The organism is Pseudobacteroides sp., assembly GCF_036567765.1.
Lineage (GTDB): Bacteria > Bacillota > Clostridia > Acetivibrionales > DSM-2933 > Pseudobacteroides.
Window position 1 is genome coordinate 1 of record NZ_DATCTU010000123.1, and the last position, 52,540, is coordinate 52,540.

At 35.7% G+C, this 52,540-nt stretch carries 40 protein-coding genes and 2 pseudogenes; 30 read left to right on the forward strand and 12 right to left on the reverse strand.

All coding sequences use genetic code 11. The features are described 5' to 3' along the window. The 5 genes and pseudogenes from VIO64_RS21260 to VIO64_RS21280 form a co-directional block, all read left to right on the forward strand. A partial coding sequence (locus VIO64_RS21260) for a hypothetical protein (protein ID WP_331921754.1) occupies window positions 1–183 on the forward strand: 183 nt, incomplete at its 5' end. 9 nt (window positions 184–192) lie between these two features. After that, on the forward strand, window positions 193–1,071 hold the full coding sequence (locus VIO64_RS21265) for a transposase (RefSeq protein WP_331921755.1): 879 nt from the start codon (window positions 193–195) through the stop codon (window positions 1,069–1,071). A gap of 65 nt (window positions 1,072–1,136) precedes the next feature. Further along, window positions 1,137–1,424 (forward strand): hypothetical protein, encoded by a 288-nt coding sequence (locus VIO64_RS21270; protein WP_331921756.1) that lies wholly within the window; start codon window positions 1,137–1,139, stop codon window positions 1,422–1,424. Between the two features lie 97 nt (window positions 1,425–1,521). Beyond that, window positions 1,522–1,657, forward strand: a pseudogene (locus VIO64_RS23180) (RHS repeat-associated core domain-containing protein); the annotation flags it as partial. Window positions 1,658–2,793: 1,136 nt separating this feature from the next. Continuing rightward, entirely contained in the window at window positions 2,794–3,762 is a 969-nt protein-coding gene (locus VIO64_RS21280) for a DUF6273 domain-containing protein (RefSeq protein ID WP_331921758.1), read from the forward strand. A gap of 881 nt (window positions 3,763–4,643) precedes the next feature. On the opposite strand, the pseudogene VIO64_RS21285 reads toward VIO64_RS21280, so the two are convergent. Next, window positions 4,644–4,877 (reverse strand): annotated as a pseudogene (locus VIO64_RS21285) (integrase core domain-containing protein); the annotation flags it as partial. A gap of 561 nt (window positions 4,878–5,438) precedes the next feature. Further along, window positions 5,439–5,660: a YmaF family protein gene (locus tag VIO64_RS21290; protein WP_331921793.1), complete on the reverse strand. Its 222-nt coding sequence runs from the start codon at window positions 5,658–5,660 to the stop codon at window positions 5,439–5,441. Window positions 5,661–6,131: 471 nt separating this feature from the next. Here VIO64_RS21290 and VIO64_RS21295 point away from each other — a divergent pair, with 471 nt between their 5' ends. Beyond that, window positions 6,132–6,641: a hypothetical protein gene (locus VIO64_RS21295; RefSeq protein WP_331921759.1), complete on the forward strand. Its 510-nt coding sequence runs from the start codon at window positions 6,132–6,134 to the stop codon at window positions 6,639–6,641. Between the two features lie 162 nt (window positions 6,642–6,803). Beyond that, window positions 6,804–7,643, forward strand: a complete 840-nt coding sequence (locus VIO64_RS21300) for a DUF7164 domain-containing protein (protein ID WP_331921760.1) — start codon at window positions 6,804–6,806, stop codon at window positions 7,641–7,643. Window positions 7,644–7,683: 40 nt separating this feature from the next. Here the strand turns inward: VIO64_RS21300 and VIO64_RS21305 are convergent, their stop codons facing one another. From VIO64_RS21305 to VIO64_RS21340, 8 genes are all read right to left on the reverse strand, one after another. Further along, window positions 7,684–8,961 carry a PIG-L family deacetylase gene (locus tag VIO64_RS21305; protein WP_331921761.1) on the reverse strand — a complete coding sequence of 426 codons (1,278 nt, stop codon included), beginning with the start codon at window positions 8,959–8,961 and terminating at the stop codon, window positions 7,684–7,686. 33 nt (window positions 8,962–8,994) lie between these two features. Further along, a complete protein-coding gene (locus tag VIO64_RS21310) occupies window positions 8,995–10,278 on the reverse strand; it encodes a glycosyltransferase (RefSeq protein ID WP_331921762.1) in 1,284 nt (427 codons plus the stop codon). Between the two features lie 267 nt (window positions 10,279–10,545). Continuing rightward, window positions 10,546–12,693, reverse strand: coding sequence for a peptidase domain-containing ABC transporter (locus VIO64_RS21315; RefSeq protein WP_331921763.1), 2,148 nt, complete (start codon window positions 12,691–12,693; stop codon window positions 10,546–10,548). 33 nt (window positions 12,694–12,726) lie between these two features. After that, complete coding sequence (locus VIO64_RS21320; protein WP_331921764.1) at window positions 12,727–13,446, reverse strand: ABC transporter permease subunit; 720 nt, start codon at window positions 13,444–13,446, stop codon at window positions 12,727–12,729. 15 nt (window positions 13,447–13,461) lie between these two features. Next, window positions 13,462–14,199 carry a hypothetical protein gene (locus VIO64_RS21325; RefSeq protein WP_331921765.1) on the reverse strand — a complete coding sequence of 246 codons (738 nt, stop codon included), beginning with the start codon at window positions 14,197–14,199 and terminating at the stop codon, window positions 13,462–13,464. Then, window positions 14,192–15,109, reverse strand: coding sequence for an ABC transporter ATP-binding protein (locus VIO64_RS21330; protein ID WP_331921766.1), 918 nt, complete (start codon window positions 15,107–15,109; stop codon window positions 14,192–14,194). Before VIO64_RS21330 ends, VIO64_RS21325 begins: the two co-directional genes overlap by 8 nt. Window positions 15,110–15,148: 39 nt before the next feature. Beyond that, window positions 15,149–18,271 carry a type 2 lanthipeptide synthetase LanM family protein gene (locus VIO64_RS21335; protein ID WP_331921767.1) on the reverse strand — a complete coding sequence of 1,041 codons (3,123 nt, stop codon included), beginning with the start codon at window positions 18,269–18,271 and terminating at the stop codon, window positions 15,149–15,151. Between the two features lie 132 nt (window positions 18,272–18,403). Continuing rightward, entirely contained in the window at window positions 18,404–18,643 is a 240-nt protein-coding gene (locus VIO64_RS21340) for a plantaricin C family lantibiotic (protein ID WP_331921768.1), read from the reverse strand. 856 nt (window positions 18,644–19,499) lie between these two features. On the opposite strand from VIO64_RS21340, the gene VIO64_RS21345 reads away from it, so the two are divergent. Next, window positions 19,500–20,096, forward strand: coding sequence for an ABC transporter permease (locus tag VIO64_RS21345; RefSeq protein WP_331921794.1), 597 nt, complete (start codon window positions 19,500–19,502; stop codon window positions 20,094–20,096). Between the two features lie 283 nt (window positions 20,097–20,379). Here the strand turns inward: VIO64_RS21345 and VIO64_RS21350 are convergent, their stop codons facing one another. Next, a complete protein-coding gene (locus VIO64_RS21350) occupies window positions 20,380–21,897 on the reverse strand; it encodes a dockerin type I domain-containing protein (RefSeq protein WP_331921769.1) in 1,518 nt (505 codons plus the stop codon). Between the two features lie 342 nt (window positions 21,898–22,239). Between VIO64_RS21350 and VIO64_RS21355 the strand changes: the two genes are divergently transcribed. From VIO64_RS21355 to VIO64_RS21445, 19 genes are all read left to right on the forward strand, one after another. Continuing rightward, window positions 22,240–23,928, forward strand: a complete 1,689-nt coding sequence (locus tag VIO64_RS21355; RefSeq protein ID WP_331921770.1) for a dockerin type I domain-containing protein — start codon at window positions 22,240–22,242, stop codon at window positions 23,926–23,928. Window positions 23,929–24,047: 119 nt separating this feature from the next. Then, window positions 24,048–24,389, forward strand: coding sequence for a hypothetical protein (locus tag VIO64_RS21360; RefSeq protein WP_331921771.1), 342 nt, complete (start codon window positions 24,048–24,050; stop codon window positions 24,387–24,389). 511 nt (window positions 24,390–24,900) lie between these two features. Continuing rightward, a complete protein-coding gene (locus VIO64_RS21365) occupies window positions 24,901–28,590 on the forward strand; it encodes a hypothetical protein (RefSeq protein WP_331921772.1) in 3,690 nt (1,229 codons plus the stop codon). A 204-nt stretch (window positions 28,591–28,794) separates the two neighbouring features. Next, complete coding sequence (locus tag VIO64_RS21370) at window positions 28,795–31,806, forward strand: O-antigen ligase family protein (RefSeq protein ID WP_331921773.1); 3,012 nt, start codon at window positions 28,795–28,797, stop codon at window positions 31,804–31,806. A 34-nt stretch (window positions 31,807–31,840) separates the two neighbouring features. Beyond that, window positions 31,841–32,758, forward strand: coding sequence for a Wzz/FepE/Etk N-terminal domain-containing protein (locus tag VIO64_RS21375; protein ID WP_331921774.1), 918 nt, complete (start codon window positions 31,841–31,843; stop codon window positions 32,756–32,758). 28 nt (window positions 32,759–32,786) lie between these two features. Next, window positions 32,787–33,632: a dTDP-4-dehydrorhamnose reductase gene (gene rfbD / locus VIO64_RS21380; protein ID WP_331921775.1), complete on the forward strand. Its 846-nt coding sequence runs from the start codon at window positions 32,787–32,789 to the stop codon at window positions 33,630–33,632. Between the two features lie 2 nt (window positions 33,633–33,634). Next, window positions 33,635–34,357: a sugar phosphate nucleotidyltransferase gene (locus VIO64_RS21385; protein WP_331921776.1), complete on the forward strand. Its 723-nt coding sequence runs from the start codon at window positions 33,635–33,637 to the stop codon at window positions 34,355–34,357. Window positions 34,358–34,387: 30 nt separating this feature from the next. Further along, window positions 34,388–35,446: a dTDP-glucose 4,6-dehydratase gene (gene rfbB, locus VIO64_RS21390; RefSeq protein ID WP_331921777.1), complete on the forward strand. Its 1,059-nt coding sequence runs from the start codon at window positions 34,388–34,390 to the stop codon at window positions 35,444–35,446. A gap of 3 nt (window positions 35,447–35,449) precedes the next feature. After that, on the forward strand, window positions 35,450–35,986 hold the full coding sequence (rfbC, locus tag VIO64_RS21395; RefSeq protein ID WP_331921778.1) for a dTDP-4-dehydrorhamnose 3,5-epimerase: 537 nt from the start codon (window positions 35,450–35,452) through the stop codon (window positions 35,984–35,986). Further along, on the forward strand, window positions 35,983–37,278 hold the full coding sequence (locus VIO64_RS21400; protein ID WP_331921779.1) for a flippase: 1,296 nt from the start codon (window positions 35,983–35,985) through the stop codon (window positions 37,276–37,278). Before rfbC ends, VIO64_RS21400 begins: the two co-directional genes overlap by 4 nt. Before the next feature lie 9 nt (window positions 37,279–37,287). Then, a complete protein-coding gene (locus tag VIO64_RS21405; RefSeq protein WP_331921780.1) occupies window positions 37,288–38,262 on the forward strand; it encodes a glycosyltransferase family 2 protein in 975 nt (324 codons plus the stop codon). A 38-nt stretch (window positions 38,263–38,300) separates the two neighbouring features. Further along, window positions 38,301–39,200 carry a glycosyltransferase family 2 protein gene (locus VIO64_RS21410; protein ID WP_331921781.1) on the forward strand — a complete coding sequence of 300 codons (900 nt, stop codon included), beginning with the start codon at window positions 38,301–38,303 and terminating at the stop codon, window positions 39,198–39,200. A gap of 14 nt (window positions 39,201–39,214) precedes the next feature. Beyond that, the gene (locus VIO64_RS21415; RefSeq protein WP_331921782.1) at window positions 39,215–40,525 is read left to right on the forward strand and encodes an ArnT family glycosyltransferase; all 1,311 of its coding nucleotides are present in this window, start codon (window positions 39,215–39,217) and stop codon (window positions 40,523–40,525) included. Beyond that, window positions 40,503–41,450, forward strand: coding sequence for a glycosyltransferase family 2 protein (locus VIO64_RS21420; RefSeq protein ID WP_331921783.1), 948 nt, complete (start codon window positions 40,503–40,505; stop codon window positions 41,448–41,450). Before VIO64_RS21415 ends, VIO64_RS21420 begins: the two co-directional genes overlap by 23 nt. A gap of 72 nt (window positions 41,451–41,522) precedes the next feature. Beyond that, complete coding sequence (locus VIO64_RS21425; protein WP_331921784.1) at window positions 41,523–42,572, forward strand: glycosyltransferase family 4 protein; 1,050 nt, start codon at window positions 41,523–41,525, stop codon at window positions 42,570–42,572. A gap of 175 nt (window positions 42,573–42,747) precedes the next feature. Beyond that, on the forward strand, window positions 42,748–44,628 hold the full coding sequence (gene asnB / locus VIO64_RS21430; RefSeq protein ID WP_331921785.1) for an asparagine synthase (glutamine-hydrolyzing): 1,881 nt from the start codon (window positions 42,748–42,750) through the stop codon (window positions 44,626–44,628). Window positions 44,629–44,682: 54 nt separating this feature from the next. Continuing rightward, window positions 44,683–45,855, forward strand: a complete 1,173-nt coding sequence (locus tag VIO64_RS21435) for a glycosyltransferase family 4 protein (protein WP_331921786.1) — start codon at window positions 44,683–44,685, stop codon at window positions 45,853–45,855. Window positions 45,856–46,009: 154 nt separating this feature from the next. Beyond that, window positions 46,010–46,612, forward strand: coding sequence for a sugar transferase (locus VIO64_RS21440; protein WP_331921787.1), 603 nt, complete (start codon window positions 46,010–46,012; stop codon window positions 46,610–46,612). Window positions 46,613–46,695: 83 nt separating this feature from the next. Next, window positions 46,696–48,564, forward strand: a complete 1,869-nt coding sequence (locus tag VIO64_RS21445; RefSeq protein ID WP_331921788.1) for a nucleoside-diphosphate sugar epimerase/dehydratase — start codon at window positions 46,696–46,698, stop codon at window positions 48,562–48,564. Window position 48,565: 1 nt separating this feature from the next. Here the strand turns inward: VIO64_RS21445 and VIO64_RS21450 are convergent, their stop codons facing one another. Next, complete coding sequence (locus tag VIO64_RS21450) at window positions 48,566–48,721, reverse strand: hypothetical protein (protein WP_331921789.1); 156 nt, start codon at window positions 48,719–48,721, stop codon at window positions 48,566–48,568. A gap of 305 nt (window positions 48,722–49,026) precedes the next feature. On the opposite strand from VIO64_RS21450, the gene yycF reads away from it, so the two are divergent. The 3 genes from yycF to VIO64_RS21465 all read left to right on the forward strand — a co-directional run bounded on the left by yycF (window position 49,027) and on the right by VIO64_RS21465 (window position 52,274). Further along, complete coding sequence (gene yycF / locus VIO64_RS21455) at window positions 49,027–49,725, forward strand: response regulator YycF (protein WP_331921790.1); 699 nt, start codon at window positions 49,027–49,029, stop codon at window positions 49,723–49,725. A gap of 64 nt (window positions 49,726–49,789) precedes the next feature. After that, complete coding sequence (locus VIO64_RS21460; RefSeq protein ID WP_331921791.1) at window positions 49,790–51,559, forward strand: ATP-binding protein; 1,770 nt, start codon at window positions 49,790–49,792, stop codon at window positions 51,557–51,559. A 154-nt stretch (window positions 51,560–51,713) separates the two neighbouring features. Then, window positions 51,714–52,274 carry a hypothetical protein gene (locus VIO64_RS21465; protein ID WP_331921792.1) on the forward strand — a complete coding sequence of 187 codons (561 nt, stop codon included), beginning with the start codon at window positions 51,714–51,716 and terminating at the stop codon, window positions 52,272–52,274. The last annotated feature ends 266 nt before the right edge of the window (window positions 52,275–52,540 follow it).

The window sequence follows — 52,540 nt, forward strand, 5'->3', positions numbered from 1 at the left end:
TGGAACGATAATCAGCTATTCTTTCCTTCCAAATATCGTGTTTTATATTACTTGACATCAATACCTCCCAGAACTATTATTTTAAGGTATTATCTCAATAAATTACTCTTCACTCAAGATACAGTCGGTTTGACACTTACGAAAGAAGAGGCAATCCCGCAAATGGTAAAACCGACTTCATAGATGCGGAAAGTGTTGCAAGAGTTCTCCTTACCAGACTTTCTACAGTCGGATATTTACTGGACAATTGGGACACTGGTAAGAAAACGGGCCAGTATTGTAAATGATAATATCACTCTTAAAAATCAGGTCCAATCCTACATTATTCAGCACTATCCCTCATATAAGTCCTTTTTTAGTGTCTTTGATTGTGCAACGGGTCTTGAATTCTGGGAGCGGTTCCCTTCCCCATCCAAGCTAAAAGATATTACAGAGGAGGAACTTGGAGCAATACTTTATGAGAAAAGCAGCGGCTTTTTTGATGTTGTAAAGGCAAGGTTTATCTTAGAGGCAATTGGAAAAGATGGAGATACAAGCACTGAATTTCAGGATTCCAGAAACTTTATAGTTCCAAGTACGATTAAGGAAATAAAGCACAATAACAATGAAATTACCATGATTGAAAAGGAAATTAAGGCACTAATGAAAACATTGCCGTATAAACTGGAAACTATGAAAGGTATTGATTTTGTTACTGCTGCTGCCATAATTGCCGAGGTAGGCGACATAAAAAGGTTTGCAAATTCCGATAAGCTGGCAAAGTTCGCTGGATGTTCACCTATTAGCCAGTCATCAGGTGACACAGAAAGAAATATCCGCAACAGGTTCGGAAACCGCCGATTATATTACATTTTCCAAGGTATTGCAGCAAGAAACATAAGTGCAGGAAGAAACAAAAAGAAGCCTGTAAACGGTCTTTTCTACGAGTATTATCATCGGAAGATATCACAAGGCAAAACATCAGGTCAAGCTATAAAGGCAGTTACAAGAAGGGTTATAAACATTGTCTACGGCCTTATGAAAAGCGGTAAGCCCTATGTACACCCACAAGAAGAAAATATTAAAGGATAATATTTCTTAACATATGGAAGAATGATATAATATTTATACTTGAATTACAGGAAGGAAAAATTAAAATGGAAGATAAAATGTTTGAATTGATGACTAAAATGTATTCGGAGTTTTCGGAAAAATTCAACTCCATGGACAATAAGATAGATGCTGTAAATAGTGATATAAAAGGCATAAAAAATGATATCATAAGGATTGAAAACAAGCTGGATAACAACTCAAAAGCTTTGTTTGATGGATATAATCAAACATATGAAGAGGTCAAAGAAGTGAAAAAAGCAGTTGAAGAACTCTCTGCAAAGGTAGAAACTCAGGAAGTTGAAATTAAAGTAATCAAAGGAGGAAAAGCCTAATACATAAACAATTGAACCTTGAAAACAAACTCAACATATATAGCCATCTGAAACCGGATGGCTACTATATTTGAAGTACATATTACTTCGTTAAGGAATGTATGATCCGCAGATAGCGAGATTTCTGCAGGAGGACACGTATACTGGCGACCCAGGTGATCCGTTAAGTCTTAACTTATACACTTATTGTCATAATGAACCTATAATGTACTGGGATCCTACAGGGCATGCAGATTTATATAATCACTTTATGGTTGGTTATGATGTTCTAAAACAAAATAATATGCTTGATAAGTTGGATGAAAAGTCTCTGGAGGCATATTTTGCAGGGTTGATATCGCCTGATTTACCAGACTTGCAAATAGATGACAAGGGAAAAGTAATTTTCAATTCCCTTGATGCAAAAAAAGAGTTCTCTGAGGCTATGGATAAGGTGAAAGAAACAATTAAAGAACAAATAAAATCTATACCTGGTGCAAAGTTTGTCTACAATATTATAAAAGAACCTGTAGAATGGGTTGGTAGGCTAAAAAATACTGTAAGTTACTGGTTCTGGGAATCCAGCTACGTTGGCCCAATAGCCAAAAATATTCCAGGAATAAAGGATACTACGACGTTACAATCACACTATGGGAATCTTCAGTATTGGCATTCAATGGCAGACAGTGAGTGGAGTGCGAAAGATACCCATACAAAGGTAGTTCTTGAAACAAATAAGCGGGTTGCAGACTTTATTGACTTTAAAAATAAAGGGGATTTACAAGGGGCGTATTTTAGCTTGGGAAAAGCATTACATTATCTTACAGATTCATGGACCCCTTCACACACAGAAAGAAACTCAAATGGTGAAATAACTATGTTTCAAGTATACGGCAAGCAGGACTTAAACCAACATAGTCTTTACGATGATTTGTTTAGGGCCAGTAGAGATAACTACAATAAAGCTGTTGCTAACAGTACAGCTCTATTTAAAGACGCGATGAACAAAAAGGTTGACTCGTCTAAATACTACAAGTTATCACCGAAAGCAACCGTAGGGGTATCCAAAGGAATGGAACAAAAAAGCATTTCCCAAATATACAAGACAGAGCCGTGGAAGAAAGCTGATGAAATAGAAAAAAGGAAAACGAATTCATCTGGATGGTTTGGTGATAATGTGGTTAAGCCTGTACAAAAGAAAGCTAAGGAAGTAATTAAACCCATACAAAAAAAGGCTGATGAGATAATAAAACCTGTACAAAAAAAGGCAGATGAAATTTTCAATAACGCAGGAAGCAAATTGAACGATCTAAAAAATGGATTTGTAGATTGGCTCGGAAGTAAGTTAAAGTAACTTATTGGAGAGACATATGGTAGGGGGGAGAATTCAATGAAAAGAATGTATATCGGGTTATTAGTAGTTGCTATATCTGGTTTACTATTAAGCTGTAGTGTTGGTGTTAAAGATAACAGTACTAAAGTACTAGATATAGGTGATTATCTATACTATGGTAAATATCTGGATAAACCAATTTTATGGAGAATCATTAACCTTGATAAGAGTGGTAACCCAATGCTTTTTTCTGAACGAATCTTATGCATAAAGCCTTTTAATGGAGCTAATGGTGGCGGGGAGGAAACTTACAATTTTGAGCTGTTAAATAAGCATATACGTGTTTATTGGAAGGATGCAAACTTGCGTCAATGGCTTAACAGTTCAGATCAGGTCATAAAATGGGAAGGTGTACCTCCTTCATTAGAATATGTATCGAGAAATCCATACGAATTAGAAGCAGGATTTTTATCAGATAAAAACTTTACTAGAAATGAAAGGGAAATTTTATTAAATCATAAGCATGATGTACTTCTTTCTGAAAAAGATGAAAAAGAGAAAGAAGGGGGCAGTGATTCGTATTATCCAATACAAAGTGGAAGGGCAGCAAATAGGCTGGATGATGCAGAAAAGGATTATAGCAATATATATTACAAGACTTTCACAGACAAGGTTTTCCTTTTATCAACGGTTGAGATAAAACGATACGTGTGGGATAGGGGATGGGAATGCAGAAGAAAGCCTACAAAGGAAGCAGTAAAAGTAAACACTGTAAGAGGTTTTAGTGATAAAGATTACTGTCAATTCTGGCTTGAAACACCACATTGCTTTGGTGATTCTATATGGGCTTTAAGCGAAGAAATGAGGTCTTTGCCAAAGTCTCCGGGTCTTGTAACTAATTGTCCTACGGATGGATACACAGGTGTCTGCCCTGCGGTAGTACTTAATAAGGATTTATGTAAAGTTAAAAGCGGAAAGGGAAGCGAGAATAAACCTTATGAGATAGTTCCAATATCAGGTGAGTAACAATAATTTTTAGAGAGTCTTACTTAAGTATATTTTGCCGCATTCATTGCACAAATAGTAATAATGTGATCATTATTCCTGATGGTACCACACTGAGAGTGGTAGCTAACTTTTTACTAAAAATCAGAGCCTTGAGTACATTTGATAGTGTACCAGGGCTTCTTTCTTGAAACCATCAGAGATATCACGATATCATGGCTGCAGACTGCAGAAACATATTTATACTTTATAATGCACAAAATAGGTATAGAAATTCCTTTCTTGAATGATATGAAAGTGTTGCGTTTATCTTAATCTAGTAGTCCATATTTGCAACGTTTTTGTCTTTTACATAAACTGTTTTTATGATAAAGTTCAATTTATCGGACATTGTGAGAAATATAACCAGTAAAATAAATAAGGAGTGCAAAATGGAGCAAAACTCTCACAAAATATTTCAATGCTTATATTGTGGGAATACAACCTTAATGAATTACTGATGGCTCTAAGACTTTCCTTCTAGGTGTTGATTTGGGTATATTATATTGAATACTGCTCCCTAACAATGATATACTATGAGCATCTAAAACATGGTGGTGGTGCTCATTGACGCGAATGATAGGTTTGCAAAATTTCTATCCTAAGGACATCGAAATAATTATGAAATCTGAAACTTCCAATCAAATTATAATAAACATGAAGTCGAGAACCAAAAGCCAAATATGCCCTAAATACAATGCCCCCAATTGTCAAGACAATTTTTTTGTTGCTCTAAGTTAGGTCTCCTTTCTTTGTTTGTATTTTATGTTTCACTAGGTCGATTAGGTATCGAAATTTTGAAAATGTAGGGAGGGTGTAGCCCGAGTGGAATTTTCAAAATTTCGCCGCTTCGCGGGATGGACCTAAATAACCGCTTTAATACTTCTGACATTAAAATAAATATCTGCTGGTGTTTCATAGCCCAAGGATTCATGTGGTCTTACATTGCTATAGTATCCTATATAGCCCTTTGTAATCTGCTTTAATTGAGATCCAGCATCATAATCCTCCAGATAAAGCTTTTCCCATTTGTATGACCTGAAAAACCGCTCTATCCTTTGATTATCTAGTGCTCGTCCCTTTCCATCCATAGAAAGCTACATTGCCTAAGAACTGTAAACTTCTTGGTTCCGTATTCTGAGTTGGTTTGTTCGACTGCCTTTTCCAATATGTTTACTCAACTATAGTATAACTTTTTACTATAACAATACAAGGTTTTAAAATAAAGAAATTGGCATATAATTGTTACTATTTTCATTAAAATGTTTTGCCAAAATTATTATATCCGCAATGTTAATAGAGTTATCCTTATTAAAATCGCAGTCAGATCTGAAGTATTGGTCATCTGAATTTGTTGAATACTTTTGCAATTTCTACTAACCTTTCGAGCCGCTTATACAAATTCTATAATTACCATATTTTATGTTAATAAATGTGTTGTGTGATTGATAAACTACATTTTTCGTTAAGGTAATAAATTACTATGGGTGGGCTCTGAATGAGCATAATATATAAATAGAACGACCCGCTCCGAACCATCCCTGTCAACTTGACTGGGGAAAGTTCGGAGTGGGTTGTAATGATTACATATGCAAAACATTTATATATAATTTGTGAATTAAAGCATGCTATTGTTCATGATTAATACTATCAATATATCAATCTTCAGGGGGTAATAAAGGTTTTTGAATGAGTGTAGCAGAAATAAAAGCATGAACGTGCCCATCGACCATAGTTGTATTACCATGTGCAAGATGTACATGCTTACCATCTCCAACATCAACTGCTATTCCTGTTCTTATACCAACTTCATGATTATGATCAAAGAAATCGGTATTGACTAATATTTCATGAACATGATTATCACCTGCTACAGGTATAAGCTCACTTGTGACACCAGCAAAACGATGATTATGTCTTTCATCGCCTTATTCCGCCAATTTTGTACTTCCTAAAAACTCATGTGTATGAGTTTGACATGAATTATTTTGATTACAGCTGGAATTTTCGGCAGAATCATAAGTCTCTTGTTCCATATTGCTTAAATAGTTATTTTGTTCCATAAAACATCTCTCGCAAATTTATACAGTAAAGTATATTTTTGAAAAGATTATCTTATAACCTATCATACCAGTTAACTCATATAAATATGTACAGAAGTCTAATGATATTGTTAATATAGATATACTAAATTCAGTTAAAAGAAGTATTGATAGCCAAGTAAATGGCTGCTAATTAATTGAAAGTTATATAGTTTCAATTTTATCACCAGAACTTATTATGGAACTATATAACAAAGGTATACATAATATAAATTATGGATACAAAAAATATAAAGAAAGGTGATTAATATGTCATTACCCAATATACCCAATATTTCTCCTGAAATAGATCTTAAAACCAAGGACGTTATTAACTTACTTCTTGCGTCTATTGCACTCGAAGAGATTGGCCTATCGCATGTTATTAATGCAGAAGCTGAAAAGATACAATTTGTTTTGGGATTAACAGGTGCTAACAAACCAACTATTGAACAGTTGGAGGCTATAAACGAAAGTGTTAAGAGTGTATTGGATAGTGTTGTTGATACGCAAGAACTTTTACAAGCAAAGCTTGAAAATATTCTAGGTATAATTTCAACAACAACAACTACTACAAGCACAACAACAACAACTACTACAAGCACTACGACTACTACAACAAGTACTACCAGCACTACTACAACGAGTACTACAACAACAAGAACAACAAGTACGACAACTACTACTTCATCAAGCACTACAAGCACAACATCCACTTCGACAACGACAACTTGTCGTCGTATTTATGATGAGATAACAGAAACTTTTTATTGGGCTTAATTTTATAGCATAATTATTTGCGATCAAACCAATTGTAAGGAATTATGTCGTTTGCATGTCCTGACATCAGAGGACTTTAAGCATAAATATGCCATAATTCCTAAAATCAAAGAATGCTTTACTGATGTAAAGCATTCTTTCTAATGCTAGCGGAGGGACATTATGCGTAGGGCAATTGTTATTTTTCTAGAAAATAAACGTCATTTGATGCTTCAATTCGGATGCCTCTACAAATCGCTAAAATTTATTCAGCCTAAAGATACTGATTTAATTGTATTTGGCACAAGAGAAGCATTAAGTTTAATACCGGATGATTGTATAAAGGTTGAGTATAACCCTATAAGTTATTTACCTGAATGGAAGAACTATCATTATATTAATTCAATAAGCTGCCTGGCTGATAATAATTCCAGTTTTCTTGAGCAATATGACTTATTACTTCGTACTGACGCAGATGTATTTTTAGCACCTTCGTGGAATTCTTTCTATCCCGATTATTATACAGTTGGGCAAGGTTCTTATGTTAACGATAATGAGACTAAGGAGAATATAAAGCGAATTGCAAAACTCTTTAATCTTAAACACAAAGGAATTTTTAATATAGGTTCGAGCCATTATGGAAGTTCTAAATTAGTGAGGGAAGTATGTAAATTAGCAGTTCTTATTGCAAAACATATTATCAATTCAGAATTTAAAGACAATGAAGGCAGTTGGCCTGGATGGTGCCGTGGAGTGACTTCAATGTATAGCACCGAGATTGCAGTAAATCATCTGGTAGATACAGTACGTATAGATGGAAGCAGGTTAGATTATGATAGCACTAGTGATGACTATATTACTAATCATCCACATATACATTGCTGGCATACAGATAATTTATTTTCAAAGTTCTGTTTTGAAGGCGGTAAGTATGATCAATATAAAATAGATGATTTAGATGCAAATAAAGTTAGAGAGTACTGTTTGTATATTGCACTAAAAACAAAACTTGAGATACCTTAGTAAAACATGCACCTTTTATATTAGTGACTTGGCATTTTCCCTAATATACTTCAAATTCTGATAGGCCGATATTTTCGCCTGATGCCTGTGAAATTATCAGCTTAATCCATGTTATTGACTTTGGTTGGAAAGATATAACATCACCACTTCCATTATTAGTTAGGGGTCCAACTTCAATAAAATCCCCATCGCTAAAGGTCAATGTTGCCTTTTCTATATGATCAATAAGGTTAGGTCTGTCATAAAGCACAATACATTTTACCCATTGTGGCATAGGCCAACTTAGTTTTATCCAGGCACCATTCAATTCTCCTGTCGTAACCCACTCCTTCTCAGTATAGCGTGGGTACCCGTCCCTTATACCGTCTATCGCCTTAGTACCTAGCTGACCGTAATCTGAATTCTCCGAAGATACTTCAACTTCAGCATTTAAAGCTATGTTTGAAAAGTCTCTAACCCAAAAAAACTCATTGCTTTTTGCAAAAGAATTAAGATAATACGGAGCATAAATTTGCGAATAATATTTATTAATTGCTTGATATTTTTTATTAAATTCACGCGGAACTACTTGCATATTATCAGGAACGGGAATACTTTCTATTGATTCCCATTTTAAGGTTGTAAGATCTTCTAATTGTGGAGGCTTTGTAAAAGGAATTATGGAAAATGGGTCAATCTCCCTTGATGGCCAGGAATTTTCATCCCCATTTACAGGATGAATAAGACTCTCATGCAGTTTAGGTGAATAGCTAGGAATCTGTTTCTTTATATTAATTATTGAATCTACAACAAATAAATATGCAGTACTGTGATCGCTGTGGCCATCGTAAAGAGAGGTCACATATATATCATCAGGTAAATTCATTTTAACTGCTGCTTCAATATCCGACATTATAGTTTTTTTATTGTAATCACCAGGTGTGCCATATAGTAAACTATGGAAATCCTTAAATGAGGCAAAATTGGGATTTGAATTTAAGGAAATACCATATGTTTGCGATCCAACACTTGTTTTTATTATATCTGTATCAGATTCAGAGTAATATAATTTTCTTAGAAAGCTATCTTCCTTGGACATTCCTGTATCTCCATATCCAAGAAAAACAATGTCTTCAATTTTTAATCCAAGAAAGGTTAAAGCGTCTATAGATTCGCTTAAGCGTATTTGACCATATATTTTGTTACTTGCCCCATAATCCCCATTCGTAAGAATTACGACTTTGACTCTATTTCCTTCTATAACAGCATTTTCGATTATTCCTGAAGTCATAAGTACCTCGTCATCAGGATGTGGTGCAAATATCATAATACTTTTCACCTGTTAGACCCCCCTACTATAGCAAGCAATATACTAGATTTCCAATAAAGGTTCTAATTGATTCTTCCAAACCCATTTGGGACTGTATCTTTGCCTGACCATAGCCTTTGCGAAAATCACACTATTATCAAGCATTAAGTTTAGAACTATTTCTGCATGTTCTTCCAGATAAAATCTCTCTGAAGGATTGTATTTTTCCTTGGTATCATAGCCAAAGTTTCTTGCATCCCACCTCATAAAATACGCATGAAGTTTTTTGCCCAGTTCTTCAAGTGCCGGGACTGATTGGTTTAATATGAGAAAATTTCCTCTACTTGCCGCTTCAAGTATGGTAAGTCCAAATGACTCTGAAAATGAAGGACATACAAAAAGGTTTGATAGTGTAAAGAGCTCTAATACAGATTCTCTTGGAAACCCATTGGGATAACCCATATCAGATGTAAAAGCTATATCTTGGACATTAATTCCAAAATTATATCCCATAACTTTTATTAATCCTTTGTAAGTTAAAGGATTTATATCACTGGAAGGGAAATCACAGAAAATAACTTTTACATCTCTTTCTGTTTTTCTTTTCATTGCACCGGCGAAAGCTGCAACTTTTTCGAATTTTTTACCTTGTGTGAGTCTACCTGGATAGACTATTAATATATCTGGTGATAATATATCGAATTGCGATGAAATTGATTTTGTTGCTTCACTCATACCTGACAGTAAATCCAGACTATTATTTATTGCATAACATTTCCCTTCCGATACATTATATTGTTTCGCTAATGCTGGTAATCCAGAAAGTGTGGGATATGCGTAAATAGTATTGGGCATAGGTGTATATCGGGCAGAAAAAGGCCATTCTGTTTTAGAGGGGCGGTTAACCGGTGCCGAATGGGTAAATGCGATAAACCTTATCTTATTTAAGTGTTCCTGGGCTTTTCTTATTGCTACATTATGTACCAAATGCCAACCCTGATAATGAATATCATGCATAATACACACATCAGTATCAGCCAATTTTTCAATTAAATCTTTAGCAATTACATCGGCTTCTTCAAAAAAAGTGTCATGTAATTTGCCAGTTGGACTAGAATAATCATACCAATGGATTAATTGTCCATTAACTCTATTGGCAACTTTAGCCCATTCTATCCTATCATCAAGAAATATTCCGTATTTTTCACTATCATTACAATCCTCACTAACTAGGACCTTAGTTTGTATACCAGCGTCGAGCAATATTTTTAAGTGTTCAGCTACAACATTTACCAGTGAGTATGTGCTATCTAAACCGTTAAACATAGTTAATATAGCCACCTTCATTATTTATTCCTCCATAAAAATTTAATTAAAAATCAATGATATTTTTTACCTTATATCTTATTCTGTGTTAAATAAAACAGTTACAAAGAATAAAAGCTTCGAATCTAGCAAATGGTATTATTGACTTTATATTTTCAATATATTACTGAGGAATAGATAAAGTTGGAAAAAGAGATATAAAAAGTTTGGTTCAACAATATATTTTGTGGTAAATTCATAATTCCATAAAGTACCTTGGCAGGGTACTCTCTCACCAGTTAAAGCTAGTTATGAGATATCATTGTTATTGGCTTGATATAACACCGAATATTCACCGCCTTTTCTCAACAGTTCGTAATGTGTACCCTGCTCAACTACCTTTCCATCTTTTAGTACAAAAATTATATCTGAGTCTACAATGGTAGATAACCGATGAGCGATAATAATTCGAGTACAACCGATACTTTTGAAATAATCCGATACCAATTTTTCATTTAAATAATCCAGTGAACTTGTTGCCTCATCTAAAACCAGTATTTTAGGCTCATTCAATATTGCCCTTGCAAGTGCAATTCTTTGCCGCTGCCCGCCTGATAGGTTCATGCCCATTTCAGAAACTAAAGTGTTATAGCCCATTGGCATACTACTGATATCATAAGCTATTTGAGCTATCTGACATGCCCTTTCCACTTTTTCTAAAGTTATTTCTCCCCTGTCCATTGCAATATTATCATATATTGATTTGTTAAATAATGAAATATCTTGAGGTACTATCCCCATTTGGCTCCTTAAGTATCCCTTGTCAAGCTTATCTATGTGGATATTATTATAGAAAACATCTCCTTCAGTAGGTGCATACAATCCTACCAACAACTTCGCCAAGGTGCTTTTTCCAGACCCTGACTTTCCCACAATGGCTACTTTGTTACCGCTAGGTATTTCTATGCTTACATTTTTTATAACTTGGCTTGAGTGTTTTGAATAGGAAAATGAAACATTATCCAGCCTAATATTTCCGTCTATTTGAGCTTTAATCAGATCTTCAGATATGTTTTCCTTTTCTGTCGTAATAATATCGCCCAATCTTTCCAAATATAAGCTGCTGTTTATAAAGCTAAACCAAATGTTAAATACAGAGTTGGATAATGAAAAAAAAGTATTGCATAGAGAATAAAAGGCAATAGTCTGACCAATGGTAATTTGAGATTTTATTGTGAGGTATACACTGGTCGACAGTATTATTAAAGGCGAAATTACTTTAATAAAAGACATTAATATATCAATATAATTATTCACTTTTTCCTTATAGGAATATTTATTGAGATAAGTTTGATACTTGCTATTCCAAGTTTTAAAAACATCATTCTCGATAGCGGACATTTTTATTCCAAGAATAGAAAAAACTGATTCTATTTGCACACCTTGCACTTTTCCCTGCTCTGTAATCAGATATTTACTATATTCAGCCACATAAGGCTGGCTTATAGCAATTAGTATTAAATTCACAAGGAATAAAATAACTGAGACAAATGTTAATACTATAGACTGATTAGCCATATAAAATATAATAAATAATACGGCACCGCAGTCAATAATTCCATTAATCATTTGGTTTGCAAATGTTTCACGTATAATAAAACTGCTATTTAGGGTATAAAGTATGTCATATTTATTTCTAATATCAAAAAACTTAAAAGGCACTTTTAGGAGATGATAGAATACACCTGTTGATACAGACTCATCAATATGCAATTTCAATCTGATTAAATTTTTATTTTTTATAAAATTAATCGCTATGTATATTAATGAAAATACTCCCAAAAAGATGAGTGAATTTTTTATATAGCCGACATCTTTTTTCGTAATAACATTATCAATCAATTTCTGGATAAAAATAGGCATCCCTAATGTTAACAAATATGTGAAAACTGAGAGTAATGAGATCATCAAGAACAGCAATTTTTTTTGAAAAATTACCGGTAAAAAGTAAAACCAGATGCTCTTCTCTTTTTTACAAGGGACAAATTCTTCATTTGGATGCCCTGCTAAAGCATACTCTGAATATAAAGCTTTGAATTCATCAAGTTCAAATTTTCGTCTCCCATATGCAGGGTCAACGACATAAGCATAGCGGCTGTTAATTTTCTCTAGTATAACAAAGTGGCTATTCTCCCAAAACAGAATTGCAGGTAATTTTATTTGACTTAACCCTTCGGCAGGACTTTTATATAGCTTTGTATCAAAATTCAGTTTTTGCAGTAATCCATTTAACTGTTTGAGGGTACTTCCATCTCTCCCTATATCTAAATAGCTGCGTAGTTCCTGTAATGTCTCATAACTTTTATAGTATCTCAGAATCATACACACGCAGCTCAAGCCACATTCTGTAAGCTGAAGAGATTCCACATATGGAACTTTTCTTTTTAAAAAAATCATTTGCAAATACCTCTATATTCAATAATCATCGTGTCATCTAAAGTCTCTCTTTTCTATTATCAGGCACGCAGCAGTCAATAATACTGCAGATATTGCCAGCAGAATTATGACCTGCATGGCAGTATAGCTTTGCGAATAAAATCCGTTTGCCGTTACTGTAAAGGGAATATTTTCTGCTATGGATCTAATGATTTCATTCTTTGTTTTATCAACCACTATAGAAAGGAAGTTTTCAATAAAATCATTGAAACAAATATATGTTACAATAAAAGTAGTTGTGAATTTACATGATACTGAAGTAACAAAAAATGCAAAAGACCCTACAATAGTAGCGTATACTAAAAATGAAAAAATCGAATTCATTATATCTTTGAGTAATATGTTTAAAGACAATGGTTGATTCGACAATAACATTGATAAATGTATGAGGGCTTGGTAAAGTACTGCGAATAAAATAGTTATCTCTATGATTGTAAACATTTTATACAAAACTACCTGTATTCTTGTCAAAGTGCCGGTAAAAAGCACTTTAAAGGTCTTGTTTTCAAACTCCTTGCTTAATATGTGTGAATAAATAACCGTCATTATAAAAGGTAATAGATACAGCATTGTGACTTTTGTCTTGTCGACTACTATATTAAAGGGAGGAAGAAAATATATTGAAATTATTGTAAAACCTAATAAAAACAGTGCTATATAGCTGAAAAGATATTTTTTTAGCTCAATATATGATAATTTAAACACCTTACTCATAATTCCTCCAACTCTCTATCTTAAGCTTCTTTTATTGATAACCATATATGAAGTAATGAAGAATAAGAAACCCCATAACAGCATTGTTAAAACTTGAATAGCACTTATATCCCAAAACTGCACCCAGGAAAATATAGTATAGTTTGGTGTTTTAGTAATGATTTGCTCTGTTAATGTTAAGTGCTCCTTTGTTCGGAGCTCTATAAAAATCGGAATGAAATGCTGTAATACTCCGAAAACGCTCAAGGTTATAATTAAAGTACTTGTAAATTTACGCATAGCAATAGATATTAGTAGACCAAATGAACCTATTACAAAGCTTATCAGCAAATAGATAATTAAAGAGAATATTGTAATTTTACCGATTAGGACTGCAATATCCAGTTTTCCATATATGCGGAGCTGCACTATGATCTCAATAAATCGAGAGCAAAGCCAAAAAAACAAACCGAATTTTAATATTACAAATATTTTTTCCAGTAGAACCTGAGTCCGAGTAAGTGCACCTGTAAATAAAATGTTGGATGTTCCATAGGTAAATTCTTTACCTAATACTGCACATGAATAATATAAAATAATAAAATTTATAACTCTGAAAAATTCAAATTGGTAATTATAGCTCGAGAATGACTTGGGGCTTATAAAAATCCACAATGATATATATAATGCTCCTATCAGCATTGCATATAAAAAACCCCTGGTTTTAACAACATTTATAAATTCATAGACTGAAAGTTTAATAATATTACTCAATTGTATTCTCTCCTATACTTTTTATGAATCTGTCTTCTAAGCTTATTTTTTGCTTATACATACCCCGTAGAGCAATTCCTTGTTGTATAATTTGGCTTATCACCTTTTCAATTTCATTAGGAGGTAAAAAAGCTATAACGTTTTCCCCGTTTTCAATAGAGCAATTAATAGATTTTGCTTTAAGGAAGCTTTGCAGTTGTTCTGCTTTTTCGGTTTCAAACACATATGGTATGCTGTCTTCAACTTCTTTGGAATCTATGTGCAACTCCTCTATTACTTTCCCGTTTTTAATAAATACAACTTTATCGCATATCGCTTCGATTTCCGTTAGTATGTGACTTGATATCAATACAGACAAACCTTTTTCGCGGGCCATATATTTAATAAACTGCCTAATGCTCGGTATAATATTGGGATCAAGACCATTGGTAGGCTCATCTAAAATAAGGAGACTGGGATAACCCAATACTGCCTGACCAATACCAAGTCTTTGCTTCATGCCTAGTGAATAGTTCTTTACTTTTTTATGAATAGAATTCTCAAGCCCTAGGAGTTTAACCATCTCATCGATTTCTGAACTTTTTATTCCTCCGAACACATGGGAAAAGAACTTTAGGTTTTCATAACCAGTCATATTGGGGTAAAATCCCGGAGCTTCAATAACACATCCCACTTGTTTGGCCTTGCCTTTTTTGTGTGTTCGTATATTCTCACCATTAATAAGGACATTCCCTTCATAATTTTTTATTAAGCCCACAATAATTCCCATAATAGTAGTCTTACCCGAACCATTGGGACCAACTAGACCCACAATTTCACTCTTATTAATAGAAAGATCTACATTGTCTAATACAGTTTGATTTTTATATTTTTTTGTTACTTTTTGAACTGATAAGATAGTATTATCCATAATCTTCTCCCTGTCAATTTTGTATATGTTTGCTGGATGCTATTCGATGCATAAAACTTCAGGTAAAAAACCTGGTTTATAAAACTGCAAGATCCCATAGCCTAGGCCTGCCAATCCTGTCATCAGACTTGAATTTTCCGTTTCATAAAAACCGCCGCCATTCCATCTATTATTGAAGTATTCGCTGATAAATTTTTGTAAGGTGGATAAACAACTTGCCTTTAGAGAAGTATCATCCAGAATATAAGCTGCATAATTCAATACACGGAGGTTGCCTAAATCTCCATGACATAGGCAAAAATCATTTCCAAAGGAATTCTCTTTGACTGTTTTTATTGCTAGGTCAATTTCTTTCATGATCATATCATCAGTGTATCCGTACTTTATAAGCATAAGCCTGGAAAGTAAGATTCCAGGTGCACCATGGCACCAGGCATTGGAATATCCTTCTTTGTTGAGCTGCTTACGCCAATTGTTGTACTTCTCGTCAAACATACTTCTCTCATAGCAAAGTGAGCTTTTCAGCACACCTAAAAGGTCATCGTCGTTTATTATACTATATAATCTAATCAACTGTGAATCAACTCCGGCATTTCCATGGGAGAACCCTACAAAACCTTCTTCACCCCAGGTAATTCCCCTATTTTCTTCAAAAACAACAATCTTTTCTTTTATAAGTTTATAAATATTAACACAAATATCAACAAGTAAATTTTTAACATGGCTGCCTTCTGATTTTTCATAAATTGAAAGAATTGCCCCCATCGAACCCGACAAGCCTGAAATAATATCATAATGCTGGTCCAAAGCCAGTAATTCCTTTATTATATAAATTTTATTATAAACATAGTTTATTAAGTCTTTTTTATTTGAAATTTTACCTATATGGAATATTGAATAAAGCCATCCGCTTATTCCGCAGAAGAAGCCGATTTTTTCCTTCTTAATATCTTTTATATCTTCTATATAATTTATTACGGAAGTAATAGTTTCAAATGCAGCTGCAGTGTATTTCTCCTCTCCAGTTATTGCTCCCAAGTGGGCCAGAAACAGGGCAATTCCACAGTTGCCGGAGTATATGTCGTTTCCTACATTTGTAATTTCATAATAATCCTTTATAATCTCCATTAGGCCTATCCATGTTCTATCAATTTGCCCATTTTTTTTACCGGCAATACTTTTTTCTAAGATGAAATCGCCAATAGTTTTTGCAGTGCGAATCAATACATTATGCATTTCAATACATTCCACCGACTCCTGGAATCTAATTTTTGTTTCGGATCTGCCATCGGTCTCTGATTTATAGTTATAGCTGCAATTTATCAAAGCCAACTGTCGGTTAAAATCATGATCAGAAAGTCCTTCAATCTTTCCGGTGACAGTACCGAGTGTTGAGCCCATTGGTAAAGAGGCAACTTCTTTCTTACTGCCATCCAGTACCTTATCCTTTTCTAGATATACCGAAAAATAAGGTACATCACCGTTTAGCATCTGGGAAAGTTCAGATACAGCAATATCCTTTTTATCCTCATCAGTAACCAAGCCGATTCTGTGAAGGTATACCTTCCTGTCTATGGGATTTCTTAACAGATCAGGGTGATAGCTTGTGCTAAGCAGTTGCATATATATGTTTGTAGGTCTGTATAAAATCCTGCATAGACATCCTTCAAACATATCATTGACTGTTGCCTTGAATAAGTCCTTATTTTCCTGTATCCATTTATATGTATAAATAAACCCATCTTTTATTTCCTTTATATATTGTTCTGATTTTACGTTATTCCCGTCAATAATGGGGCTATTGTCTTTTGAATGTATATAGCCATAACCAGCTTCCACTTTAATTTCATCGGTATCAATATCTTTAATAAATATACTTTTAAAAGGTGCAACCTGTTCATTTTCATTACTCAGGCCACCTATTTCCAATACTTTATTATTTTTTTGATTGACTATCTGAGTAGGAAGCAATGCAATTCCCTTTACTGAGCTATTTATTATTCGCATAGCCACAGTAGAAGCATCTGAGCTTTCCATGTTTATATTAAGTATTTCAGGGTGAAATAGTGTTTCCAAATCAATCAGTACCGGTTGGTCGCCATGTGCAATTAAATTCTCATAGTGAAAGTCTTTTGCGTTGAATAAATACAATAAGCACAATAATTGACCTATACGGCTGTAGAATCTTGCAATATCATTTGGACTTTGGCAATAAGTATGATCTATAAATTCCATCCATCCTGCACTATCAATGTAATGTACTTTAGGGGACTTTAATTTATAAAAGCAGTGAATATCTTGCTGATTTATCCAGTCAATAAAACTTAAATATTTATACTCCAAATCTAAAGCCCTTGGTTTGTAGGCTAAGCGTACGCCCGAATCAAATGTTATGCATGCCACTGACTTTCCGTCATTATGAGTATCGCCGGTACCCAAAACAATGCTTCTTATTTTGCCAAGGCCTTTTCCTTCACTAAAACAGTCAGAGAGATTATTGTATTCATTTTTTGTATTGCGAATAATATCCTTCAAATATTTGCATGTATTTTCTACCTTTATCTTCATTAAGCGGGTTAATTCATTATACTCGTCGTATAAAGACCTTAAATATGATTCATCTTTCAATAATGTATTAGCAAAGTATTCTGCCTTTTGCGTTGAATTTTCACCCAATAGTCTATTATCCATTCTGGCAATATTTGTTTCCAGAATAAGCACTCTATAAGACATATCATTAAGGTTGCCAAGTATAGTACAAATAATTTCAAAAAGAAATTCATCTTTATTAACGATAAAATCCGATTCAGTTATATAAAGATAAAAATCATTGATGTGATACCTGATTATAGGCCTAAAGAACCAGACCCATTTGTAAGTCTTGGCAGCTCTGCTAAAAATAGCGTTAAAATATGAATCAGAGTGATCTAGGTTTTCTAAGAAACTAAACATGGAACTTAGATCATTTTGATGAGGTGTGTGATATTCCTTTTTCAACTCTTTAAAATCGGTTCCTGAATAATCCTTTAATATTTTTATTAAATCACTGGGTTTTTTTATTTCTGGAAACAGTGTCATCCAAAAATCTATTACATCATCAAATGTAATATTATAAACTTCTTGTAAATACGTTTCCGCAGTATTACTTTTATAATCAGTCATTAAAAAGCTCCTCGTGTTTAGTTCGGAAGGGTAATAGTGTTGCTTAAAATTATATCGAATTTTTTTGTTTTTTTGTAAAATGACTTAGAAACCAATTTACAGACAAATTAATACTGTTTCTTTATTAAACAGTTAAGCACATCTTGTTCCACCATTACACTCAGCCGATACGGTGTAAACACGGCCGCAGCGTGCAACGGGAGTCGGAGTTACTACTGTTACTGTAGTTACAGTAGTCCATAAAGTTCCACCAGCTTGTCCGTTTAAATCTTGCTCTTGTATTTCTTGAGCAAGATTGCCTGCAGGATTATTTACTTCTTTGCTTACTTTATTTCTTAAAATATGGTTCTTTAATAAATTTGAATTCATCATAATTATTACCCTCCAAAAAATATAAATTGAAATCACTGCTTTATTAATAAAATGTGGTTTCTAAGTCATGTTTTAATTAATATGGAAAGTCTGAAGCTGTGCTAATTAAAAAGAAATATTCCATATTATCTAATAATTAATATTATATACTTTTATTTACATATGTCAATAATTGGTGGACACAATCAAACGAATTGGCGGTCAAATATGGTGATAATTGTCGAATTGGAAAATATAATATGGTAATTAATGCAAGAACTATTTACATATTGGAAAATATTATATATAATTACTAAATAAATACAATAAACGACTTGTAATGGTATATTAGTATAAATTATGAGGTTAGCTCGGTTATTATATTATTTTAAGCATAAGATGTTTGGGATGGAGTTTACGCTCTATCTTTTACATAAATTGGAGTGCTCCAGGTTGTTTATTTAATTTATCAATTTATTATTAATAGGGGAGGGTGCAGATAAGCTGCAAAAAGATATAAGTCAGAATGTAACAATCGCCCTGTCTGAAAATTCAAAAACAGAGGATTTAAAGCAGTTTGTACAAAATCGCATTATTAAGAATAATTCTAATATTAAACTGGTTGATCAAGATAATCCAATAGAGGCAGTTAAAGACGGTAAGGTTAGAATTGTACTTGATTTCGAAAAAGACTATTCGGAAAAACTTAAAGAAGGAAAACCTTTTGATATTAAAATTATATATGATAAGTCAAATACAAAGTCTGACGGAAGCGTAAGGTATAATTGCTGCGGAGATTCAGAAATTTACTAAAGCAGTTGTAAACGAAAGGATAGCATTTCATGGCCTAAACACTGGTATTTTAGAACCTGTCAGAATCGTAGAAGACAATGTTGCTGAAAATCAAAGGTCGGGAGGAAAAATGCTGACAATGATGTTACCGCTGATGATCGGTATACTTATGGTTATTGGCGGTGTAGCACCAGCTACAGACCTTGTGGCAGCTGAGAAGGAAAGAAATACTTTTGAGCCTTTACTGACCACTAAACCTGAGAGGCATTCCATCCTTATAGGTAAATACCTTGCGGTTACCCTGTTCTCATTCATCAATTTAATAGCATCATTAGTTGGAATTATTATAGGCTATAAGCTGAATCCGAATTTCTTGACTATGGGTACAGGGGATCAGATTGTGGGATTTTCCATTCCACCGCTTGCAATAATACTGGGAATACTTATATCCTGTACTTTAGGAGCAACATTTGCAGGGTTACAGGTTGCACTCAGTACATATGCCAGATCCTTTAAAGAAGCACAGATATATATGTCCTTTCTAATAATTGTTGCAATGCTGCCCGGGTATTCAATAATGTATATGCAACCGACAGAAATACCGGTTTATATGTTTGCTATTCCTGTCCTTAACACCATAGCTGCTTTTAAGATGGTGCTAGGGTGTGATACAGTATTTTAATTTATTATTAGCCCTTGGTTTATCGATAGTTTATGTTGGGGTTGTTCTTGGTGTGGTTTCACGTATGTTTTACAAGGAAGAGGTAATATTCAGGAGCTAGTATTAAATGTGAAGTGATATGTTGATACGTTTCAGTGGGATGCCGATTCGGTATCCCTTTATTGTTGTTATTTATAGATTAAAGGCACAATAAATTTATTTTTATAAATATGGTGTCTTTATAGGGTATCAATTTTATAAAGACACCATTATATCTGCCATTTTGATGGCTCAATAACTATTTTTATTTTGTGTTACAGACTATACCAAGCCCAAAGTTAGTATCATCGGTCGATGTGTTTGCTAGTATTGTCCATTGGTTATTATGGGGATTGTAAACTCTAACAGAATCAGAGAATACACAAAATAGCTTCCCGCCCTTTCCCTCAGCGGCTAAAACATCTTCAGTTTTATTTATCCCAGAAGTGTTAGGCACAGAAGTCCATTCTCTTTTTGAGATGTTGTAAATTTCGATTGAAGAATCCTTAACAATATAAATGTTGTTGCTATAAACAACACCGCCCCAGATTCCTTCATTTGAAATCATAGCAGGACCGTAAAACCACTGATTTTTATCAATATCAAAGATTTGTAGTGTTTTTGTTGTTTTGTTTATTCCTTCCTCACGGATTACTCCGCCTAAACAGTAAATATAGCCGTCACTTTGCAGACAAAGAGGAAACCACCTTGCCTCAAGCATGTTGGGGATAAAATCTGTTTTGCTGTTATCTAAGGAAAATACCTCTGCAGAGTCTGTAATATGCGGATAAGCACTATCAGTCATACCACCTATGATGTAAATTTTATCAAGGTATGAACAGATACCGGGTGCTTCCCTTCCTATATTAAGAAATCCTTTTGTGATCCATTTATTGTTTTTTAAGCTGTATACATCAATATTATTTACATAGCTATATTGATTACTTGTTTTATAGACGCCACCTACAACATAGCAATCTTCGCCAATAGACTCACATGCAGGATTATATCTATTAATTGACATGTCTAGTCTTGGAGCATATTGGCAGGTGTACGGATCAAGAAATTCTGTTGTCATAGAACCCAGGTAATTATTTAAAGATCCGAATTTCAAAATACTTAATTTTTTAGGCGTATCATATTCCGGATAATCGTTAGAAGTCTTGTTAAAATTCCTTAGTATAACCATTATATCGGTAAGGTTTATAGCACCATCGTTGTTGATATCACAAGAATAAGTATAATTGCTCCTACCCTTTACAGAGTTGAAATGCTGTGCAACTTTCATAACATCAGACATATTTATGGATTTATCATTAATACCGTTAATTGGGATATCTCCTGCATACATGTCTATAGGAACATCAGCGGAACTTATAATTATATCCCCTATAAATTGTATACTTTTTAGTGACCTTTCCAGGTATCCATACTTTTTAACTACGATATCATATACTGAGTATGTTTGAGGTATATTAGTAATTTCGAAATAACCAGCCTTATCTGTTGTCGACCAATATTCTGTTCCCATTATATTAATAAAAAAACCGCTTCTTATATCATTATCCAATAGACTTGAGAACTCTGGTTTAATATACCCGCTCAGTTTGCAATACTCTATGCTAGTAGAGCCATAAATTGATTGTGTGACTGTCTGATGCTCTTTTTCTGTTGGATTTGTAGTTGATTGTGAAGGTAATGCGAATCCAAAATTAATGTTAGTTGATATCACACAAATCACTAATAAAGAAAAAAGTTTGTTTTTTAAACTTTTAATATTCATTTCTTTAAACCTCCAATTATACTATGTATTACTGATTTTCAATCTATTTATAAACAAACACGTAGATTAATAAAACTCTACGTGCTTGGAACGTAATAAATTTTGCAGATGGGTTTTAATTCCTAGTAAAGCATACCATTATATAATTATTATGTCAATTTAGATTCATGCGGTATAACGCAAAAATCAATACTAAACTTTTCCGGAAAATAGCACAAAATTTTCGGTGGCTCGAGAAACTATATATGATATATTGGTAAAAGTTATGAAGTAAGCAATGTTTTGTGGTATATTAAAACAGTAGATATGAAATATTGTAAGGAAAGTAATGGGAGATTCCAAATGAAAAAATGCAAAATATCAATAATTATAGGTGTCATGATAATGCTGCAATTAGCCTTTACTGTAATTGCTTTAAGTGAAGGCAATACTTTTATACTACCGGAGTTAAACCTTAATAAAATTACTGGAATTGTCGATGTAGATTTTAAGTATTCTTCGTCATATGATTCCGCCATAAAATCTGGCTTTCAAGTAAAATTAATAGGGACAGAGCTGACTGCTTCAACAGATAACAGAGGATATTTTGAGATTTATAATGTTCCGAAAAACGCTGCCGAGTACACACTAAATATTTCCAAGATTGGATACCTGGCAAGAGAAATCAAAATAACTGATGCACAGTTATCCAAACAGATAAATATTATTGAGATGTGGGCGGGGGATCTTCCTGACAACATCTTGCAGGACGGTATAGTCAATTTAAAAGATATAATGTCAATGGCAAAATCCTTTAATGCCACATATGAAAGTCCAGATTATAACGAGTACAAGGATTTTAACAAGGATAAAGCTATAAATATGGTGGATATTCTTTTAATAGCAAAGCATTTTAATTCTACATCAGACAGCTATCCTCCAATTGAGGATTCAGCTGTTAATAGCATTGAAGTTGTTAATGAGTACACTATTAAAGTTACATTCTCAAAAGACATGCAGTCAACACCCGGAGTGACATCTCCCAAAGATGGAGATGCATCAAATAAAATATATTATACTATTAAAAATAACGATGAAAAAATAATAACCATATCTAATGCGACCTACTCCGTTGCTGACAGGACTACAACTATTATTCTCTTAGGAAAACAGCTGGGGGAATATACAATTTACATTAATGGAATAAAAGATGCTTCAGGTCAGGAAATGAAACCTGAGATGAATGCCATTAAATTTTTTGATGTGACCTCACCAAGCGTCGAAAGAGTACATTATGACAATGCTAATAAAAATAAAATGCTAGTTGTATATAATGAAGAAATGGCTACTCAAGGACCATTCTCCGTTCTTTTACCTGAGAACTATAAATGGGATAATGATACTTCTAATGGAATTTCCTACGAGGCATTGCCGATTGGTTCATCAATTGAAGTTTCACCAACAGATAGTAATGCTGTTATTATAACCCTAGGTCCGGGAGGAGAAACTACATCTAATGCTGCACTTCAATTCGGGTATATTACAGGTACCATAATTAAAGCTTTGGCAGATAAAGCAGGTAATATTATCATTAATCTTGGGAAAGCCCAAACAGTAGAATTAGAGTCTCCGGTAACAATAATTAATAGTGATCTGGCAATTACATCAGATAACTCCTTAAGAGTAAAAGTATTAGGTCCAAAGCTCTTAGAAGTATCGGCAGATGACTTCAGATATACATTAACAGATAGAGCAATCGATAATTTCATACCGTTATCAGCAAAGCTTGTTGATGTGGATAATATGCAGTATATTGAATTTACTGTTCCTCAAAATACATTCAGCGTTTATACGGATTTATCAAAGGTGTGCATTAAAACTTCTATAAAACCAATAGGAACTAAATCAGCTCTTGGCACGTTGATTACGGGAAATATCGTGTCACCGCTTGCTTCTGGTACATCATTTAAAACATATATAAAGTCTGTCTCAATTTATGATTGGAACAGTATTGTTGTAAAGTTTGAAGGAAGATTAATGCAACAGAATTAAACAATCTTATTGAAAGTATCAAACTCTATCAAGGGACGTACGAAATAGCGATCAAAGGTGCATCGCTAATTGGTTCTGCTGTATGCTCCAGTACCATTATGCTTACAACTGAGAATCCTGTGGATATTTTGGAAAATGTGATAATAAGAACACTTCCAGTTGAGTTTATAATTCTAAAGGACTTCAACGGTCAATACCTAAATGAGAACACCAACGGGATATCGGGAAGTGCTGTTTTTATGGCAGGTAAAGTTTCGTCTACTGGTATATCAGGCCAAAGGGTTAAGAATGATGATACAATAGCTATTGATTTCAATATGGTCCCCAAAGGGGTTGTGTCAGCTTCTATAGAGCCTGATGGTACAGGAAAGGCTAGAATTATTATAGAAGGGGATAGGAACAATTACTGGACTTACTTCAGGAAATTATTTTACAGGTGCAACTGTCAATGCTATAATTAGGGGAAAGCAAATTGTTGTTACGCTTAATGATTTGCATGACGAAATTAATCTTGAATATGGTGCAGTTAACACAATGAAATTTGTTCCCTATCCCGGCTTTGCTAATATTGCACTTGTACCAATAGATACAGATGTAACACCAATCTTTTAAAAACTCTGTATTGTAGTGTGAATCTCTGTAGTACTATACGAATAATGAATCTTAAATAATATAGAACAAACGCCATAATACAAATTGCTTATGGTGTTTGTTTATTTCTCAGATTACAAGACTATTACACAATATATCATCAATTATTTCAGTTCTGTTACAATTTCTTTACACTTGCTTTCAATGTGTTGACTCAAAAATATGGCTCTGATATAATTTGTTTGAATCAAGATAGGTGCTGTATACCAGATCTTGAGTAAATAATATTAGGTCGGGCTATAAAATAGACGGAAAAGGCGTATCTCGACCGTATTTTAAAAGCCTATTCCAAACTTAAAATTACAAGGAGGAATTGAGAGTATGAAAAATCTCAAGAAGATGTTATCGGTATTCGTAGTTATTGCAATGCTCGCAACTACTATGTTACCAGCATTTGCTGCAGAAACTGCTGCTCCAAAAACTGAAGCTGAAATAGCAAGTGGTTTGGGCGTAGTTAAAGGTGGCACAGAAGGAGTAACGGATGCTTATTTAAAGGCATCAACACAAAGATACCAGGCAGCGATTATTTACCTCAGACTATTAGGTCTTGAAGAAACTGCTAAAGTATTTGCAGGAAAAGAAAACTTTGCAGATGCTAAGGTTTTAAACACAGATATGCAGAAATATCTTGCTTACCTCAAAGCTAATCCTCAACACGGATGGCTCGGAATAGGCGGAAACAAATTTGATCCTATGTCAGTAACTTCAGCTCAGGCATTCTACAAAGTATTGCTTGAATCATTAGGTTACAAGTGTACAGTAGGAAATGTAAAAGGTGATTTCGATTATAACAATACTATAGCTTTTGCAGCTGAAAAAGGCTTAACAAAAGTTGCTAGCGTTTCAAAATTCACAAACGCTGATTTAATATCAGCAGTTTTAGAAGCTTTGGCAGTTGAAAAGAAAGATACTGGAAAAACTCTTCTCAAGACTTTAGTTGATGCTAAGGTTATTGCTGAAGATGTTGCTAAACAGTACTTGCCAGAAGCTTTAGAAGTTAAGAAGGATGTTACTACAGCTGTTTACAGCGTAGCTGCTGCTAATGGTGAGTTGAAAGTAGTATTGACTGAAGATGTTGGAACAAAGCCAGCTGATGCTGATTTCACAGTAACACAGGCTATCAACGGTGCTGCTGCTACAACAGTAACAGGTTCAGTTTATGAGTACACTTATACTACAAAAACAGTAGTTATAAAGGTTCCAGCTGTTGCTGAAACTTCTGCTGAACAGAATGTAGTATACTCAGTAAAATATAAGGACACTACAGCAGTAGCTGCTCCAGCAGTTGTTGTAGGTGCTTCTTTCGGAATTAAAGAAGTTGTTGAACCAAGCTTAAAGTTAATAAAAGTTAACTTAAACAAAGACTATGATTCAGCAAAAGATACTTTCACAGTTTACAAGACTTCAGATACTGCTGCAACTGTAGCTGTTACTGCTAAAGCTGTTGCTGGAAATGCAAAACAGGTATTAATAATTGCAACAGGAACATTCGAAGCAGACGTTGATTACACTGTAAAAGTAACTAGAGATAGCAAGGATTACACTAAGACATTTAAAGTAGCTGCGGATACTTCTGTTCCACAGATCGCAAAAGCTGAAGCTATCGGTAACAAAACAATCAGAGTTAAATTCTCAGAGCCAGTTCAGAATGCTGGTGCTGGATCAGTAGCTGCGAATGTAATAACATACAACTATAAAATAGGCGATTTTGCAATAACAGGAAGCGATGATGCTACAGTAGTAAATGACTCACCTTCTATTAAAGCAGTTGCTAAAAAAGTTGGTTCTACAACTGTAGATGATGTTGTAGTTTCAGACGATTTGACAACAGTTGATTTCACTTTAAAGAGTGCTCTTGCAACTGGTGAATATACTTTAGCAATGGTAAAGAGCGGAACAAACGTTAAAGACTACGCTGGGTATGAAGTTCCTTTGACAAGTGCTAAATTTACAGTTGTATTGTCAGATAAAGTGGCACAGGCTGACAAAATAACTGTAAACAGCAGATCAGAAGTTGCAATTGATTTCACAGGTGCAATTTCAGCTCCAGCATTATCAAACATATTCTGGAATACAGATGGTGTTGATACAAATAGTTCAAAACAAGCAAGTGCAGTTTCAAAGACAAGTGATACAAAATATACTTTCTCATTTACTTCAAATGTAGTACCAACTGGTAAAGTGTACTTCTTCGTAAAAGGTGTTGTAGATGCATACGGAAATGCAGTTCCAACTAAGAAGTTTGAAGTTACAGTTGGAACAGATGCTGTTGCAACAGCTACTGTTACTGTAGAAAATGAAAATACAGTAAAAGTTAAATTCTCAAAAGATATGCAGGCTACTCTCACTGCTGGCGTAGAAACTAACTCAGGTACTGCAGGAAATGCAGGAAACAAAACACACTATACAATTAAAAAAGCTGATGGAACAGCAGTAGAAATTACAGAAGCTAAATATGTTGCTGCAGACAAAACAACTATTCTTACTTTGAAAGACAAACAGTCAGGTGCTTGCACAATCAGTGTAAGCGGTGTTAAGGATTTAGTTGGACAGGAAGTTCAAGCTATATCAGCTCAATCAATAACATTTACAGATGTAACTGCACCAACTGTAACATCTGTTTCAGTTGTTGCTGGTTCAAACAAAATATATGTAATATTCAGTGAAGCAATGGCTACAAGTGGAAGCTATTCAGTTCTCAATGTAGCAAATTATAAATGGAAGAATGCTGCGGGACCTGCAGTTTCATCTTACTCAGATCTTCCTTCAGGAACAACTATTGCATTATCAGCAGAAGATTCAAAAGCAATAGTAATTACACTTCCAACTGATACTACTACTGCTGCTGCTACTACTAAATTGCAATTTGGTTATATTTCGGGTAGTGCTATTAAAGCAGTGTCAGACACAGCTGGAAATGTTCTTTTAATAGGTACAGAAGGAACTGCAGTAGCTGTAGCTGATGGTGCTACAACAATTGCAGCTCAGGAATTAAAAATAACAGCAGGAAATACTTTAAGAGTTAAATTATCAGGTACTAGACTTAAGACAGTTTCATATTCAGACTTCGAGTATACTGTAGATAATTTTGTAACGCCAGTAACTCCTTCATCAGCAAAGCTTGTTGAAATTGACGGAGCACAGTATATTGAATTTACTACAAATTCAGATGCATTCAACAGTAACACAGATTTAACAAAGGTTAAAGTTAGAACAATAGTTGCACCTTCAACTTCAACTGCTACATCTGTAGGCACTAAGATTGCTGGATCTGCTACATCAGCAGCAGCTTCAACAACATCATTCACAACTTCAATCAAATCAGTTGCAATCTATGACAACGCAACTGTAATAGTTAAGCTTGATGGTAATATTAAAGCAGCTGACCTTGCAGCTTTTTCAGCTAGCGTTAAATTGTATCAAGGAACAACATTGATACCTATCACTGGTGAAGCACTTGTAGGATCAATTACTCAGTCAAGCATCATTAAACTTACTACAGCTTCAAATGCAATTGATGTAACTGGATCAGTTGTTCTTAAGACATTACCAGTAGCATTTATAACATCAAAAGATGCTAACGGTCAGTACCTCGTAGCTAACACAGATGGTAAGACTGGAACATCAGCGTTTATTGCTGGGTCACTTGCAAGATCTATAGCTGGTATAGCAAACGTTACAACTGGCGATACAGTAACTATTAACTTCAGCATGGTTCCTAAGGATGTACCAGCGACTGGAACAGTAGAAGCCGATGGAACAGGAGTTAAAATCACAATTGCAAATGTTGGTACTATTACTGGATTTACTTCAGCTGATAATACCACTCTTACTGGAGCTGCTGCGTCAGTAGCTGTTAATGGAACATCAATCGTTGTTACATTGACCCAAGCAGGTACACAAGCAAACTTTGCATTCCCTGCTGGTAACTTATTGACATTTACTCCAAATTCAGCATTGGCTAATACTGCAAGTTCAGCAATTGATACAGAAGTTAAGCCAATAAAATAATAATAATTAACTAAGTAAGTCAACTTAAATAAAAAGGGCTATCTCATAAGTAAATTATGGGGTCAGCCCTTTTTTTATACTAATAAATGTGTTTACATTTATAACCCCTCCCACAAAAACAAATTTGACACAAAACAAAATATAAGGTAAAATACTTTTGTTTATTGGGCTTTGCAATATCTATAGAAAGGCAGGTAGCACACTTTGAAACAAAAGAAATTACCTTTGGACATAGAGAAATACAAAGTATTCCGTATTATCCTCATCACTATCATCTGCATATTCATGTTCTTTCCACCGTTTTTACGTGGGATGTACTTTGAAGCAGAGCAGATTCCCGCAGAAATATTTATATTCATTGTATTCACGGCCTTCTGGGCATACAAATTTCTTATTCGGGACAAGCGTTTACTGGTAACACCCATAGATTATGCGGCGTTGGCATTTACTGTCATCTACTTTATATCAATACTCCTATTTATTATAGGCATCCGTGTTGCAGTAGCACCAAGGCTTGCCGTTATCGAATGGCTTAAGTATTGCATGTATATTGCAGTATTTATCATGCTGTCCGATCTTATATTATCAATGAAATCAAAGCTGGCTGTGTTGTGGGTCATAGTAGGCACAACCGTTGGCATTTGTATAATAGGCTTTGATGGGGCAGCAGGTGGGCATATAGCCAAGCTAATAAACTTTATAACCAATAGTGAAACCATATTCGGAACATTTGTTACACACAGAATATATTCCACACTTCAATATCCAAACGCACTGGCCTCATACCTTATAGCAGTATTCATGATATCTCTGACTTTATCAATAATAACAAAGAACAGGTGGCTAAAAATAATACCTGCCGTCTGTTCATTCATATTCCTTACTACTTTTGTATTTACGCAGAGCCGGGGTATGATAGCGGTTACACCTTTTATAGCTCTCATTTATATTATTGCTCTCCCAAAAGGGAATAGGATTAAAGGTATTATTTACGGGGTTTCTTCCATTATTCCTGTAGGTAGTGTATCTTTATTAATGCACAAATATATAATGAATAACGATGGTAACGGATCGAAAATTTGGCTTTTGCTATTTGCAGGAATTGTAATTTCTGCTATAATAAACATAATTATCTCGTTCGTTTCTCCTGTATTGGAAAAGTTGAACTGGAAGATATATGCCTCAGCAGCTGCATTGTGTGCAATAGCAGCCATAGTTGCAGTGGTTATATCAATGAACTCTACAGAAAAGCTTGAGCTGGTTTATCCTGAAGGTACCGAAGGTAAGGTGGTAAGTAGTCTTAAAAGTGTTATACTGAAACCTGGTAGGGATTATACGCTTGTGTATGATGTTGATGCGAAAATAAAAGGTGATAAGCCAAGTGCTTATTCTATTATAATAAACTATAAAAGACAAAGGGACTTGATTGTGAATGAAAGAGAAGTCCCAATAATTCAATACAACGGCCCGGTAACAAAGGGTGTTGAAAAGAGGGAGCTTGAGTTCAAGCTGCCGTCAGACAGTAAAGTAGTAAACATTACATTTAGAAATGATTTTAGTGGGACAAGCTCATCATTCGACAATGTTAAGGTAGTTGACAAAGGTACTGGAAATGTTGTCAAGAATATTGCCATGAATTATAAATATCCATTGGGTAATATAGTTGAGAAGGTAGAAATGACCCAGCTTTCAAGAAGCTTGGTTGAGCGTTCCATATTTAACAAAGACGCAGTTGAAATGTTCAAGGACCGCTGGCTATTAGGCGGGGGTGGAGGTACCTGGGCAGCATTGAATTTCTATTATCAGTCATTCCTTTATTGGAGCACCCAGGCACATAATTACTTTACACAGGTGGCTGTAGAGTGCGGTGTTGTTGGAATAATTGTACTGCTGTTCCTATTGATATCAATAGTTGTAATGTTTGTTTCAGAATATAAGTACAAGAGAAAATCCAGTATAGAGGAGCGTATTTTGCAGGCGGCTTTATTTGCAGCAGTCTTGGGAATGTTGATGCATTCCGCTGCAGACTTCGATTTTTCGTTATCTGCGGTATTTTTGCTCTTCTGGCAGCTTCTGGGCTTATTCAATTCAAGATATAGAAATACTCCTATTGAGGAGATAGAGACTAATAGTACAATAGTTAATTCATTGGACAGGCTGATTAAAATTAAAACTGTGAACCTTCATGGGCTCGTTTTATTGACAATCTCAGTGGTAATATTATTTATTCCTGTGTTTATCAAATCTGCCGGCGGTATGGGTAAGGATGCGGTTAGTGTGAGTGCCACAAACGTTGATGAAGCAATTTCTCGTATGAAGAGTGCTGCAGGCTTTGACCCATGGATGGCTGAGTATAAGCTTGATTATGTGAACCTCTTGCTTTTAAAGAAGCAGAAGACCCAGGAAGATATTAACAATGCAAAGGATGTTCTTGAGGAGGCTGAAAAGATAGCATGGAACAGTGTTGAGTTCTTGCCTAAAATTGGGTCATTCTATTTACAGGTGGGGGAAATTGACAAAGGTTTGACTCTGTTTGATAGAGCTACAAAGTTAAGGCCCTTTAGACCTGAAGAATGGCAACAGAGTTTGGGAGCTTATTACAGCGTTGCAAACTATTATATTTTAAATAAGGACAAGACGAAGGCTGCCACGTATATTGATAAAGGGCTAAAGCTTCTCGATGAATTTTTTATATCTAATAAAAGAAACTTGAATCCTGCTGTGTTAACTGCATCAGGCCAGGAACATTATGAGAACCTAAGATATATGAAGGAAAACCAAAGCAAAATAGGGATTTCAAAAATTAATAAGTTGGCCTTTTATTATTTAAAGGATCTAGATTCCGATAAGGATGGCTATACAGATCAATTCAATTTAGGAGTAGCAAATACAACCCTCAATGTAAAGGATAATGGAATTCTGGAGGTACAAGGCATAAACGGTGCAAAGGATGGCTATTTAGAGACTAGAAGGCTTAACTTAACAGAAGAAAAGATTTATCGAATAGAGGTTGAGCTTGATAATGAAATCACTACAAAAGTCCTTCCATATACTGTTACAGGTCTTGGCACAGGACAAGAAGGTTTAGTAGCTGCGGGGAAGGTTTATTCTGCACAGATTTCTGTCCCTAAGGATTTCAAGCCTTCGGATAATGTATTACGGATAGGAGTGCCGGAAAGGCTAGAAATTAAGGGCATAAGAATTGTTGAATTATAAAAGTACTTTTAATCTATCAATTAGGGAGTTATCAATGGAACAGATTAACTTAAAAGATATAATAAAACTCATAATAAACAGGAAATGGACCATATTGGGATTTACAATATTATGCGTCATAATAAGCGTTGTAGTAAGTGCATACTTTGTAACACCAAATTACAGCCACAGGACTATATTTAATATTACTCCCATTGATTTAAAAACCGGATTGGAGTTGGATAATACAGTCGTAGTTGGGGGAGTACCAGGAGAAAATGAGACATACAACAAGTCTGCAAACAGAATGCTTGGAGCTATCATAAACAAGATGTCTTATCCAAAATATGACGCAGATTCAATTAGTACCATGCTTGGAAGTATAGAGTTTAGGGACAAAATGTTTTCAGAGAATAAGTTGGATAGTAGGATATCTATTCAGGTATCAGGAAACAAAGATACTAACCAGATAACCATTGTATCATTTTCTCAATATCCGGAGGATCTTTCTAAGCTGAACAAGGTTGTAAAAGATTATTTGCCCCGTTATATATCCGGTGAAGTTGCAAAATCAACTGGAAAATCAGCTGGATTTATAAGGGAGGGACTTCTAAAAGAGAGTGAAAACCTTAATAAATATAAAAAAGAACTGGATGAATTCCTCGCTAAAGAAAGCAAAAAAGTGGAGAGCCTGTCAGGTGAAGTTGCAGTAAAGTATAGAGAGATTGAAAACAACTACATCCTGGCTGCACAGGCATATGACTCATACAAGATTATTGAGAAGGAAATGGAGCTTATGAAGGCAGACTCCATAGGTAGCAATTTAAATCTTCAGGTAGCATATGAGGATGGAGCTCCTGTTAAGATTTCACCCAAAATTAGCGTAAATGTGATTTTGGCATTGGTTGCAGGGTTTATATTTATTTTGTTTTTCTTGACTGTTTTCGATCTTTGGTACAAAAAGCAGGCATAAATAAAAAAATGCTAGAGGGAGAATGGCTATGAAGGTTCTTATTACTGGCTGCAGAGGCCAACTGGGATTGGAATTGATAAGGCAGTTTAATGAATTCGGTGGATTGTACAGTTTAATAGAAACTGATGTTCATAACCTGGATATAACCAATCAGGGAATGGTGCTTGATCTGGTTGATACCCAGAAGCCTGATGTGATAATAAATTGTGCTGCATACACAAATGTTGACGGCTGTGAGGCAGATCAGATAAACGCATACAGGGTTAATGCAATAGGGCCCCAAAATCTATCGGCGGCTGCATTTTCAATAGGAGCGAAGATGGTGCAGGTATCCACCGATTATGTTTTTGACGGAACGGGAAATGCTCCTAAAGTTGAGACCGATCCTATAAACCCCAGGAGTGTTTATGGCAAAAGCAAGGCCATGGGTGAGATACTTGTGAGGGAGACAAACCCAAGGCATTTTATAGTTAGGACAGCCTGGCTGTACGGGGAAGGCAACAATTTCGTAAGGACAATGCTTAAACTCGCAAAGGAAAAGGATGAGGTAAAGGTGGTTAATGACCAGTTCGGGTCGCCTACCAGCACCAAGGATTTGGCAAAGTGTATAATAAGGCTTATCAATACAGGAAGCTACGGAACCTACCATGCAACCTGTGAGGGAAGCTGCAGCTGGAACCAATTTGCAAAAAAGATTTTTGAGATTAAAGGAATTAATATAAAAGTAGGAGAAATGACTACAGAGGAATTGAACCGACCTGCAGAAAGGCCCAAATATTCAGTTCTTGATAACTTTATGCTAAAACTCGTAGGTATAAATGAATTTAGAGGTTGGGAAGAGGCTCTGCAAGATTACCTGAAAGGAGAGGTTTGATTATGAAAGGCATTATTCTGGCAGGAGGCACAGGCTCAAGGTTAAACCCGCTTACAAAAGTAACAAACAAGCATCTTTTACCTGTTGGGAGGTACCCAATGATATATCATCCCATATCCAAGCTTAAATCAGCCGGACTGAAGGATATTTTTGTAGTAACAGGAAAAGAACATGCAGGCTCCATAGTTAATCTACTAGGCAGCGGTTATGAAATGGGATTGAAGTTTACTTACCGTATTCAGGACCAAGCAGGAGGAATTGCACAGGCATTAGGACTTGCCGAGGAGTTCGTTGGAGACGATAAGTGTGTTGTTATATTAGGGGATAACATATTTGAAGACAATATTGCAGAGTGTGTAGATAAATTCAACAAACAGCCTGAAGGGGCAAAGATTCTGATAAAAGAGGTTGAAGATCCCCAAAGATATGGAGTTGCAGAGCTTGCAGGTGATAAAGTAATTTCGATAGAGGAAAAACCCAAGTTCCCCAAATCAAACTACAGTGTTACAGGAATATATATGTACGACAGTAGCGTTTTTGAAATAATAAAGACTCTCAAGCCTTCAGGCAGGGGTGAGCTGGAAATTACCGATGTAAATAATGAGTATATCAGAAGGGGAACTATGACAAGTGATATTCTTAAGGGCTGGTGGACTGATGCCGGAACCTTCGAAAGCCTGGCATTTGCAGGAAAGCTTGTTGAAAACGTAGAAATCAGCCTTTAAGAATACAAAATATATATGCGGAGGGATACTGTGAAAACAATGTTGGTTACCGGTGGAGCCGGCTTTATTGGAAGCAATTTTGTAATTTATATGCTGGAAAAATATAATGATATAAAAATAATCAATTTAGATAAACTGACCTACGCAGGAAACCTGGAGAACCTTAAATCTATCCAAGATAATGCAAATTATGTTTTTGTCCAGGGGGATATTTGTGATAATCAGCTTATTGATGATTTATTTAAAAAATATAACATATCATATGTAATAAACTTTGCTGCAGAAAGCCATGTTGACAGGAGCATAACCGATCCTGATATATTTATTAAAACAAATGTAAGTGGTACTGGGAATCTTCTCAATGTTGCCAGGAAGTACTGGGAAATAAACGGGCAATACAAGGAAGGCGTGAAGTATCTGCAGGTTTCAACCGATGAGGTTTACGGTTCACTGGGTGAGACAGGACTCTTTATGGAGACTACGCCGCTTGACCCTCACAGCCCTTACTCAGCAAGCAAGGCAGGTGGAGACCTTATAGTAAAGGCTTATGCAGATACTTACGGCATGCCTGTAAACATTACAAGGTGTAGTAACAATTACGGCCCATATCAGTTTCCAGAAAAGCTCATACCGCTCATGATAAACAATGCACTGAGTAAAAAGCCCCTCCCTGTCTACGGTGATGGAAAGAACATTCGTGATTGGCTCTATGTTGAGGACCACTGCAGTGCTATTGACATGGTGCTTCATAACGGTACCCCTGGAGAGGTGTACAACGTCGGAGGGCACAATGAAAGAGAAAATATTCATATAGTTAAGACCATTATAGGCTACCTCAGGGAACATGTTGACAGCAGCATTGATGAAAGCCTTATTAAGTATGTGGAAGACAGAAAGGGCCATGATAGAAGATACGGCATAGATCCCGAAAAGATCAAAAGGGAGCTTGGCTGGTACCCTGTTACAACCTTTGAGGTAGGCATAGAAAAGACTATAAAATGGTATCTCGACAACAAAGAATGGATGAATAATATAACATCGGGAGAATACCAGAATTATTACAAGAGTATGTATGAAAAGGATGTGTAATGATTGGGCAAGTTTAATTTTATAGAAACCGGTATTAAAGACCTCTACGTCATTGAGCCCAGGGTTTTCGGTGACAGCAGAGGATACTTTATGGAAACTTACAATTATAATGATTTCAAGGAAGCCGGATTGGATATGGTCTTTGTCCAGGACAACCAGTCAAAATCATTTAAAGGAGTCTTAAGAGGGCTCCATTTTCAAGTCAATTTCCCTCAGGGAAAGCTTGTAAGGGTTTTGTCCGGTGAGGTTTTTGACGTGGCTGTAGACATAAGAAAGGATTCTCCCACATACAAAAAGTGGTACGGGGTAACCCTTTCAGCGGAGAATAAAAAGCAGTTCTATGTGCCTGCTGGGTTTGCACATGGATTTTTGGTTCTGTCGGATGAAGCTGAGTTTGCATACAAGTGCACTGAGTTTTATCATCCTGAAGACGAAAGCGGCATCATATGGAATGACACGTCTATTGGCATAGAATGGCCTTTAGAAGGGATCGGTGATATTGTTCTTTCGGAAAAAGACAAAAAACTTGGTACTATATGACAATAAATAAATTACCTATACCATTCCTTAAAAAGGTTATGGCATCAGGAGATGCTGCAGGTCTTGTAAAGAATTTTATATCACTTTCCGTTGTACAGGGGCTTAATTATATTCTGCCCCTTATAACTGTTCCCTACATAACAAGGGTATTGGGTGTTGCCAATTTTGGAACAGTGAACATAGCAGCAGCTATAATGACTTATTTCAGCATATTTACTGACTACGGATTTAATTTGTCCGCCACAAGAGATATATCTATTAATAGGGAAGATCATGAAAAAGTATCTCTTATTTTCAGCTCAGTATTGGCAATAAAGGCAGTGCTTTCCCTAATAGGTTTTATTGTTTTGGCAGCTGTAGTGTTCAGTATTGAGGTACTGAGAGTTGATTTTTCCGTATACCTCATATCTTATGGAATTGTATTTGGAAATGTATTGTTTCCAATATGGTATTTTCAGGGCATAGAGAAAATGAAATATATTACATACCTTAATATTATATGCAGGGGTATAATAACTGTATTGATATTTATTCTTGTAAAGAATAGAGGCCATATTAATATTTATGTCGGGCTTAACAGCATATCATCATTGGCAATAGGTTTAATCAGTCTTGGACTGGTTTTGTCAAGATTTAAGGTGAGATTAAGAAAGCCTGACATGACAAGTATAAAAACCCAGGTGGTGGAAGGCTGGTACGTGTTTGTATCATCACTAAGCATAGTCGCCTATACATCATCAACCACCATTTTACTTGGATTTATAGTCAGTAAGGATGCAGCAGGGTATTATTCAGGAGCTGATAAAATCAGGGTTGCAGTTCAAGGGCTAATAACGCCGCTTTTCCAAACTGTTTATCCATATGTTAACAAGCTTGCTAAGGAGTCTGCAGCAAAGGTTATAAGCTTTATCCGAAAGGAGCTTGTTATATTTAGTACAATAGGCATTTTCGGCTCATTGTTAATATTATTAAAAGCAGACTTTTTGGTAAACATATTTGCAGGCAAGGATTACCATAAATCAGTAGATGTTCTTAAAGTGCTTGCCTTTGCACCGTTGTTGGTGCTTATTGGCAATATTGTTACCGTACAGGGAATGCTTTCATTGGGCTTCAAAAAGGAGTATTCCAGGATATACATGATTACAAGTGTAGTTGGGATTGTTACAATGGTTTTGTTTATTTATTTGCTGGGAGTTATGGGTGCTGCTTATTCGGTATTGCTTATAGAGGTTTTGGTGGTGGCTTTGACATTGTTTTATCTTAAGAAAAGAGGAGTAAGTTTATTAAAATAGGAGTTTAGTATGCCCTATAATATTTCTGTTGCAATGTGTACCTATAACGGTGAAAAATATTTAAAAGAGCAGCTTGAGAGCATTGCTACCCAGACGCTGCTTCCAAATGAGCTGCTGGTTTGTGACGACTGTTCTGTAGATGATACGTTGGGAATACTTGAAAGGTTTAGTCTTAACAGCCCATTTCAAGTACATATATTTAGAAATGATAAAAATATGGGTTCCACCAAAAACTTTGAAAAATGCGTGAGCCTATGCACAAGAGATGTTATAGCATTATGTGATCAGGATGATGTATGGCTTCCTGAAAAGCTTGAAAAAATAATTAGTGTATTTGAGAATTTGCCTTCCGCAGGTGTTGTGTTTACAGATGCACTTGTGGTAGATGAAGAATTAAAACCTCTTGGGTATAACATGTGGGAGTCAACGAATTTTACAAATAAGGAAAAGAAGGATATACTAAATGGAAAGCCCATAAATACACTCTTAAAGCATAACGTTGCCACAGGTGCTACCATGGCATTTAAAAGCCTGTATAGGGACAGATTTTTTCCAATACCGGCAAACTGGTACCATGATGCTTGGATAACCTTTGTTATAGCCCTTTATTGTGATTTAAGGTTCATTGAAGAGCCTCTTATTAAGTACAGGCAGCATGGGGCACAGCAAGTAGGAGGTATTAAGAATGAAAACTTCAGTCTTGAAAAGGGCTTTAAGAATACCAGGGAGTACTATAAAAAAGAACATGAGCACTATATAGTTGCTTTAAATAAAATTATCGAGCTTAAGGATCAGGTGGCATCAAGTCAGGAGATCATAAAGCTGGTTAGACAAAGGGTGGATTACCTTCAGTTGAGGGCTGGACCGCCCAAAATGAAAACAAAGAGACTGATTAAGGTTATGGAAAATCTTTTGACGATGCAATATCATAAATATTCCAATGGTTTTTTAAGTGCAGTGAAAGACTTACTTTTTAAGCCATAGGAAATTGCAGTTTACCATAATAAATTAAAGGGGCATGCATGACAGACTTGGATTTATTTAGAAATGAAATATGTGCTGTTATTGTGACATTTCATCCTGATGACCAGCTAGAGGAGCGTGTAACTAAAATATTAAGGCAATCAGGCTGTGTTATAATGGTTGACAACAATTCATCCCAGAGTGAAATTCAAATGATGAGAGCTATGGTATTGAGGCTAAAAAAATGCTATATTATTGAGAATGGAAGCAACCTTGGTATTGCAGAGGCTCTCAATATTGGGGTTGAATTTGCTAAGAACGGGGGCTATAAATCGGTTCTTTTGTTTGATCAGGATACGGTGATTGAGGATAACATGTTGGAAAGTATTTATGAAGTTTATGAAGCTTTTCCACATAAGGAAAAAGTTGCCGTAATAGGCTCCAACTTTATAGACACCTATACTCGAAAAAATGTTTATGGTGATGAAAGCGATAAAAGCACGCTTTGGCTTGAAATGCTTACTGTAATTACATCGGGAAGCTTTATACCTTTAGATGTTTTCAATAATGTCGGGCTGTTTAGGTCTGATTTTTTCATTGACCATGTTGATGATGAGTTTTGCCTGAGGGCAAAGCACAAAGGATATAAAATACTGCTTACAAGAAAGGAAACTATGAAGCACAGCTTTGGTGCAGCTACTATGCATAAGTTCCTTTGGAGAAGGGCAGGTACATCGAACCATTCGCCAATACGGCGATACTATATGACCCGAAACCATATTGTACTTATAAAGGAGTACTTTACAAAGGAACCTGGTTGGGTTATAGAGACAGTAATTACGAGGTTTAAGTCACTGATTTTAATGATTTTGTTTGAGGAGAAGCGTTGTATAAAGCTTAAGGCTATGCTGAAAGGCTTGATGCATGGATTGTTTCAAAAAACGCTAAAGAATTGGTAGGGAGTTATTTTTTTATGCAAACCAGTACTGCATATAATACAAATAAAATAAAAGACAAATGGTGTCAGTTTATCTGTCTGGCAGTTGTATGCCTATTTATTGGTATATCTTCGGCCATGTCAGGGACAGCTATGGCCGGACTCCTAATAGTTTTATCAAGTATAGTCTTTATCGCAACTGGACTTTTAAAAAAAAGAGAATCGGGTCTTGTAATTATTCTTGGTATTGCACTTATAACAAGGGTTGCACTTGCGGTAACCAATTCCTTTATCTTTTCATTGCCGGATAATGAGACGGATGCTGTGGTTTTCGAGGGTTTGGGCTGGGACATAGCAAATGCCTGGAACCATGGAACAGTTCCGCCGGATACTCCTGGTGCATATTTATATTCAAAATTTATTGCTTTGGTTTATCTGTTCACAGGAAGATCACCTTTTATTATTCAATACTTCAATGTTTTCTTCGGATTCATTTCTGTCTATTTTGTGTATAAACTCATTATTGAAATTGGGGGTTCCAAAAGATCTGCCACGATTGGGTGCTTTATAGCCGCAATTTTTCCTACTCTTAATCTCTATTCAGCTGTTATCTTAAGAGAGAATTTAATTACAGTGATGAGCCTCATATCAGTATATTTCTTCATAAGATGGCTTAACACAGGCTTTTTAAGCAGGATAATTCTTGCTGTTTTCTTTTTAGGCGGTGCAGCGTCAGTGCATGGTGCAGTAATATTGGTTGGAGTAATATACCTTATTTACTTCTGTTTCTACAAGCCTAAGGTCAATGAATGGAGACCGATAAATAAAGAGGCTTTGATAGCTATAGCACTTACGGTAATAGTCTTCGTGTTTTTTAGAGCAAGACTTTTAAATAAACTTCCATCAGATATAACACTGGTATTCTCACCTGACTACCTTACCAGCAGGCTTGTACCGTTGGCAGTTGGCAGAGCTGCATATCTTGTTGGATATTATCCTACTTCAATAATGGATATAATAATTCAAACACCAGTTAGAATTTTACATTTTATACTTATGCCGTTTCCATGGAAGATTACAGCCGCATCTGATATAATAGGTTGCATTGATGCAGTAATGTATGGAGTATTTATTTTTTTCAGTTTTAAGGGATTGAGAAAGGCTGAAGGCCGTGACAGGCTGCTGTTTATAGCCCTTATTTGCATTATACTTTTAGAGGTATTTACATTTGCATGGGGAACATCTAACTTCGGCACAGCTATAAGGCATAGGCAGAAGTTTGTATGCCTCCTTATTGCTACAGCATCAATAGGGATGAGTGGGTATGAAAAGAAACAAAAATCTTGATATAATAATTATAAACTGGAATTCAGGCAATCAGTTAAGAGAATGCCTGACTACGATAAAAAATGAATATAAGATGTTTCGTGTTTCAAAGGTTATCATCGTTGACAATGCATCAAAGGATAATTCTTTGGACAACTTGGAACATTTAAGTCTTCCCGTGGAAATAATCCGAAACTCACATAATGCAGGGTTTGGTGCTGCCTGTAATCAGGGGGCTGAAAAGAGTCAGGCGGAATATTTGCTGTTTCTAAATCCGGATACAAGACTAAATGCAGATTCTCTTGAAAAACCTTTTTTATATATGGAGGACGATAAAAACTGTAAGACAGGGGTATGCAGCATTAAACTCATTGATGATACAGGAGAGCCTGGGAGGACATGCACACGATTTCCTACTCCTGGTCATTTTATGGTAAAAATAATGGGACTGGATTATATGTTTCCTAGGATGTTTAAAAGCCATTTTATGACAGAGTGGGATCACAATGACAGCAGACAGGTTGATCATGTGATAGGTGCCTTCTATTTTGTCAGGAGAAAGGTTTTTTTTGATGCAGGCAAGTTTGATGAGAGGTTTTTTGTCTATCTGGAGGATCTGGACCTTTCGCTTAGAATAAATAAGCTTGGTTACAATATTCAATACCTTGCCTATGTAGAGGCATTTCATAAAGGCGGAGGTACTTCTGAGCAAGTCAAGGCAGCTAGATTGTTTTATTCGATCCGAAGCCGGATAATTTATGGATTCAAGCACTTCAATCTGCTATCAGCCGGGATGCTGCTGGTGGCCACATATACTTTTGAGCCTTTGGCCCGTTTAGTACTGGCACTTATGAACAGGTCCAAAAAAGAGTTAGGTGAAACTATACAGGGCTATAAAATGCTTTTTAAAGACCTGCCGCACATTTTGAAGTATGTACAAAAATGATATTATTATTCTTCTGCTAAGTTTGCTATTACAGAAAGCAAAGTGTATATATTGAAAGGTAAGGAATAAATAATGAAGATTTTATTGCTGCCCAAGTATCATGCTGAAGGGGCCAGCTCCAGATACAGGCTCTACAATTATATAAAGTATTTTGAAAAAAGGGGGCATAGCGTAGATGTAAAGCCTCTTTTGTTTGACGGTTATGTTAAGAATCTCTATGCGAGAAGGGAAAACAGCCAATTTGATATAGTTAGAGATATTTTAAAAAGAATGTTATTTCTTCTTGGCAATAAAAAGAAATACGAGATGCTCATAATTGAAAAAGAACTCTTTACCAATGTTCCATATTTTGTTGAAGGGATCATTCTTAAAGGGGTAAACTATGCACTTGACTATGATGATGCTATTAGCATTAACTATAAAAAGAGCAGGTTGAAAAGACTATTTTTTAAAAGAAAGATAGATAACCTTACGAATAGGGCTTCTGTAGTCACAGTAGGAAACAAGTGGTATTGGAACGAGCTTAAATGTGCTAAGCTATGGTATCTTCCAACTGTAGTGGATCTTGAGGCATATAACCTTCTTGATGTAGAAAAGGTGCAGAAAAGCACTCTTATAATTGTCTGGATCGGATCTCCATCTACAGTTCATTATCTTAAAACAATTGCAGGAGCTTTAAAAAAACTTTCAAAGAAACATGATTTTATTCTAAGGGTAATTGGGGCAGATATTTCCCTGGAAGGAGTAAGGGTAGAATGCGTTAAATGGTCCCAAGAGACGGAGTTTAAGCTTATTCAAGAATCGGATATAGGTATAATGCCCCTTTTAGATACTATATGGGAGAAGGGAAAGTGCGGATTTAAACTTATTCAATACATGGCCTCAGGGCTGCCCACAGTATCCTCTCCGGAGCCTGCAAATGAGGAAATTACAGTAAAAGGCAGAACAGGCTTTATTGCTTCAAATGAGGATGAATGGGTAAAGTACATGTCTATTCTTCTTGAAGATAGAGGAATTAGGGATAAAATGGGATTGGAGGCTAGGAGAAGGGTGGAAGAAAACTATTCCTATCAGGTATGGGGAAATAAGCTTGTTAGCCTTATTGAGAGTTTTAATTCTTAAAATTCCTTTATTCTAGCACCATAAATTCTCAAAGCCTTTGTTTTTATCAAGGCTTTACTGCTCTGTTATAGAGTGCTATAATGTGTCAGTAATTAAATGTAAATAGATCTATTACTTTTAATGTAGTAAAATCTATTTTTGTTTATAAATAATATTATGTTAGGGTAAATAAACAATGTGTGGAATAAATGGATTTATTTTAAATAAATCGGCTTCCGTCGATCAAAACATAAATAAAATTAATACGATGAATTCCCTTATCACCTACCGCGGACCTGATAGTGACGGCGTTTATACCGACTCTGACATGGCTCTTGGAATGAGACGACTGGCAATTATCGACCTGTGCACGGGAAGGCAGCCTATCTTTAATGAAGACGAAACAAAGGTAATTGTATTCAACGGGGAAATATACAACTTTCAGGGGCTTAGGCAGGAGCTTGTTGCAAGGGGACATACATTTAAGACGAAAAGCGATACCGAGGTTATACTTCATTCATATGAGGAGTACGGGGTTGACTGTCTGAAAAAGCTAAATGGTATGTTTGCCTTTGCCATATATGATATTAAAGAAAGGGAACTTTTCATAGCCAGGGACAGGGCTGGTGAAAAGCCTCTTTACTACTATAAGGATCAGGACCGTTTTGTATTCGCGTCGGAGCTTAAAAGCATAATAAAAACCTTTGATATTAAGAAGAAAATAGACAAAAAAGCTCTGAATCAATACTTCTCTCTGACATACATTCCGGCACCCCTAACTATATTTGAGGGTATATTTAAGCTTGAAGCAGGAAGTTACATGCTGTATAAGAACGGAAGCTTAACGATTGAAAAGTACTGGAATATTGACAGCCGTGAAGTGGAAATTATTCATAACTATGATGAATGTAAAAGAAGGCTCAGAGAGGCCTTATTTACATCTGTTGAGCAAAAAATGATAAGTGATGTGCCCTTGGGAGCATTTTTAAGCGGTGGAATAGATTCAAGCATAATGGTGGGAATCATGTCAAAGCTTTCCGAAAGGCCCGTTGAAACATTCACCATAGGGTTTAAGCTTAAGGAGTTTGATGAGAGCGACAGGGCACAGATTGTATCACAAAAGAACAACACAAACCATCATGTGCACTTTTTAGATTATACCCATGCGATAGAAGAGTTGGAAAATATACTGGAAACCTTTGATGAGCCCTTTGCGGATTCGTCGTCCATTCCCACCTACTTTGTGTCAAAGTTTGCAGGTGAGCATGTAAAGGTGGTGCTGACAGGGGATGCAGGGGACGAGCTCTTCGGAGGATACAGCAAATATATGGTAAACTATTATACCGATATGTACAATAAAGTGCCAAGGGTATTAAGAAAGAGTTTTATTGAGCCATTGATATACAAAATGCCTGACAGGAGTTCTATTTCAAGGAAAGTTAGGAAAGTGGTTGAGAGCTCTGAAAAGGATATGTTCCAAAAACGCAGGGAGCTGATGTTTTTAGGCTTTAATGGGGACAGAATTGCAAAATTATTGAAGGCTGAAAACATGGATTCCAAATCATATGATATAATTGAAAAGTCATACAACAAAAACGTTGAATTTGACGAACTCACAAGAACCCTTTATACCGATTTCAAGATTGTACTTGAGGGGGATATGCTTGTAAAGGTTGACAGAATGAGCATGCTAAATTCTATTGAAACCAGGGTTCCCATGCTTGACAAAAATGTTATCGAGCTGGCTTTCAGCATGCCGTCAAACTTTAAGATATCGGGAAGGAATCAAAAGTATATTCTTAAGGACACCTTTAAGGATTTGATTCCTCAGGAGGTGCTGGGTAAGTCAAAGAGGGGATTTGCCGTACCTATAGGAGAATGGTTTAAAGGGCCTCTGAAAGATATGCTTTTAGTGCTCCTTTCAAAGGAGTTTATCTTGGAGCAGGGCATATTTGAATATGAATATATTAAAAAACTTCTCGAAGATCACTTTGCTGAAAGAGTAAATAATGCTTATCCGCTATGGGCATTGTTTGTTTTCCAGAAATGGTACCGAAAGTATTATATGCATAAATGAAAAATTACTTCCGCTTTTTAGCGGGTATTCACGAGTTATAGAATCGGGGGACATATGGATAAAAGGCTTAAAATGCTTCAGATCTGTGCGGTGGGGTTTACGGTTGAAAAACTGCTTATACCCTTGATTGAAGAGATGAGCAAGGATTATGATGTGACAACGGTTTGTACAAGAGATGATATTTCGGATAAGCTCAAGACTAAAGGGTATAAAATATATAATATAAATATTGATCGAAAGATAAGTCCTGTAAGTAATTTAAGGACTGTGTGGCAGCTTTATAAATATATGAAGGCAGAGAAATTCCACATAGTTCATGTACACACACCCGTAGCAGGCATCTTGGGAAGAATAGCTGCCAAGCTGGCAAGGGTTCCGATAGTCATATATACGGCCCATGGATTTTACTTTCATGACAATATGGGAGCAGTCAAGAAAAATATTTTTATCGGTGTAGAAAAGCTTGGAGGGTGGCTTTCGGATTTTATATTCACCCAGAGCAGCGAGGATTGCAAGGCTGCCATTGAAAAGAAGATCATTGATAAATCAAAGATTCTCACAATAGGCAACGGTGTTGATCTTGGAAGATTTGAACCGTCCCGATTTGAAGACGGTACAGTAAAAGAAAGCTTAAAAAGAGAGCTTGGTATTAAGAGAGATGACCTGGTCGTTACCATACTTGGAAGAGTGGTCAGGGAAAAGGGTTATATGGAGTGGGTGCAAGCAGCAAAAGAGATTACCGATAGGTTTGATAATGTTAAGTTCCTTGCAATCGGAGGCACGCTTGAATCGGACAGGGATGGAATCAAGGCTGATCTTGACAGCTTTATAAGTGAAAACAAGCTGCAGGGCAAGGTTATATTTACAGGCTCAAGATCAGATATACCGGAACTTCTTGCTATTACCGACATATTTACACTTCCTTCTTACAGGGAGGGAATGCCTAGATCCCTTATAGAGGCCATGTGTATGTGCAAGCCGGCGGTGGCTACCAATATTAGGGGCTGCAGGGAAGAGGTTGACGAAGGGGATACCGGCTTTTTAGTTCCTGTGGCTGATCACAAACTGCTTGCAGACAAAATAATATATTTGGTTGAAAACCCGGACGAGAGGACAAGGATGGGAATAAATGCAAGGAAGAAAGCCTTGGAAGAGTTTGATGAAAGAAAGGTCCTTATCCGTCAGCGGGAAATATTTCAAAAGCTTGTGAATAAGTGTATTAATTAACATTGGCTATTCTTTATTTTAGGGTTGATTTACTAACAACTGTTTTATATACTTGGTATATATAGATACCGAATTATAAAACAGTTGTAAATTTATTATTGGGGTTAATTATATAGAGAAAACATAAGTAACTTTTTAAGAAAGAGTGAGGCAAATGAAGAGGATTTTTGATTTGTTATTTTCAATAGTGGTTATTGTATTGCTGTCACCGGTGCTATTGGCTTTAGTTATACTGGTAAAGCTTACTTCAAAAGGTCCTGTTATATTCAGTCAGCGTCGCATAGGTAAGGACAAAAAGGAGTTTAATATATATAAATTCAGAAGTATGTATATTGATACGCCAAAGGATGTTCCTACTCATCTTTTGGATAAGCCTGATGCGTTTATTACACCTGTGGGTAAAATTTTAAGAAAAACCAGCCTTGATGAGCTTCCCCAGCTCATTAACATATTTAAGGGTGAGATGAGCTTTGTGGGACCTAGGCCTGCTCTATACAACCAGTATGATCTTATAGAGATGAGGGACATTGCAGGTGCAAACAGTGTAAGGCCGGGAATTACAGGTTGGGCACAGATTAATGGAAGAGACGAGCTTCCTATTCCTGTTAAGGTGGAATATGACAAGTATTATGTTGAGAATATGTCGTTCTTCCTTGATGTGAAAATTGTATTAAAAACATTTACGAACGTCATATTGTCAAAAGGTGTTGTTGAAGGAAAGCAAGAAATTCAGGAAAAAGAGCACATTAAAGTATAAATAGCTAAAAGCGGTACTTGAGCTTACGGAAACAATTAAGATTGAAAATTCGCAAGCATTTGTTAAGTTTAGGGAGGTCTGATATGAGAAGAGAGATAAGATCAAAGCTTCTGGTGATTTTAGATATATTTTTAATTAACATTGCTGTATTATTTGCATATTTACTGAGGTTTGACGGCGATTTAAGCAATATGCCGCCTGAAGTAAAAAAGAATATAATCTATATATTTATCGCTGCGACGTTGATAAAGGTTGTGTCAAACGCATTGTTCAAGCTCTACAGCAGCCTTTGGAGATATGCCGGAATCTACGAAATGGTGAACATAGTAAAGGCTGCATTTATTGGAAATGTGATAATGCAGTGCTTTGTTTTTGTTGAGCGTATATTTGCTGAAAGGGACATGCTTATTTTCAAGGTAACTGTACCTGCAAGTATTTTTGCTATTTGTTTTTTGGTGGATATTTTTATGCTTGGCGGCTCAAGGTTTGCTTACAGGGTATTTAGAAGGATTGTAAAAGGTGAAAAAATACAATTAAAAAACTCCAAGAGAGTTCTTATTGCAGGTGGGGGTAATCTGGGTGCTGTGCTCATAAGGGAGCTTAGACGCCACACAGAGCTAAACAGCATACCTGTTGCAATAGTAGATGAGGATCCATATAAAATAGGCAAGGAGATAAATGGAGTCCCCATAATAGGGCAAAACAAAGATATACTGGATATCATAATCCGCAAGAAGATAGATGAGGTTATTATCACAATACCGGGAGCATCCAACCAGGTAATAAACGAAATATACAATGAATGCTCTAAGACCGATTGTAAGGTAAAGATACTGCCTTCCATGGCACAGCTTATTGACGAGACTGTTATGATCCAGAAGATAAGGGATGTAAATATAGAGGACCTTCTTGGAAGGGAGCCCGTTAACCTTGATATTGAGAAGATAACATCATACGTTGAAGGTCAGGTTATCATGGTTACAGGCGGAGGAGGATCAATCGGTTCCGAGCTGTGCAGGCAGATCGCCTCGTTTAAGCCGAAGCACCTTATAATACTGGACAATTATGAAAATAATGCTTATGACATTCAGAACGAGCTTATATACAATTATCCTGGGCTTAATCTGACAACCGTTATTGCAAACATAAGAGAAAAACACAGAATAGACAGCTTGTTCAAAAAATACAGACCAAATGTTGTGTTTCATGCGGCAGCACACAAGCATGTGCCTTTGATGGAAGCCAACCCCACTGAGGCTATTAAGAATAATGTTTTCGGCACTATGAATGTTGCAGAGTGTGCGGATAAGTACGACACAAAAAGGTTTGTGCTTATTTCCACCGATAAGGCGGTAAACCCAACAAACATCATGGGAGCAACAAAAAGAATAGCAGAAATGATAATTCAGGCAATAAACAAACACAGCAAAACGGAGTTTGTTGCCGTTAGATTTGGAAATGTACTAGGCAGCAACGGCAGCGTTATTCCCCTGTTTAAAAAGCAGATTGAACAGGGAGGACCTGTTACAGTTACTCATACTGAGGTTACAAGGTTCTTTATGACCATACCTGAAGCCGTTCAGCTGGTAATTCAGGCTGGAGCTATGGCAAAAGGCGGGGAAATATTTGTCCTTGACATGGGCAATCCCGTAAAGATATATGATTTAGCCAGAAACCTGATAAAACTATCAGGTTTCGAGCCCGATGAAGATATAAAAATTGAGATTACCGGATTAAGGCCTGGTGAAAAATTGTATGAAGAGCTGCTTATGGATGAAGAAGGCCTTAAGTCCACCGCCAATAAAAAAATATTTGTAGCGAAGCCTGTTTTTACTGATTTGGTAATGCTTAAGCGTGAGTTGGACCGATTGAAGGAAATAATTATGACAGACGCCAACGAGGTTATGGAATATGTACAAATGATTGTACCTACTTACAAGAAAGCTCAATAGTTCATAGTTTTCTGTTATAGCAGGTTAGAACCCTGTCCAGCCTTCGGCTGTAGTGTTGAACCGGGTGACTCTGAAGGTCGAAGTTATTGGTTTCAATGATTTTGTTAAGACGGATGTGCATACGTGCAATAATTGAATACATGAGTTCTTTTGACATGAAATAATAGCCTCCTTTAATTGACTTGATAAATCAACTGACATTATTTCAGATAAACTATGGACAACCCACTTGTAATAATTATAACATAATATGGAATTTTATCAATGGAAATTATTAAAATTTATAAACCATAAATTTGTGATTTTATTTTTGATTATAAATGTTATAATGTATAAAGTATACTATACTAATAGTAAAATGGCTTATTATCAGTCACTCTGATATGCTTCATTGCTTGCCGAAATGACTAATAGATAAAGAGATATGCAGATAAATAATATTTTCTGTTAGGAGTGTGTTTTGTGAATAAAAAAATACTGATAGTAGAAGATGAGAAAAACATTGTTGACATTCTTAAATTTAACCTAAAAAAGGAAGGATTCGATACAATAGAGGCTCATGATGGAGAGCAGGGGTTAGAGCTGGCAATAAACCAGAAGCCTGACTTGATCCTTCTTGATATAATGCTGCCTAAAATGGATGGATTTACTGTATGTCGTAAAATCAGGCAAAGCCTTTCCACACCTATATTGATGCTTACTGCAAAGGAAGAGGAAGTGGATAAGGTGTTAGGCCTTGAGCTTGGTGCGGATGACTATATTACCAAGCCGTTTAGTCCTAGGGAGCTTATGGCCAGGGTAAAGGCAAACATAAGAAGGACTGCACTTTCAGAGGTACAGCCTTCCAATACTGAAAGTATAATGAAAATAGGCAATCTTGAAATTGATTTCGAACGTTATGAAATAAAAAATGATAATACTACTATAGAGCTTACTTTAAGAGAGTTTGAGCTGGTTAAATTTCTGGCTCTTTCCCAGGGACAGGTTTTTTCCAGGGAGGTGCTTTTGGAAAAGGTCTGGGGTTATGAATATTATGGCGATGTACGTACGGTTGATGTGACAGTTAGAAGAATAAGAGAAAAGCTGGAGAAGAATCCTAGCGAGCCCGAGTATATAATTACAAAAAGAGGTGTAGGTTACTTCTTCAAAAAGGTAGGATAAGATGCATTTTAGGGAATTGCGTTGGAAGTTTATAAAGAGATTTTTCTGGAGATTTTCACGGAGTTTGCAGTGGAAGCTGGTTTCTATCTTTATTTCTATAACCTTGGTCCTTATGATTATTATGTGGCTGTTTTTAATAGACTCGGTAGAATCTACCTACTTCCAGAGCTTTAAGGCAAGCATAGAATCGGGGCTAAACAAGTGGGAGCTTAAAAACAACAAAAAGGCAGGAGTAGCTGAAGCTAAAAAATCCCTTGTGGACAAGAATTATGCAATTCTTACTTTCTATGTCGGGGAAGACAGAACCTATGCTCTTGTTGATAAGGACCTTAATATCGATAAATTTTACGACTCAAGATACAGCGATAATGACAAGAGTGCTTACCTTGAGGATTTATTGAAGTCCAAGAATTTTGTCACTGCAATGTCCGGACAAATCGGAGACAAGGAAATTCTGATGCATACTGCAGACGGAACTGCCTTTTATGACTATGCCTGGACAAATGGTAATTATATACTTTATTTTAGGTATTATAGGCAGGATTTGGGTAATACTATAGATAATCTCAATATTGATTTACTTAAGAGCTCAATAATTGCAATAATTCTATCGTTGCTAATCGGGTATGCTCTCTCAAAAACCATCACCATTCCAATTATAAACGTAATGCATAAGGCACAAAAGGTTGCTGGGGGCGATTTCGACCAATTGGTTGATGTAAAATCCGAGGATGAGATTGGAAAGTTGACAAAGACATTTAACTTTATGGCTAAAGAGCTGAAGCAGAAGATTATCGGTATTTCCAGTGAAAAAAGCAAAATAGAAACTATTTTAAAATACATGGCGGACGGAGTAATAGCCTTTAATATGTCGGGTGAGGTTATACATTCCAACCCGGCATCTTTAAGAATGCTGGGGCTAAGGGATGCAAGCTTTACTTTTTACGAGTTTGCAAAAAGCTATTCTTTGGATATAAGCATAGAGGATCTTTTAGAGTCTGAGTCATCTGCCTCTAGAGAAGCAAATATAAGGACCATGCACAAAATAATAAAAATATACTTTGCATTATTTACCGATGAGGAAAACAATGCTGAGGGTATAATTATTGTGCTTCAAGATATTACAGAGCAGCAAAGGCTTGATGATATGAGAAAAGAGTTTGTTGCCAACGTTTCACATGAGCTCAGGACTCCGCTTACATCTATAAAAAGCTATGCCGAGACCCTTTTGGATGGTGAGTACAGGAATGGTGAAATAGCAGAAAAATTCCTGGGAGTAATAAACTCAGAGGCAGACAGAATGACAAGGCTCGTTAAGGATCTATTGCAGTTGTCCAGTCTGGACAATAAAAAAATGCACTGGAATAAGAAAAATATACAGTTGACGGAAATTGTAAAGAATTGTGTGAATAAAATGTCCATTGATGCAAAAATCAAGGAACAGTCACTTGAGTTTTTTGTTGAGGAAGACCCTGGAGAAGTGTATGCAGACAGGGATCGTATAGAGCAGGTTGTGATAAATATAATAAGCAACGCTATCAAATATACCCATATTAGAGGCATCATAACAGTAAGTGTAGGTGTTAATGAGAACATGGCATTTATCAGGGTTGCTGATACGGGAATCGGCATATCTCAGGAGGATATTAAAAGGGTCTTCGAAAGATTTTACAGGGTGGACAAAGCCCGCTCAAGGGAGATGGGCGGTACAGGCCTTGGCCTAGCCATTGCAAAGGAGATTGTGGAGGCTCATGGCGGCACAATATTAGTTTCGAGTGAGATTGGTGTGGGTACTGTACTGACCGTAAACTTGAGGTTGTCTTGCGAAATATGACGTAGTTTTGTATATTACCGAATGTAATTTAATTTTAAATACAATGTAATAGATTTGTAACATAAATTGTAGTATAATTAATATAGAGTCATATATAGAGAATGCATAAAAAAATAATCTGATTTAAGGTTTAATCATTTTGAGGTGTTGTACAATGTTAAAGAAATTTTGTAGTTTTCTGACAATTTTTATTGTCTCGGCATTAATGCTATCCACTGTTTCATTTTCCTACCAGAAGAATGGTGCGAATATACTTGATAATGACTTTATTTACAGTATGGATACCAAGCCAACGGCCAAACAGTTTTTAGTTACCATCACAAGGCCGGAAAAAGACGAATCGAAATGTAAAAGGTCCTATGTTATATGCGGCGTTTCGGAGGAAAAAGAACCGGAAGATATAGTTGTTAAGTTACTGATATATGACAAGGAAACAAAAAGTTACATAGATTTTCCGGACGTTGAAGGTAATACTAGCTGGGATCTTGGGAAATATGGCATTCTTATCAAGGAAATAGAATTTCCTCAGGATGGCATTAACAAGATAAGGATTGTTGCATATAAGAAAAGTCCTGGAAAAGTCCAAAAACCTTTAATAGGTGAAAACTTGCAGATAAGCGATTATACACTCAATGTCATGAAAGAGGATTTGACCGAAAAAATTAAAAACGGCATAATAAAGATTACTGACTTTTTTAAAGGTATATTCAAATAAATTAAAATGAAATTTGGGGTTTTTATGAACCTGGCTAAATGGGAAAGATTAAAATTTTTTGTATTAGTGATCTTAATATTCACAAGTATATTTCAAGTGGGAATCCTGTGGAGTTTTAAAAAATACGGGCTTCCTCATTATTTTTTTAGTGAGTTTTTCAATAAGAAGAACGTAGCGGCACAGAGAGATTTGATTGAATTTAAGGAAAATTTGTTCTTGCCTTTTAGGGTTATTGTGTCGAAAAATATTTATACAAATAATTGGCT

Coding starts and splice junctions, on each gene's coding strand:
- VIO64_RS21270 (WP_331921756.1), top strand. CDS start 1,137: ATGGAAGATAAAATGTTTGAATTGATGACTAAAATGTATTCGGAGTTT.
- VIO64_RS21280 (WP_331921758.1), top strand. CDS start 2,794: ATGAAAAGAATGTATATCGGGTTATTAGTAGTTGCTATATCTGGTTTA.
- VIO64_RS21295 (WP_331921759.1), top strand. CDS start 6,132: ATGTCATTACCCAATATACCCAATATTTCTCCTGAAATAGATCTTAAA.
- VIO64_RS21300 (WP_331921760.1), top strand. CDS start 6,804: ATGCGTAGGGCAATTGTTATTTTTCTAGAAAATAAACGTCATTTGATG.
- VIO64_RS21310 (WP_331921762.1), bottom strand. CDS start 10,278: ATGAAGGTGGCTATATTAACTATGTTTAACGGTTTAGATAGCACATAC.
- VIO64_RS21315 (WP_331921763.1), bottom strand. CDS start 12,693: ATGATTTTTTTAAAAAGAAAAGTTCCATATGTGGAATCTCTTCAGCTT.
- VIO64_RS21320 (WP_331921764.1), bottom strand. CDS start 13,446: ATGAGTAAGGTGTTTAAATTATCATATATTGAGCTAAAAAAATATCTT.
- VIO64_RS21330 (WP_331921766.1), bottom strand. CDS start 15,109: ATGGATAATACTATCTTATCAGTTCAAAAAGTAACAAAAAAATATAAA.
- VIO64_RS21335 (WP_331921767.1), bottom strand. CDS start 18,271: ATGACTGATTATAAAAGTAATACTGCGGAAACGTATTTACAAGAAGTT.
- VIO64_RS21340 (WP_331921768.1), bottom strand. CDS start 18,643: ATGATGAATTCAAATTTATTAAAGAACCATATTTTAAGAAATAAAGTA.
- VIO64_RS21350 (WP_331921769.1), bottom strand. CDS start 21,897: ATGAATATTAAAAGTTTAAAAAACAAACTTTTTTCTTTATTAGTGATT.
- VIO64_RS21355 (WP_331921770.1), top strand. CDS start 22,240: ATGAAAAAATGCAAAATATCAATAATTATAGGTGTCATGATAATGCTG.
- VIO64_RS21365 (WP_331921772.1), top strand. CDS start 24,901: ATGAAAAATCTCAAGAAGATGTTATCGGTATTCGTAGTTATTGCAATG.
- VIO64_RS21375 (WP_331921774.1), top strand. CDS start 31,841: ATGGAACAGATTAACTTAAAAGATATAATAAAACTCATAATAAACAGG.
- rfbD (WP_331921775.1), top strand. CDS start 32,787: ATGAAGGTTCTTATTACTGGCTGCAGAGGCCAACTGGGATTGGAATTG.
- VIO64_RS21385 (WP_331921776.1), top strand. CDS start 33,635: ATGAAAGGCATTATTCTGGCAGGAGGCACAGGCTCAAGGTTAAACCCG.
- VIO64_RS21400 (WP_331921779.1), top strand. CDS start 35,983: ATGACAATAAATAAATTACCTATACCATTCCTTAAAAAGGTTATGGCA.
- VIO64_RS21405 (WP_331921780.1), top strand. CDS start 37,288: ATGCCCTATAATATTTCTGTTGCAATGTGTACCTATAACGGTGAAAAA.
- VIO64_RS21410 (WP_331921781.1), top strand. CDS start 38,301: ATGACAGACTTGGATTTATTTAGAAATGAAATATGTGCTGTTATTGTG.
- VIO64_RS21415 (WP_331921782.1), top strand. CDS start 39,215: ATGCAAACCAGTACTGCATATAATACAAATAAAATAAAAGACAAATGG.
- VIO64_RS21420 (WP_331921783.1), top strand. CDS start 40,503: ATGAAAAGAAACAAAAATCTTGATATAATAATTATAAACTGGAATTCA.
- VIO64_RS21425 (WP_331921784.1), top strand. CDS start 41,523: ATGAAGATTTTATTGCTGCCCAAGTATCATGCTGAAGGGGCCAGCTCC.
- asnB (WP_331921785.1), top strand. CDS start 42,748: ATGTGTGGAATAAATGGATTTATTTTAAATAAATCGGCTTCCGTCGAT.
- VIO64_RS21435 (WP_331921786.1), top strand. CDS start 44,683: ATGGATAAAAGGCTTAAAATGCTTCAGATCTGTGCGGTGGGGTTTACG.
- VIO64_RS21440 (WP_331921787.1), top strand. CDS start 46,010: ATGAAGAGGATTTTTGATTTGTTATTTTCAATAGTGGTTATTGTATTG.
- VIO64_RS21445 (WP_331921788.1), top strand. CDS start 46,696: ATGAGAAGAGAGATAAGATCAAAGCTTCTGGTGATTTTAGATATATTT.
- VIO64_RS21450 (WP_331921789.1), bottom strand. CDS start 48,721: ATGTCAAAAGAACTCATGTATTCAATTATTGCACGTATGCACATCCGT.
- VIO64_RS21465 (WP_331921792.1), top strand. CDS start 51,714: ATGTTAAAGAAATTTTGTAGTTTTCTGACAATTTTTATTGTCTCGGCA.